Source organism: Vibrio sp. GJ43-1, from assembly GCF_055808835.1.
The window spans coordinates 1,672,474-1,730,144 of sequence record NZ_CM147884.1; the positions used below are offsets into that span (position 1 = coordinate 1,672,474).

Annotated in this window: 54 protein-coding genes, 3 tRNA genes and 9 pseudogenes (2 of these 66 only partly in view); 48 read left to right on the top strand and 18 right to left on the bottom strand. The window is 44.4% G+C overall.

Annotated elements, in window-relative coordinates:
* The 12 genes and pseudogenes from AC0L66_RS08085 to AC0L66_RS08140 form a co-directional block, all read left to right on the top strand.
* Positions 1 to 465, top strand: partial view of a type II and III secretion system protein family protein gene (locus AC0L66_RS08085; protein ID WP_390902879.1) — the 3' portion only. It extends 897 nt beyond the left edge of the window; the window shows 465 of its 1,362 coding nt (coding positions 898–1,362); its start codon lies beyond the left edge, outside the window; its stop codon occupies positions 463 to 465.
* Positions 462 to 902 (top strand): hypothetical protein, encoded by a 441-nt coding sequence (locus AC0L66_RS08090; protein WP_473569055.1) that lies wholly within the window; start codon positions 462 to 464, stop codon positions 900 to 902. The genes AC0L66_RS08085 and AC0L66_RS08090 overlap by 4 nt, the downstream gene beginning before the upstream one ends.
* 40 nt (positions 903 to 942) lie before the next feature.
* Positions 943 to 2,184: a CpaE/TadZ family protein gene (locus AC0L66_RS08095; protein ID WP_473569057.1), complete on the top strand. Its 1,242-nt coding sequence runs from the start codon at positions 943 to 945 to the stop codon at positions 2,182 to 2,184.
* Positions 2,181 to 3,452 (top strand): CpaF family protein, encoded by a 1,272-nt coding sequence (locus tag AC0L66_RS08100; RefSeq protein ID WP_265673127.1) that lies wholly within the window; start codon positions 2,181 to 2,183, stop codon positions 3,450 to 3,452. Before AC0L66_RS08095 ends, AC0L66_RS08100 begins: the two co-directional genes overlap by 4 nt.
* Before the next feature lies 1 nt (position 3,453).
* A pseudogene (locus tag AC0L66_RS08105) lies at positions 3,454 to 4,358 on the top strand (type II secretion system F family protein).
* Positions 4,355 to 5,204 (top strand): annotated as a pseudogene (locus AC0L66_RS08110) (type II secretion system F family protein). The pseudogenes AC0L66_RS08105 and AC0L66_RS08110 overlap by 4 nt, the downstream one beginning before the upstream one ends.
* Positions 5,205 to 5,287: 83 nt before the next feature.
* Positions 5,288 to 5,956, top strand: coding sequence for a tetratricopeptide repeat protein (locus AC0L66_RS08115; RefSeq protein ID WP_473569059.1), 669 nt, complete (start codon positions 5,288 to 5,290; stop codon positions 5,954 to 5,956).
* Complete coding sequence (locus AC0L66_RS08120) at positions 5,956 to 6,435, top strand: TadE/TadG family type IV pilus assembly protein (protein ID WP_265673120.1); 480 nt, start codon at positions 5,956 to 5,958, stop codon at positions 6,433 to 6,435. Before AC0L66_RS08115 ends, AC0L66_RS08120 begins: the two co-directional genes overlap by 1 nt.
* Positions 6,425 to 6,967 (top strand): tight adherence pilus pseudopilin TadF, encoded by a 543-nt coding sequence (gene tadF / locus AC0L66_RS08125; protein ID WP_473569060.1) that lies wholly within the window; start codon positions 6,425 to 6,427, stop codon positions 6,965 to 6,967. The genes AC0L66_RS08120 and tadF overlap by 11 nt, the downstream gene beginning before the upstream one ends.
* Positions 6,964 to 8,541, top strand: a complete 1,578-nt coding sequence (locus AC0L66_RS08130; protein WP_473569062.1) for a TadE/TadG family type IV pilus assembly protein — start codon at positions 6,964 to 6,966, stop codon at positions 8,539 to 8,541. Before tadF ends, AC0L66_RS08130 begins: the two co-directional genes overlap by 4 nt.
* 109 nt (positions 8,542 to 8,650) lie before the next feature.
* The gene (locus tag AC0L66_RS08135; protein ID WP_473569064.1) at positions 8,651 to 9,292 is read left to right on the top strand and encodes an OmpA family protein; all 642 of its coding nucleotides are present in this window, start codon (positions 8,651 to 8,653) and stop codon (positions 9,290 to 9,292) included.
* Between the two features lie 220 nt (positions 9,293 to 9,512).
* Positions 9,513 to 11,006 (top strand): hypothetical protein, encoded by a 1,494-nt coding sequence (locus tag AC0L66_RS08140; protein WP_473569066.1) that lies wholly within the window; start codon positions 9,513 to 9,515, stop codon positions 11,004 to 11,006.
* A gap of 173 nt (positions 11,007 to 11,179) precedes the next feature.
* On the opposite strand, the pseudogene AC0L66_RS08145 reads toward AC0L66_RS08140, so the two are convergent.
* From AC0L66_RS08145 to AC0L66_RS08165, 5 genes and pseudogenes are all read right to left on the bottom strand, one after another.
* A pseudogene (locus AC0L66_RS08145) lies at positions 11,180 to 12,273 on the bottom strand (ABC transporter permease).
* Positions 12,270 to 13,451: an ABC transporter permease gene (locus AC0L66_RS08150; RefSeq protein WP_265673114.1), complete on the bottom strand. Its 1,182-nt coding sequence runs from the start codon at positions 13,449 to 13,451 to the stop codon at positions 12,270 to 12,272. Before AC0L66_RS08150 ends, AC0L66_RS08145 begins: the two are co-directional and overlap by 4 nt.
* A 9-nt stretch (positions 13,452 to 13,460) precedes the next feature.
* A complete protein-coding gene (locus AC0L66_RS08155; protein WP_473569068.1) occupies positions 13,461 to 14,435 on the bottom strand; it encodes an HlyD family secretion protein in 975 nt (324 codons plus the stop codon).
* A pseudogene (locus AC0L66_RS08160) lies at positions 14,432 to 15,848 on the bottom strand (TolC family protein). The gene AC0L66_RS08155 and the pseudogene AC0L66_RS08160 overlap by 4 nt, the downstream one beginning before the upstream one ends.
* 180 nt (positions 15,849 to 16,028) lie before the next feature.
* Entirely contained in the window at positions 16,029 to 16,265 is a 237-nt protein-coding gene (locus AC0L66_RS08165) for a cation transporter (RefSeq protein WP_265673110.1), read from the bottom strand.
* 505 nt (positions 16,266 to 16,770) lie between these two features.
* On the opposite strand from AC0L66_RS08165, the gene AC0L66_RS08170 reads away from it, so the two are divergent.
* The 8 genes from AC0L66_RS08170 (at position 16,771) to AC0L66_RS08205 (ending at position 22,974) form a co-directional block, all read left to right on the top strand.
* The gene (locus AC0L66_RS08170) at positions 16,771 to 18,390 is read left to right on the top strand and encodes an ATP-binding protein (RefSeq protein ID WP_265673109.1); all 1,620 of its coding nucleotides are present in this window, start codon (positions 16,771 to 16,773) and stop codon (positions 18,388 to 18,390) included.
* Positions 18,387 to 19,076, top strand: a complete 690-nt coding sequence (locus tag AC0L66_RS08175; RefSeq protein ID WP_265673108.1) for a response regulator — start codon at positions 18,387 to 18,389, stop codon at positions 19,074 to 19,076. Before AC0L66_RS08170 ends, AC0L66_RS08175 begins: the two co-directional genes overlap by 4 nt.
* 60 nt (positions 19,077 to 19,136) lie before the next feature.
* Positions 19,137 to 19,661 (top strand): GNAT family N-acetyltransferase, encoded by a 525-nt coding sequence (locus AC0L66_RS08180; RefSeq protein WP_473569070.1) that lies wholly within the window; start codon positions 19,137 to 19,139, stop codon positions 19,659 to 19,661.
* 41 nt (positions 19,662 to 19,702) lie between these two features.
* On the top strand, positions 19,703 to 19,951 hold the full coding sequence (locus AC0L66_RS08185) for a hypothetical protein (RefSeq protein WP_473569299.1): 249 nt from the start codon (positions 19,703 to 19,705) through the stop codon (positions 19,949 to 19,951).
* Positions 19,840 to 20,190 (top strand): GNAT family N-acetyltransferase, encoded by a 351-nt coding sequence (locus AC0L66_RS08190; protein ID WP_473569072.1) that lies wholly within the window; start codon positions 19,840 to 19,842, stop codon positions 20,188 to 20,190. Before AC0L66_RS08185 ends, AC0L66_RS08190 begins: the two co-directional genes overlap by 112 nt.
* A 156-nt stretch (positions 20,191 to 20,346) precedes the next feature.
* A complete protein-coding gene (locus tag AC0L66_RS08195) occupies positions 20,347 to 21,021 on the top strand; it encodes a YoaK family protein (protein ID WP_265673105.1) in 675 nt (224 codons plus the stop codon).
* Positions 21,022 to 21,032: 11 nt separating this feature from the next.
* Positions 21,033 to 21,845, top strand: a complete 813-nt coding sequence (locus tag AC0L66_RS08200) for a PhzF family phenazine biosynthesis protein (RefSeq protein ID WP_473569074.1) — start codon at positions 21,033 to 21,035, stop codon at positions 21,843 to 21,845.
* Positions 21,846 to 21,942: 97 nt separating this feature from the next.
* Positions 21,943 to 22,974, top strand: a complete 1,032-nt coding sequence (locus tag AC0L66_RS08205) for a hypothetical protein (protein WP_473569075.1) — start codon at positions 21,943 to 21,945, stop codon at positions 22,972 to 22,974.
* Between the two features lie 246 nt (positions 22,975 to 23,220).
* Here the strand turns inward: AC0L66_RS08205 and AC0L66_RS08210 are convergent, their stop codons facing one another.
* Entirely contained in the window at positions 23,221 to 24,648 is a 1,428-nt protein-coding gene (locus AC0L66_RS08210) for a DUF2867 domain-containing protein (protein WP_473569076.1), read from the bottom strand.
* Between the two features lie 265 nt (positions 24,649 to 24,913).
* On the opposite strand from AC0L66_RS08210, the gene AC0L66_RS08215 reads away from it, so the two are divergent.
* The 6 genes and pseudogenes from AC0L66_RS08215 (at position 24,914) to rlmF (ending at position 32,399) form a co-directional block, all read left to right on the top strand.
* On the top strand, positions 24,914 to 25,585 hold the full coding sequence (locus tag AC0L66_RS08215) for an ABC transporter ATP-binding protein (protein WP_265673089.1): 672 nt from the start codon (positions 24,914 to 24,916) through the stop codon (positions 25,583 to 25,585).
* Positions 25,566 to 28,020, top strand: a pseudogene (locus AC0L66_RS08220) (ABC transporter permease). Before AC0L66_RS08215 ends, AC0L66_RS08220 begins: the two are co-directional and overlap by 20 nt.
* Entirely contained in the window at positions 28,021 to 29,136 is a 1,116-nt protein-coding gene (locus AC0L66_RS08225) for a lipocalin-like domain-containing protein (protein ID WP_473569078.1), read from the top strand.
* Between the two features lie 339 nt (positions 29,137 to 29,475).
* Positions 29,476 to 30,647, top strand: a pseudogene (gene nhaA / locus AC0L66_RS08230) (Na+/H+ antiporter NhaA).
* Positions 30,648 to 30,877: 230 nt separating this feature from the next.
* On the top strand, positions 30,878 to 31,393 hold the full coding sequence (locus tag AC0L66_RS08235; RefSeq protein WP_265673084.1) for a YgjP-like metallopeptidase domain-containing protein: 516 nt from the start codon (positions 30,878 to 30,880) through the stop codon (positions 31,391 to 31,393).
* Complete coding sequence (gene rlmF, locus AC0L66_RS08240; protein ID WP_473569080.1) at positions 31,371 to 32,399, top strand: 23S rRNA (adenine(1618)-N(6))-methyltransferase RlmF; 1,029 nt, start codon at positions 31,371 to 31,373, stop codon at positions 32,397 to 32,399. The genes AC0L66_RS08235 and rlmF overlap by 23 nt, the downstream gene beginning before the upstream one ends.
* Positions 32,400 to 32,402: 3 nt before the next feature.
* On the opposite strand, the gene pilW is transcribed toward rlmF, so the two are convergent.
* The gene (gene pilW / locus AC0L66_RS08245) at positions 32,403 to 33,113 is read right to left on the bottom strand and encodes a type IV pilus biogenesis/stability protein PilW (RefSeq protein WP_473569082.1); all 711 of its coding nucleotides are present in this window, start codon (positions 33,111 to 33,113) and stop codon (positions 32,403 to 32,405) included.
* A 239-nt stretch (positions 33,114 to 33,352) separates the two neighbouring features.
* Between pilW and AC0L66_RS08250 the strand changes: the two are divergent.
* Positions 33,353 to 35,017 (top strand): annotated as a pseudogene (locus AC0L66_RS08250) (AMP-binding protein).
* 109 nt (positions 35,018 to 35,126) lie between these two features.
* Here AC0L66_RS08250 and metA read toward each other — a convergent pair.
* Entirely contained in the window at positions 35,127 to 36,068 is a 942-nt protein-coding gene (metA, locus tag AC0L66_RS08255; protein ID WP_473569084.1) for a homoserine O-succinyltransferase MetA, read from the bottom strand.
* A 194-nt stretch (positions 36,069 to 36,262) separates the two neighbouring features.
* Here metA and AC0L66_RS08260 point away from each other — a divergent pair, with 194 nt between their 5' ends.
* From AC0L66_RS08260 to AC0L66_RS08270, 3 genes are all read left to right on the top strand, one after another.
* Positions 36,263 to 36,634: an ATP-binding protein gene (locus tag AC0L66_RS08260; protein WP_265673079.1), complete on the top strand. Its 372-nt coding sequence runs from the start codon at positions 36,263 to 36,265 to the stop codon at positions 36,632 to 36,634.
* 145 nt (positions 36,635 to 36,779) lie between these two features.
* Positions 36,780 to 37,217 (top strand): DUF3859 domain-containing protein, encoded by a 438-nt coding sequence (locus AC0L66_RS08265; RefSeq protein ID WP_265673078.1) that lies wholly within the window; start codon positions 36,780 to 36,782, stop codon positions 37,215 to 37,217.
* On the top strand, positions 37,196 to 37,549 hold the full coding sequence (locus AC0L66_RS08270; protein WP_473569086.1) for a ribosome recycling factor family protein: 354 nt from the start codon (positions 37,196 to 37,198) through the stop codon (positions 37,547 to 37,549). Before AC0L66_RS08265 ends, AC0L66_RS08270 begins: the two co-directional genes overlap by 22 nt.
* A gap of 112 nt (positions 37,550 to 37,661) precedes the next feature.
* Here the strand turns inward: AC0L66_RS08270 and AC0L66_RS08275 are convergent.
* A pseudogene (locus tag AC0L66_RS08275) lies at positions 37,662 to 38,769 on the bottom strand (M20/M25/M40 family metallo-hydrolase).
* A 103-nt stretch (positions 38,770 to 38,872) separates the two neighbouring features.
* On the bottom strand, positions 38,873 to 39,832 hold the full coding sequence (locus AC0L66_RS08280) for a DMT family transporter (protein WP_473569087.1): 960 nt from the start codon (positions 39,830 to 39,832) through the stop codon (positions 38,873 to 38,875).
* 95 nt (positions 39,833 to 39,927) lie between these two features.
* Here AC0L66_RS08280 and AC0L66_RS08285 point away from each other — a divergent pair, with 95 nt between their 5' ends.
* Complete coding sequence (locus AC0L66_RS08285; protein ID WP_265673073.1) at positions 39,928 to 40,836, top strand: LysR family transcriptional regulator; 909 nt, start codon at positions 39,928 to 39,930, stop codon at positions 40,834 to 40,836.
* Positions 40,837 to 40,977: 141 nt separating this feature from the next.
* Here AC0L66_RS08285 and AC0L66_RS08290 read toward each other — a convergent pair whose 3' ends face one another.
* Positions 40,978 to 41,688, bottom strand: a complete 711-nt coding sequence (locus AC0L66_RS08290; RefSeq protein ID WP_265673071.1) for a glycerophosphodiester phosphodiesterase family protein — start codon at positions 41,686 to 41,688, stop codon at positions 40,978 to 40,980.
* 189 nt (positions 41,689 to 41,877) lie between these two features.
* Here AC0L66_RS08290 and AC0L66_RS08295 point away from each other — a divergent pair, with 189 nt between their 5' ends.
* Positions 41,878 to 42,642, top strand: coding sequence for an MBL fold metallo-hydrolase (locus AC0L66_RS08295; RefSeq protein WP_265673254.1), 765 nt, complete (start codon positions 41,878 to 41,880; stop codon positions 42,640 to 42,642).
* Here the strand turns inward: AC0L66_RS08295 and AC0L66_RS08300 are convergent.
* On the bottom strand, positions 42,626 to 43,174 hold the full coding sequence (locus tag AC0L66_RS08300; protein ID WP_265673070.1) for a lipocalin family protein: 549 nt from the start codon (positions 43,172 to 43,174) through the stop codon (positions 42,626 to 42,628). The genes AC0L66_RS08295 and AC0L66_RS08300 overlap by 17 nt on opposite strands.
* Positions 43,175 to 43,327: 153 nt before the next feature.
* On the opposite strand from AC0L66_RS08300, the gene AC0L66_RS08305 reads away from it, so the two are divergent.
* From AC0L66_RS08305 to AC0L66_RS08320, 4 genes are all read left to right on the top strand, one after another.
* Positions 43,328 to 43,996: a DUF2726 domain-containing protein gene (locus AC0L66_RS08305; protein ID WP_265673069.1), complete on the top strand. Its 669-nt coding sequence runs from the start codon at positions 43,328 to 43,330 to the stop codon at positions 43,994 to 43,996.
* Between the two features lie 159 nt (positions 43,997 to 44,155).
* A tRNA-Val gene (locus AC0L66_RS08310) sits at positions 44,156 to 44,232 on the top strand.
* 48 nt (positions 44,233 to 44,280) lie between these two features.
* Positions 44,281 to 44,357, top strand: a tRNA-Val gene (locus AC0L66_RS08315).
* Positions 44,358 to 44,417: 60 nt separating this feature from the next.
* Positions 44,418 to 44,494: transfer RNA gene (locus tag AC0L66_RS08320), tRNA-Val, on the top strand.
* A gap of 23 nt (positions 44,495 to 44,517) precedes the next feature.
* Here the strand turns inward: AC0L66_RS08320 and flhB are convergent.
* Genes flhB through AC0L66_RS08350 form a run of 6 tightly spaced genes read right to left on the bottom strand, consistent with a single transcriptional unit; the run spans position 44,518 to position 48,652 of the window.
* Entirely contained in the window at positions 44,518 to 45,681 is a 1,164-nt protein-coding gene (gene flhB, locus AC0L66_RS08325; RefSeq protein WP_265673067.1) for a flagellar biosynthesis protein FlhB, read from the bottom strand.
* Positions 45,674 to 46,453, bottom strand: coding sequence for a flagellar biosynthetic protein FliR (fliR, locus tag AC0L66_RS08330; protein WP_265673066.1), 780 nt, complete (start codon positions 46,451 to 46,453; stop codon positions 45,674 to 45,676). The genes flhB and fliR overlap by 8 nt, the downstream gene beginning before the upstream one ends.
* Before the next feature lie 4 nt (positions 46,454 to 46,457).
* A complete protein-coding gene (gene fliQ / locus AC0L66_RS08335; RefSeq protein WP_265673065.1) occupies positions 46,458 to 46,727 on the bottom strand; it encodes a flagellar biosynthesis protein FliQ in 270 nt (89 codons plus the stop codon).
* Entirely contained in the window at positions 46,724 to 47,467 is a 744-nt protein-coding gene (gene fliP / locus AC0L66_RS08340) for a flagellar type III secretion system pore protein FliP (RefSeq protein WP_473569203.1), read from the bottom strand. Before fliP ends, fliQ begins: the two co-directional genes overlap by 4 nt.
* 20 nt (positions 47,468 to 47,487) lie before the next feature.
* Positions 47,488 to 47,838, bottom strand: a complete 351-nt coding sequence (locus AC0L66_RS08345) for a FliM/FliN family flagellar motor switch protein (RefSeq protein ID WP_265673063.1) — start codon at positions 47,836 to 47,838, stop codon at positions 47,488 to 47,490.
* A gap of 46 nt (positions 47,839 to 47,884) precedes the next feature.
* A complete protein-coding gene (locus tag AC0L66_RS08350; protein WP_473569091.1) occupies positions 47,885 to 48,652 on the bottom strand; it encodes a FliM/FliN family flagellar motor switch protein in 768 nt (255 codons plus the stop codon).
* Between the two features lie 178 nt (positions 48,653 to 48,830).
* Between AC0L66_RS08350 and AC0L66_RS08355 the strand changes: the two genes are divergently transcribed.
* From AC0L66_RS08355 to AC0L66_RS08410, 12 genes and pseudogenes are all read left to right on the top strand, one after another.
* Entirely contained in the window at positions 48,831 to 49,178 is a 348-nt protein-coding gene (locus AC0L66_RS08355) for a flagellar basal body protein (RefSeq protein ID WP_265673061.1), read from the top strand.
* Between the two features lie 86 nt (positions 49,179 to 49,264).
* Positions 49,265 to 49,693: a flagellar basal body rod protein FlgC gene (gene flgC, locus AC0L66_RS08360; protein WP_265673059.1), complete on the top strand. Its 429-nt coding sequence runs from the start codon at positions 49,265 to 49,267 to the stop codon at positions 49,691 to 49,693.
* Positions 49,694 to 49,777: 84 nt separating this feature from the next.
* Entirely contained in the window at positions 49,778 to 50,443 is a 666-nt protein-coding gene (locus tag AC0L66_RS08365) for a flagellar hook capping FlgD N-terminal domain-containing protein (RefSeq protein ID WP_265673058.1), read from the top strand.
* Positions 50,444 to 50,605: 162 nt separating this feature from the next.
* A complete protein-coding gene (gene flgE / locus AC0L66_RS08370) occupies positions 50,606 to 51,838 on the top strand; it encodes a flagellar hook protein FlgE (RefSeq protein ID WP_473569093.1) in 1,233 nt (410 codons plus the stop codon).
* Between the two features lie 3 nt (positions 51,839 to 51,841).
* Complete coding sequence (locus tag AC0L66_RS08375; RefSeq protein WP_473569095.1) at positions 51,842 to 52,576, top strand: flagellar basal body rod protein FlgF; 735 nt, start codon at positions 51,842 to 51,844, stop codon at positions 52,574 to 52,576.
* Positions 52,577 to 52,587: 11 nt separating this feature from the next.
* The gene (flgG, locus tag AC0L66_RS08380; RefSeq protein WP_265673055.1) at positions 52,588 to 53,373 is read left to right on the top strand and encodes a flagellar basal-body rod protein FlgG; all 786 of its coding nucleotides are present in this window, start codon (positions 52,588 to 52,590) and stop codon (positions 53,371 to 53,373) included.
* Positions 53,374 to 53,513: 140 nt separating this feature from the next.
* Positions 53,514 to 54,178: pseudogene (flgH, locus tag AC0L66_RS08385) on the top strand (flagellar basal body L-ring protein FlgH).
* Positions 54,178 to 55,359: a flagellar basal body P-ring protein FlgI gene (locus AC0L66_RS08390; RefSeq protein WP_473569097.1), complete on the top strand. Its 1,182-nt coding sequence runs from the start codon at positions 54,178 to 54,180 to the stop codon at positions 55,357 to 55,359. The pseudogene flgH and the gene AC0L66_RS08390 overlap by 1 nt, the downstream one beginning before the upstream one ends.
* Complete coding sequence (locus AC0L66_RS08395; RefSeq protein ID WP_473569098.1) at positions 55,359 to 56,057, top strand: rod-binding protein; 699 nt, start codon at positions 55,359 to 55,361, stop codon at positions 56,055 to 56,057. Before AC0L66_RS08390 ends, AC0L66_RS08395 begins: the two co-directional genes overlap by 1 nt.
* On the top strand, positions 56,057 to 57,118 hold the full coding sequence (gene flgK / locus AC0L66_RS08400; protein ID WP_473569099.1) for a flagellar hook-associated protein FlgK: 1,062 nt from the start codon (positions 56,057 to 56,059) through the stop codon (positions 57,116 to 57,118). The genes AC0L66_RS08395 and flgK overlap by 1 nt, the downstream gene beginning before the upstream one ends.
* Complete coding sequence (locus AC0L66_RS08405) at positions 57,058 to 57,441, top strand: flagellar basal body rod C-terminal domain-containing protein (RefSeq protein WP_473569100.1); 384 nt, start codon at positions 57,058 to 57,060, stop codon at positions 57,439 to 57,441. The genes flgK and AC0L66_RS08405 overlap by 61 nt, the downstream gene beginning before the upstream one ends.
* 6 nt (positions 57,442 to 57,447) lie before the next feature.
* Positions 57,448 to 57,671 carry the start of a flagellin N-terminal helical domain-containing protein gene (locus AC0L66_RS08410; protein WP_473569102.1) on the top strand. The gene runs 664 nt beyond the window's last position, so only the first 224 of its 888 coding nucleotides appear in the window; the start codon lies at positions 57,448 to 57,450; the stop codon falls past the right edge of the window.

A 57,671-nucleotide genomic window follows, 5' to 3' on the forward strand; every position in this document is an offset into this window, starting at 1 on the left:
GATCTCACAGCGAAGGTGCTTAGTGAAGATAAAATTCGCATGCAGCTTTTCCCTGAAGTGAGTGAGATAGAAAAATACATCAAAGCGGCGGGCATTGAAGTACCTCAACTTGCGTCTCGTCGCGCCATGACCACCATCGAACTCGCTGACGGCGACAGTTTTGTTCTAGGCGGTTTAATGAGTAGCGCTGATTTCGAAAAAATGCAAAAAATCCCATTGATTGGCGATGTGCCTGTTATTGGTGCCGCGTTTCGAAAATCGGTAACAGAAAGAAAGCGTACTGAACTTATTATTGTTGCGACGGTAAATTTGGTTCAGCCAATCAAACCTGCCGATATTCAACTTCCTTTTATGAAAAAGACATCCACCTTAGTTCGCTGGCTGAACATCGACACCGATCATGGTTACGCCACACCTTCGGATGCCACGATCCGATTGTTGTCACAGGGAGGGTTTATTCAATGATGAAACAACTGTTGATAGTCAGCCTGTTAATCATGCTCTCCGGATGCGCCGCTGAGCGCTATTTTGCTGGTAACGGGTTAGAGGCGTTGGTGTACCAACAAAAGCACACCATCGAAATGTCGGTACAAGATACAGCGCGCGCCCAGTCACAACTGGAGGCGTTATTCTCCACCATTGAAGATCAAGACACGGGTGCACGCTACGTTATCGAATATAAAAATAAAGCCGCTAAAGCACTGTTAGATCAATCGTTGGCGTCGTACCCGCGACTTCAATTGAAGAATGATAAGGTTGTTTTGGTAAACAATAAGCAACTGCTGACCGATATTAAACTTCAGGTCAGTTTCTACGTGTTAAAAACAGAGCAGTGCCAATCCGAGTACAGTTTGGTGTCGAGCATTCGCAACTTAATTGCTTTTCTGAATCGGCGCGATTGAAGCAAGTCGCCAATAAATCACGTATTACGGGAGCTCAATAATGTTTGATCTTTCTAAGGCGCTGAGCACCAAGACTAAGTCAGCACCGAAAACGATTAAAGGTGTCTCAGGTTGTACGCTCGTGTACCAATCGCAAGAATGTTTAGACTTGGTCACGGAGATATTTCGCTTTGAAGGTTGGAGTGACCCAACGTGCTTGAAATCGAGCCAAGGCATTGGCAAGTTTTCGGAACAGCAAACCAGTCAGATTGTGCTGTTAGAACTTAATGAATCGAAAAATGTTGTTGAAGATGCTAAAGCGTTCGCAAGTAAGTTGCCAACTCATAAAGGCGTCGTCGTGATTGGTAAAGAAGATGCCATCTCAACACTCCGTTCTTTGAAAGAGATGGGTTTTTATTACGTTTTTTGGCCAGTGAATAAACAAGAATTCGCCGACTTTCTAACGCATGTAAATAAAAACCTCAAAACCTTTTCAGGGGTGAGTCAACAACGTAAAGCAAAACGTGTCGCGATTGTCGGGGCTAAAGGCGGGACGGGGACGTCTTTTATTACCGCTGAACTAAGCTCTTTATTATCGACACAAGGTACCGATACCATTCTTGTTGATCATCAGTATACCGATAGCAATATTGATGTGATGATGGGTTTAAAAGAGTTTAAACCCAAAGCTATTGACGAATTTACCGCGCCCTTACATGAAATGGATGAAGAAGGGGCGTTGAGTTATCTCCACCCGGCACGTAAAAATCTAAGGTTACTGTCCATCGACGGCAACATGAGTCAAACCGATATTCTTAATTATAATCAGACGTTATGCGAGTTACTGGCTCGAAATACCAACTTTATTGTTGAAGATTTTTCAGGCAGCGTTGACTTTAAAGTGGAAGCGCAATTGTTAGTGGATACTTTTGATGTTGTGGTCATTGTTTTGGACCCATCGGTGTCAGCGGTGCGAAATGCAAAACGACTGTATGAGCGCATTGAAAACCTTCAGCTTACCTTGTCGAAGCGAACTCGAGTTATCACTGTTGCCAATTATCATCGACCAGAAAACGCGTTTGTTTTGCAATCCGCGGATCTTAAAAAATACGTTGGCGCTGATATTGACCTAGAGATTGCCTATTGCAAAAACCTCTCTCACATCATTATTGATGGTAAACGTGCCCATAAGCACGACCGGAATATCAGCCGCTCTATGGATGCACTAATGAAGCTTATCAACGGTCAACCACTGGAGTCGAAGGGATGGACTAACTGGTTGAAGAGGGCAAATAACAAATGAGTTCAAACAAAGATCTGTATTTAGCATTTCGTAGCCAGATATTTGAAGCGCTCGATGCCGAAGCAGTACAAAAAATGAGCCGCAGAGATCTTGAATCTCAAATCCAAAGTGCGGTTGACTTATTGGCGTCGAATTATCAAAGACCAATTACCTCAGTGATGAAATCAGGCTTGGTGAAAAGCCTCATTGATGAGCTATTTGGTCTTGGTCCATTACAGCCATTAATCGAAGATCAGTCGATCACCGACATTATGGTGAACGGTCCTAATCATATTTTCTTCGAGCGTCACGGTAAGGTGCAGCAATCGGAAGTCACCTTCGTTAATGAAGAGTTGCTGTTGTCCATTGCAAAACGCATAGCTTCACGAGTAGGCCGACGTGTAGATGAATTGTCACCGACCGTAGACGCACGTCTAGAAGACGGCAGTCGTGTCAATATTGTTATCCCGCCAATCGCACTCGATGGCACCTCGATTTCGATTCGTAAATTCCGCGAACAAAACATTGGCTTTGAAGATTTGATTGGGTTCGGTTCTATGTCCATGGACATGGCTCGCGTGTTGATGATTGCGTCGCGTTGCCGCATGAATATTTTGATTTCAGGCGGTACGGGTTCAGGTAAAACGACTTTACTTAACGCGCTGTCTAATTATATTGCTGACGATGAGCGGGTGATTACCATTGAAGATGCGGCAGAATTGCGTTTACAACAGCCCAACCTTGTTCGTTTGGAAACTCGCACCTCAAGTATTGAACAGACAGGTGCGGTGTCACAGCGTGACTTGGTGATTAATGCCCTTCGTATGCGACCTGATCGCATTATCTTAGGTGAGTGTCGTGGCTCAGAGGCATTTGAAATGCTTCAGGCGATGAACACTGGTCACGATGGTTCCATGTCTACTCTTCACGCCAATACCCCCCGCGATGCGATTGCTCGTGTTGAGTCGATGGTGATGATGGCGAACCTAAATCAGCCATTGGATGCGATCCGCCGCACGATAGTGAGTGCGGTACAGCTTATCGTGCAAGTGAATAGGCTGCGAGATGGCTCAAGAAAAATCACCAGTATCTCAGAGGTCGTTGGCCTTGAAGGTGACAGTGTCGTCATGGAAGAGATCTATCGTTTTCAATATGACGAATCTCACTACAGCGATACGGTTCAAGGTGATTTCGTAACGAACGGCATTATGCAGCGTTCAGAGCTGGCAAAAAAAGCGCAGTTCTTTGGCTTGTATGATGACCTAATGGCGTCATTTCGAGGGGCGTAGCATGTTGTGGATCTCTTTAATTCTCTTTGCCATTGTCTTGCTATTAACGCAGAGCTCGAAAGCGAAAAAAATCGACCATTTTTTTGCTATAGAAAGCGTGGAAGTCGAGAACCTAAAAGCGGTGAATGTCGGCACTTTGGCTTAGCTAAGCGGAAGTGGCAAAAATTTAAAGACTCTATCTCTCCTACGCTACAAGTGCTTGGGCCACGTTTTCCAGTCTACATTTTGCTGTATACCGTCGGCAGCCTTGTCGGCGCTTGGTATCTGGTGTTTGACCTCTTGAAGATGGGTAACATTTGGATATCAGTCGCGATGGTCGTGGTGTCACTGTTAGTGGGATACCGTTACCTATCTAACAAAAAGCGCAAAGACTTTGAGAACACCTTTCCTGATGCGTTGAACATCTTAATGAGCGCGGTAACGGCTGGCGATAGCTTAATGCAGGCGATCACCTACGTGGGTGGTTCGATGGACAACAGTATTGGCCGCGAGTTTAAAATGATGGGCGAGCGACTGAAAATGGGTGAACCGCCAGAAATAGTATTGCAACGTGCGTGTAAAAATTATCCCTACCCAGAATTTCTATTTTTTACGGTGACGCTCAAAGCGAATATTAGCCGCGGAGGGCAACTAAAAGGGGTGCTCGCCCGACTTATTCGCGTTTTAGTGGATGCGCGTACATTAGATAAGAAGAAAATGGCAATGACATCAGAAGCGCGAATATCGGCCAAGATTGTCGCAGCCATTCCACTGGCTTTCACCATACTTCTTCAGTATATCAATCCCGGCAGTGTCGACTTTATCCTTCACGATGAGCGAGGGCAATACATCTTGTATTACGTGGTGGGTAGTGAATTTATTGGTTTATCTATTGTTTGGTTACTAGTAAGGGGCGTACGCACATGATTTTGCTTATTGCTTTTTCTGTCGTATTGGCGGCCTTATTTTACTTTATCGTTAATGCACTGCGTCATGAGCAGCGCCGCAAGCGCGTTGCCAACTTTATTGGTGAAGACGTACAGCGAGGCCCTAGTACAGTTAATCGCTTGTTGGTTAGATTTGGCAAGGGGAATCAAAAAGAGCTTGAGCAAAAGCTGGTTAATGCTGGCTATTACAACAAAGAATGGGCGAAGTATTACTTCCCCGCCAAGATACTATTTCTTGTGCTGGCTTGTGTCGGAGTTTTCTTTTCGGAGCTGTCTGATACCAACAAAATATTGGCGGGACTATTCACCTTGATAGGGGTAATTATCGTACCAGACTTAATGCTGGAAGCTCGTCGTAAAGCGCTCATTGGTAAAACCTCGAGTCAGCTGCCTTATCTATTGGACATGATGTCGGTGTGTGTGCAGACAGGGATGACAATAGAAGCGACGCTAATTTATTTAGCAAAAGAGCTAGAGGCTTTTGATGGCGACCTCTGTTATCAGATTAAACGGACATCGGACTCAGCCAAGATAAAAGGGTTGGAAAAAGCCTTGGATGATCTGAGCGAGCGATTACCCACGCTTATGGGTAAGAAGTTTTGTTTTGACGCTTATCCAAAACTTGCAATATGGCACATCGGTGGCTCAGGTACTCAGTGATCTAGCGGAAGACATGAGAAAAATACAAATTCTAACGGTAGAAGAAAAAGTGGGTCGATTGTCAGCAAAAATGAGTGTGCCACTCATTTTATTTATCATGTTTCCTATCGTAATTTTAATTCTTGCACCTGGCATTATGCAGATGTCGATAAATATTGGTGGTTAGTGCTATGCGAAAAGGTATGCGAAATACTATGCGATGGAATGTCGTATTGTTAGTGATGGCTTTGAGTGGGATTCTAGTGGGTTGTGAAACAACCAACCAGCCGCCTTCTGAACAAAGTATTATTGCTTGGTATGGAAAAAGTGAATAACTACGATGGCCTGATTGCCTTGTATAAATCGAAGTTAGTAGGGGGTATTGAGGATGATAATGCGATGGAGCAGCTTGCTTACGTGTATTTTGAAAAAGGCGATGTTGAGTCTTCTCGTTTTTATACTCAGTATCTCATTGGCAAAGGTCTCAAGAATAAAAGCTTACTGCAACTGAAAGGGCAGATTGAGGCGGAAAATGGCCATCTTGAAGAGGCAATCGATGCGTATAATCAGTCTATCTCGCTAGGTAATACTTCTGGAAAAATTCGGGTATTACTTGGTGTTTCCTATAGTAAATCTGATCAATTCTCCAAGGCGAAAGCGCAATTTAATTTGGCGCGACTTCGTGGTTATGACGATATTGTTATTAAGAACAATCTAGCGGTTGTGTACCTTGCTGAACAACGCTTCGATCTTGTGATTGAGACGTTAGCGCCAGTGCTAAAAGAGCACCCGACGAATCAAACGGTAAAAGCCAACTTGGCTATTGCATTGCTAAAATCGGGAAAATCAGAACAAGCTAAAGCCCTTCTTCGAGACCAATATAACGCTGGTGAACTGCTCACAATTACTCAGCAATTTGCTTATGTTGAGGCAGAGTAATGGCTAGCCGTCGTCAGCAATTGGGAGTGACTAGCATTGAGTTTGCGCTTGGGGCGTTGGTTCTGATGTTTTCTACGTTTGCTATTTTCGAATCAAGTTATCAAACCTATGTGGTTAACATGACCGAGTATTCGCTACGAGAAACCATACGTAACACTAAAATTTATCAAGGAAGCAGTATTCATGAACAGTATGAAACTCGCTTTAAAGATCTGATAGAGAATCAAGATAACCTTTGGCATTTTCTAATCGATAGCAGCAAATTTTCTATCGACGGAAAGTACTTTGAGACTTTTGATAAATTTGTTGCCAATGACGGCCATTCTAGTCAGGACCTCACGTTTAGCTACGATCTTGCCGAGATCACTGTGACGTATTTGTATTCTCCAATGATTGAAATGTGGGGTAACGGCGAAACACCAATCACGCGCACCATGGTACTTAACCTAGAGCATGAAGGGTGGCGTGATGAAAATTAATGCGCGTAAAAATCAGCAAGGTTCTTTCGCGATAGAGCTCGCGTTTGTGCTGGTGGGTTTGTGTATGATCTTTTTATTTTCGACTGACCTGAGTCATAAATTATTGGTTCGTGCCAAGCTGGATCGCTCTAGCTTTGCTTTGGTCAACGTGCTCAAAGAAAGAACCCGCTACTTTGCAGATGCTGAAGGGCAAGTGCTTGATTTCAATGTCACACAGCAAGATTTAGATAATATGGCGATTGTTGCATCGCGTATGTTGAACGTTAGCCAAAATAACGTCGCGATTCAGATTGAATCCCTGACAGACGGTCCTACTGCTACGCAGCTGCGTAGTCGTATGTTTGGACAAATGTCGTGTAATAGTGGCTCGATTAATGACTATAGCGATCTCATTCCGGTCGAGGACGGGGTCAACCATCCTCTTTATCGAGTGACATTATGCGAAAGGCATGATTCATGGTTTGAGTCTTTTACCAACGGCGGTAACCCGACGATTACGATCGCTTCTAGTTCTGTGATGCCGGGGAGATGATGATGAAACGATTTATTGGCGTTCGCAGTATTAAAAAACAAGGCGGTGTTGCAGCAATTTGGATGGGGCTGTCATTGGTTCCCATTATGGGCTTTACATTTTGGGCTGTTGAAGGTACCCGATATGTGCAAGAGAAAAGTCGTTTGGGCGATGCGGCTGAAGCGGCGGCGATTGCAGTGACGATGGAAGATAAATCTGACAGCGCTAATGCGATGGCAACGAAGTACGTCAACGCCTATGTGCGGGATATAAAGTTATCGCAAGTAACGGCAACGAGACGATATCAAGAAGCGATTCCGGAATCCGATATTTTAGAGTCAATACAATATACCGTTAATGTTAAAACTACGCATGACTCTTGGTTCTCGAGTAGTTTCATTCCATCATTTAGTAAGACACAGGATCTTACTGGACAGTCGATTGCGAAAAAGTACCCAGTTTATTTGGGTGATAACAATATCGACATTGTTTTTGCTTCTGATTTTTCTGGATCTATGAATCGTCGTTGGGGCAGCAATAGTAGCTGTACGACATCGAGTTGCAAAATAACGGACTTGAAAGAAGCGGTGACGACGATTTCGAGTAAATTGTTATGCGGTCGTATTGAGTACGATGTGTCGTTAGGAAAGTATGTTTGTAAGGATGACGATCAAAACCAACTGGCTGATAAACTACTAAATAGAATTGCAGTTGTGCCATATAACATTAGAACGCGAGAAAAGAACAGTAACGGGAAGGTGTTTGCAGTTAGTCAGTTAAGCTATAAAGCTGGTGTTGATGTCCTAGACCCTGAAAGAACTTACGAGCAGGTCAATTGGAATAAGTGGCGAAAGTACACGGCAGATAAGGTCTATGACTGTGCTAGAAATCGCTGGGACTGCCCTAACGATAAAGCGGAAGAACAGAAACAAAGTCAACGAGTCGTTAAGGCATTAGGTATCCCGTATTACGCAGATTATCGTTATAAATACCATACAGATGTTTATAAGTATGTTGATTTTTCTACGACAATAAATGAAATGCTAGTAAACCAGTTCCCAAGTAATACTTCCAAATATCGGGTAGACGGTAACTATTTGTACTCTGGATTTGGTAATTCGTCGTCTAATCAGTTCACGACGATCAGTTTAACGAATAGTGTCAATGAGATTAACGCTATTAATAATATGAGTGCGAATGGCAGTACGGCATCGTTCCAGGGCATTTTGAGGGGACTACAAAAGCTTGCTGAGGGGAACCCTAATAGTAACGATGATGATGAGCAGGAAGCGTACGATAACAAAGTAAAAATGTTGCTGATATTAAGTGACGGTCAAGAAAGTCCCAATAACGGCATTCTTAACGGGTTAGTATCAAGAGGACTATGCGATACAGCCAGAGACAAAATCCCAGGACTGTATATTGGTGTAATTGGTATCGATTTTTCCTCTTCAAATGTCACAGAGTTTCGTGAGTGCGTTGAAAACCCAGATGAAGACATCATAGACGTGTCTAACTTAGACGAGTTAATTGAAAAAATTGAAGAGTTAATACGTAAGGGTTCCCGTACCAGTGGCATGACCAAGCTCTATTAAAGCACCAACCTATGAAATTAATCATTTATTAGAGCCATAATCCATTAAAGAAATACACTATTAGAACCTTGTTCTATTAAAATTAAGTATGACAATATTAAGGCAGAGCATGTTACCACATCGTTTTTATTTACTCGTTCCTATGCTGATGCTTGGTTTTACCAGCACAGTACATTCTGTAGAATCCAGCGTCATGGAGTATTGCAGTGACGCGAATGGTGAAATTCGCTACACCACAGAAATTGGCAACGTGATAGGGATAGGGCAGCATCATGCGGGATTTTTGCAAATTGAACAGGTCTCTAACGACGATGAGCTAAAGCAAGCTCTATTAGCAGCAAGTCATGCTCAGCTCAGTAGCAGCCGCTGTCAGACCTATATCAGCAATAAAGGGACGCAAGGCGTGGGGGGAGGTGATAATAAACATGTCGCTCGCTTGCAGTTTGGTTTTGATAACGCTCACTTATCGCCAATTGCGAGACAATCTCTTAACCGTGTCGCGCAAGATCTTGCTAAGCAAAAGGTTGCCCTTCAGGTAGAAGGTCATACCGATAGTGTTGGCACGGAACAATATAACCAAGGGCTCGGCTTAGAACGTGCGGTGAATACGGCTGATGTGTTGTTTTTCCAAGGTGTTAAGCGAGAAAAGGTTGTGATGACGTCATTTGGAGAACTAAAGCCTATTGCGACGAATTCAACGTCACAGGGTAGAGCGACTAACCGAAGGGTTGATATTCTCTTGAGTGAATAATATCCCTGTTACTGAATATAAAGTGTGGGTAATAATACGCCATACTTCGCAAAATAGTATTTAATACGCGTAGATAAATGGACTGTGGGTCACTAAAGCTCACAGTTCTATTACACGTTGTAAAGACAATCGAGAAATGGGCTGATATGATAGTCAAAATATAAGGAATATTAATGACTGGTTGTTAGTTAAGCACTTTTTACGTGCGACGAGCCAGTCAATGTTAAAGTCAGATGAGGTTGTTGTGAATTTTCCCCACCGAGTTTTTAATTCTAAAACGGTTAAGTTGATCGCATTAGCAAGTCTAAGTGTTAGCGGTGTCGCTAATGCACTGGAAGTCATGAATGCTGATGAAAAAACGCAGTTAGAAAAAATCAGCAGCGATTATGACAACGGTTATCTACAAACCGGACTTGAAGAGAGTAACGAAACGTATACTCAGCTGTTTTCAAATATTGAGTCTATTAAGATTAATCTTGTTAACAATATCGAAAACATTAAAGTTGATTCAGCTTCAATGGAAAAGAAATTGGTTGATGGTGTATATGACGAGTCCTTGTCACAAACATTGCGTGATTTAGCAATGAGCATCGGTAAACTCAAAACAGAGTTGGTCGACAAAGAAAAGCAGTTATCAGAAAAGAAAGTCGCGATCTCAAAAAGTGAAGCGGTGATTAAAGGGCTGGACCGCACTAAAAATGAAGAGTTACTTGCGTTATACAAGCAAGTTAAATCTCGTTATATTGTAGAGTCACGCAAAGTGAATCAAGAGACCTTTGTTGGCAGTTTAGAGTGTGATTCTAGCGAAAGTATGTCGGCGTGTGTGAACCGTAACATGAACACGATGAAACGCACATTCATGTTGGAAAAAGGCGGTCTAGAAAGAGTCAACATCACGTCTTTTAATATCGTTGATGCTACACAAAAAATGAATGGTGACCTAACATATACCGCTCAAGCCAGTTATAAAAATGAGTTCGACTCAAATACCGAACTGGAACTACGAAAGGCGCTAGGGCTTGAAAAAGTTAGGTTTGTTTTCCGCTCCAATTCAAACAACACCGTTTTCTATATTAATGATCAAAAAGTAGGCGCTGGCGATAAAGTAGATATCGCAGGTAACTACGTAGGTGTGTATAACGTTCGAGCGGTGAATGACTCAAAAACACAGTCTTTAAAGTTGAGCCTCAAAAACGAAGGTGATTATTTCTTCCCTTTTTCAAGCGTGAAAACTAAAGCGACACCAAGCCCAGTGAAAGCAGATGCTACGGCTAAGAAAACCGTTAAAACTAGTACTGATAAATCACCATCGTCTGCTCCCGCGTTGACGAAACAAATCTTAGATGGCTATGCCAAGAGTACGCCAGAAAAAACGCAAGAGGCGGACGCATTGGTAGGAAAGCGTTTTACGAATACCGTTATTCATAAAGACGATGCTTATCAATATCTGTTGCCTATCGAGTATTCCAATAATGGCAGTAAAGCGGTGTATTTAACAAAGTCAGATGCGGCAAGGTACTGTGCTGATAAGCTGTCTTCTAAATTGGCTTCGCGCACCGCGTACCAATATCTGTTAAATGGCAATAAATTGGGCATTGGTAACTATTGGTTGTCATCAGGCAAGGTTTTCTCATCAACTCTAGATGAAAACGCAACGAAGAAAATTACTAAAAATAAGTTTGTTTGCATGATGAACATGACTGAAAATTGGTAAGACTCAGCATAATAGAAAGTTTAGGGTTATCCCGTTACTTTCAATGACGAGCTTACTGCTCGGCTAATTGATAAAAAGCCAATGGTGTGTGCCATTGGCTTTTTTGTTGGGTATCATTTTACGATGAACTTAATTAGTGTTACTCGTACGATTTCTTGAAAAGCTCCAATACGCTAATCCCCCCAAACCGCTGCTTGTAGCCACAATTGACTCCATTGCGCTGACACTTGTGACCAATCAGCACCCATCTGATTGAGTTTCAAAAGCCGTTAATTGCTGGTTCGGTTGGGAAGATGGCGGCAAACCATTGCATTGGCGCAGGTAGCATCTCGCTTGGCCAAATAAACCCAGCAGAAAAAATCAATGGCATTGAGCTAAGTAGAATCAATACCGTCACGAGTTCTCGTCTAGGCGTGATTGCTCCAACCAGAATGCCAATAAAGCATGTGGTGAGAAAAAACGGCAACATTAAGGTGAGCATTTCGCTAGGGTGGGCGAGTTTACTGATGCCATACATATCAAAACTGGCACCGAAATAAAACATGCCGAGTATATAGTAGAATCCTAATAAAACCCCAGTGCGTACCGCTATCACCCTGAAGGGCGATTGGGTTTGCCAGTAGCCATTACCTTGCCTTTGAGTGCCTCCGATTAATCCCGATGCCATCGCCAAGGTTTGCTGAAGGATGAGCACAAAGACGGCGGGAACAACGTAATCTATATACCCCATGTGCGGGTTGAACGTCGGTTTAGCATTGAGCTCGGTAGCCGCATATTGCTTAGCTGCCAGTTCGAGTGGCACACCATCAATTAAAAGCTTAGACACTTTGGTCTTAGCTGCAAGCGTGCCTCCAGCCTGAGCAAGCCCTTCAACCACGGTCCCGTAGACTAGAAATAGCGCGGCATCACCCGCGTAGGAAAGTACCGGACTTTTCCCCATCATGAGATCTTTATAAAAGTGTTCAGGAATAACAATAAACCCGGTAATCCTACCTTCTTCAAACCACTGCTTGGCATCTGCAATGGCGCTCAGGCGGCTTACCACCGTGACGTTTGGTGTTGCATCGACCATGCGTTCGAGTTGATAACTGGTTTGGCTTTTGTCTAGATTGACGACGGCAATTGGCAGCTCGCGCGGGACCTGCTTAGTGTATGGCAGCGGATAAAGAAATGAGTAAAAGAGGACACCACCAAACACCGTGAGCGTCACTACGGGGTTGGTGAGAATCGCTCTTAACTCAAGTTTAATATGTTCGAGTAGCGTCATGCTTGTGACTCCTTACTCATATGTTTTTTGATCAGTATGACGGTCAGCATCAGTGGAATGACATAACCCACCATAGGGGTAAGATGCGCAAGAGATTGAATGGCTGTGACGCCGTAACTTGCTTGGCTTACTTGAACCTCAATGTAATGACTGATTGGCAGCAGTTCCCGCCATGCTGTTGCAAGGGTTGTCATGTCTGCAGCTGGAAAGGTGATGCCCATAAATGCAAAGCTTGGGGCAGTAAACGCCCCAGCGAAGCTCATGGCTCTTGCTGCATCGCAGGTAAGGAAGAAAAAGAAACAAGCCATGATCATACAGGCTAACGTCGTGATCACCTGTGCAAAAAAGAGCACTAGCCAGCTTCCTTCCATCGGCCAACCAATGATGTCGTAGAACCAAATAAGGAAAAATGAACCCTGCAATAAAAACCACAGAAAATAAGGAATCAATGTACGGCTCAGATGACCCACAATTGATGTGCTTCCAAACCACGGGCTTAACCCAGAAATCCGATAATTTGCGCTGAGTACTAATACCGTAAATGAAACAATGGCGATTTGCCAAATAGCGGGAATAATGGCGGATACCAGAAACTGGGCGTAATTGGTGCTTATATTAAATAGTGGCGTAATTTGAGTTCTTACTGTTACGGCATTGCCCATTGCCGCGAGACTCGTCGTGTTGCCTTTTGATAGCGCTTTAAGCACACCGACTTGCGCGTTAAAGGTGCCTTGGGCCTGCAGCGCGGCCGAATTAATCAACCGTCCAACGAGCAGGTATTGGCTGTTATAAAACAGAGTTACTTGTGGGGTGAGTGACTTTGTAATGGCTTTATCAAAGTTAGCGGGGACATATAAGATTGCGTAGATATCGCCTTCAACTAGCGCAGATTTCGCTTGTTGAATATCGTCGTATTGATGGTCAATACTTAGCATTGACGTCGCATTATAATTACCGATTAGCTTCTGCGACAAGGTGCTTTTGTTGAGGTCGACAACACCGACAGGCAAGTTATTGGCGATGCCTTGAGAAAATATCCAATAAATGGAAAAGCACAAGATAACAGGTACCCAAGTTAGGCATGAAAGCAGCCATTTATCATGACGGAGTATGTGCCATTGATTGTAGTGCCGCCCATCTGAGGAGATGGGCGATATGGTGTTAGAACGCTGGTTCATACTCAGCCCTTACATCTCAACGGCTAGGCTCATGCCCATACGTAACTTATCTTTGTGATCCAACGGGCGAGCTTCCACTTCGAAAGTGCGTAAATCAAAACCTTGAGTGGCATCAGTCGAGCGCCAGGTGGCGAAATCACCCATTACGGCAACATGATTGACTTTGAATGTGACGTCGGTATCTAAAGCGGGTACGAATGCGGTAAACTCAGCCCCTTTTTCAAAATGCTGCAGTAGATCTTCACGAACGTTTAAAACGGCCCATGAATCTTTGGTATCGACAACGGTTACAACCGGAAAACCTTGCGGAGCAAGCTCTCCACTATGGAGCAGTACTTGAGAAACTTCGCCATCAAACCATGAATGAATCTTTGTATCGGCGGCATAAGCTTCAACTTCGGCTACTGCACCCGCTGCCATGCGAACTTTTTCCTCTGCCGCCACTTTAGTTTCCTTACGAGCGCCTTCTTTTGCCATTTCAAACATTTGATAAGCAGCACTTTCAGTGTATTTAGCGGCTTGCCATTGCGTTTTAGCTTCATCACGTTTTTGCTCTGCAACAACACCATCCTTGTATAGATTATTGACACGCAGATAGGTTTTTTCCATAAGCTGGGAGGCCGCGCGTGCTTTGCGCCACTGATCTTCTGCAGCTCTGATTTGTTGCTGGCGAGCACCATTGTTAGCCTCTTGCGCGAGTGCACCTGCCGCTTTTTCATCGGCGACAGCTTGTTCTAGCTTGGCGTCAATTTCTGGACTGTGGAGAGTGAAAACCAGCTGACCTTCTTTGATTTCGTCGCCTTTGCGAACCATCACCTGATCGATTCTACCGGGCACTTTAGAGGAAATACTGTATTGCTGAGATTCAATTTGCCCCTGAAGACGAAAGGGCGGGGTTTGATAAGCCTCAAAAAACTTATAACCGACCCAACCTGCAATAACGAGCGCGCCTAGTGTCGCGAGTGTTGGTTTTACCTTTTTCATGATGCGTCCTTACTAGTGATTTTTGCAGGATTAATAGAGTTATACTTGTATTGGCTAAAACTGTTCATTTCATTAGATAGCGCAAGTAATTTATTAAGAGAGAGTAGGTATTGGAAACTTGCGGCGGCCTGTTGCGTTTTAATGCTCGCAACATATAGCTCTGCATCAACGACATCAATAGAGCGTCCCAAACCTTGAGCAAAGGCCTTTTGTCTTAACAATAGGTTTTCTTTTGCTAGTGATAAGCTTGAGTTCAGTCCAACCGCTTCGTCGAGGGCTTGCTGGGCTTCCAAATAGGTCTTTTCTACTAATACGCTTAGATCCAGTTTTGCTTGGCGCTTTAGAAATTGAACTTGGCTCACGGCGCTGTTGGCTGCTTTGACCTTTTCACTACGACCCGTATTTTCGAGCAATGGCACGCTGACGCCAATACCGACTAACCAGTCTGGTGTCATTTGATTGGCTAATGAGTCACCTTCATAAAGGTTATAATCCCCATAGGCGTAGACTTCAGGGTAGTATTTGCCGTTTTCGGCTTTAATGAGACTGCTGGCTTGCTTCTCTTTAGCATCGAGAATCGCCAGCCCAGGGTAGGTGTCTAACGTTTGGTCAACAAAGGCATCGAGAGGCGGTAAATTGCGGTTAATAAAGAGTTCGTCTCTCGGTTCAACCTTTTCAACTTGGCCTAGTATCTGCGTCAACGCTGCCTGCGCGATATTGAGACTATGTTGAGCTTTCTTTCTCTCAATAGTGGCTTTATCGAGTGAGGCTTCTGCTTGTAAGCGTTCTACTCTGGCAATTTGACCTTGCTGTTCGAGCTTAATGGCGTAGTCGCGATGCTTCGTGAGCCCTTGCTCTGCGGCGAGGCGCGTTTCAACCACTTCTTTAGCTAAAATCACACTGAAGTAGTATTTGCTCAAGTCTTCATAGCGCGCTTGTACTTCCATTGCAAACTGACTTTCGGCTTCTTCTTGGCGACCTTCTGCTGCGGTTTGCGCAGCGGTGATTCGCCCACTTGAGTAAGATTGGCCATACCGCTCGGATGGAAGAGCTAAAAATGTCTTGATGTTCGATAGTGGACGTTATTCCACCTAGTCCACCGAGTAATTGTCCAAGAATAGGGCTTTGAGGCACCCCACTTAAACTTTCAGCTAATTGGTTGCCGGATACAGTGACATCTTTATCGAGACGAGTGTAATTTGCGCCAATAGTGACACTAGGTAGGTTAAGGCTGCTCGTCGCACTCTTTAAGTGCCCGTAGCGCTCGACATTAGCTCGCTGCGCGGCAAGTGAATTGTTGTTTTGTTGAAGCAGCTGCCAAGCCTCGTCAAAGGAGACTTCTGCACTCCATGCATTAAGTGACAGAGTGCCGAGCAATGTGCCCACAACCAGAGGTAGGGACTTAATCTTCATGTTTGCTCCAAACCAGATGTTAATAAAATATTTAGAGTTTATACTCTAATAATATTCAGTGCAATAATATAAATGTAGTTGCTAACGAAGGAATGGCGAAGTTAAGTGTCTGTTTTTTTGATGATGGTCATGAGAGATAGAGAGGCCTGTATCAAACCTCCCTACCAGGAGTGGTATTTACTACTGTGATGGGCAGAAATAACCTGCCCGCCATACTAAGTTTTTTGCTTGCTTCATTGCTTGCAGAACTTCATTTCCAGACATTTGCGGGCAAGCAAATGAGACAAGAAGGTCGTTTTCAACGTCTTCTTGCGGAGAATTTTGTTTTTGATAAGCTCTAACGTGGGTGAACGTTGATGTTCGGTTTTTTGACAGCACAGCCCTATTTAGGCAAATTCCAAAACAGTCACGTTTCATAGCCTTGCTCCTTCTAACGTGGTTCCTTTGTACGCTCTCATTATTTTTGTTTTTTTGAGAGGTGAAGTTTTCTAGGTGTTACAGCATACCGCTCAAGCTGAATGAGGCTTTTTCTTTAATGGATGTTTTAATGTTGAGTTGATGCTTGGCGTGAGAGTGGCAGTATCGTACTTGTGACGTTAAAACTGGTTTAGCCCCAGTCTTTACGTTTACTCCCAATCTTAACTTTCCGCGTTGGCGGTATCCTTGTTTAGTTGGTGTCGTTTTACTATACGATATGCCGCCTAATTAGTTCTAAAATTAACCTAAAATTGCTGTGATCTTAGTCAGTGTTCTTTATGCACAATATGAAATAAACGAACTTGTCATTAAGAACGGTGGGTGAGGTATGAGCGGTCGGTAAATACTGAGCCATGATTTCTTTGAGAGTGTCACAGAACGATGACGCACTGAGTGTTTTCATGTTACGAGGCTGTTACAGTACTGATGTTAAAGGAGAATGACAATGAGATGGAATCAGTTCAGCTTTCGTCATCGTCTGCTCATTATTATGACGTTTTCAGGCTTGCTGCAGTTGGTCATATTGTCTTTGGCTGGCTTTAGTTATATCAAGCAGTCACAAGAGCAGGAAATGGGATTCAAAGCGAAAGGTGTCGCCACGTTTCTAGCGCAGTCATCGTCGGTAATTAATATGGTTGAAGATCGCACTTCGGCTCAGATGCAAGCGCGATTTCGCGGTCTGACTGAGATGATTGGCGCCGCGTTTATCGTCATTGGTGACCGTCAAGGTATCCGGCTCGTCCACCCCATTGACGAGCGCATCGGCAAGCCAATGAAGGGAGGAGACAATGATAAAGCGTTGGTAGATGGGCAGGCTTATGTGTCATTTGCTGAAGGTTCATTAGGAGAATCAGTACGTGGAAAAGCGGCCATTTTCGATAGTAATGGTCAGATTATTGGCGTGGTGTCCGTTGGTTACTTGATCGATAGGTTACAAGATAGAATCGAGCCGTATTTAGCCTTTTTATTAGGAATGGCGGTGTTGGTACTTGTGGCTAATGGCATAATCTCAAATTATATTTCTCGGCGTTTTCAGAAGGCGATTTTGGGCTTTGAACCTGAAGAGATTGGTCGTTTGTATGGTGAGCTTGACGTAACCATGAGTACCATTAAAGAAGGGGTCATCAGTATTGATTCTAACGGTGTTTTACGATCTATTAACACCAGTGCTTGTGAGATTTTAAAGTTAAACAAGCACGACACTATCAATCAGCCCTTGAGCGATGTACTGCCTAATTCGGACTTACATAGTTTAATTAATAGCCAAGAAGTGGATCACGATATTGAGTTGTATTTAAACCATCAACGTATTGTAGCGAATCGAAGTCCAATCATTGTCGATGGAAAGGTCGTTGGAGCGGTATCGAGTTTTCGACTCAGGGATGAAATTAGTGAGCTTACGGCGCAACTGTCTCAAACTCAGGCCTATGCGGAAATGTTGCGCGCTCAAACTCACGAACATCGCAATAAACTCAACACTATTAATGGCATGCTTCAAATGGGCGAATTGGATGCGGTTCAGCAACTGATCGGTTTAGAAACCGCACACTATCAATCGTTGATTGAATTTTTGCGGGAGACCATGCGTGATCCGCTAATTGCCGGGATGTTGCTAGGAAAGACGGAGCGTGCGCGTGAGCTCGGTTTAACGTTAGTCGTGGATCCTGAATCACGTTTAGAGCCTCTCCCTGAGGAGTTAAATGCGGATGATATTGTCACGATTTTAGGTAATTTAATTGATAACGCTTTTGAAGCAACGTTATCAGCCATTACCCAGCAACCCAATGAGCGGTTAGCGCGTTCAAGCATTGAAGTCTCTGTGAGTGATTATGGCAATGAAATTATTCTCGAAGTGGTGGATAGAGGCTGTGGTTTGCCTAGTGACATTGACGTATCGTTGCTAACACAACGAGGGGTGTCGAGTAAATCGGCCAGTAATCGCGGCGTTGGTTTATTTTTGGTTAAGCAATTAACGGAGCGCTATCAAGGACAGCTTGAACTGATAGCAAATAATGATATGGGGACTCGAGTCACTGTATACGTACCAAAGGATGGAATGGCATGAGTACAATGACACGTGTAATGATCATAGAAGATGATCTAAAAATTGCGGAGTTACATCGTCGCTACCTAGAAAAAATGGGGGGATTTGAGGTGGTCGGGATTGCCACTTCTCGCTCGGAAGCTGAAATGCAGTTAGAGTTGTTAGAACCAGAATTGGTTCTGCTAGATGTCTATCTCCCCGATGGTACGGGTATTGATATTCTCGGTAGATTAAGAACCATGAATCAAGCCTGCGATGTTATTCTCATCACCGCCGCAAGAGATGTCGAAACCTTACAGCAAGCAATGCGCGGTGGCGTGATCGATTATTTGCTCAAACCCGTTATGTATCCTCGATTAGAAGCCGCGTTAAAAAAATATCAGAAGAGAACAAAACAACTTCATCACGTGGATGGGCTTGATCAGTCACTCGTTGATGAAATGATGCAGAGTCACACGGGAGAAGCAAAAACAGACAAGCATCTCCCGAAGGGTATAGACGGCGTGACATTGGAAAAAATACGTACGCTGTTTAGTGAGCATAGCCTGTATACCGCGGATGAAGCGGGCGAAAATATAGGGGCAAGTCGAACAACGGCACGGCGTTATCTTGAGTTTTTAATTAGTACAGGTGAATTAGAAGCGGATGTAAATTATGGTTCCGTTGGTCGGCCAGAACGCTGCTATCGTCGTCTAGTGCGTGAATAAAATGTTGCTGAATAACTCAAGAGGTGGAGTGGGAAGCCATTGGAACAGACAAGTAGTAGTGTGAATAGTAACGTGGACCACAATATAAATACTATAGAGCTCATGCCTTTCACTGACGAGCATTATGCAATGTTAATTGAATGGATTGACTCGGAAAGGCTCAACTACCAATGGGGTGGGTTTCAATTTACTTTCCCTTTGACGCATCGCCAACTCAATAAATATTTTTCAAATCGCTTGAGTCGTCCTTTTTTATGTCAACGAGACGGGGTTTTTGTTGGCTTTGTGGAGCTTTATCAAGCGTCCAAGAATGTGCAGCGTATCTGTCGAGTCTTTATCCAACCAGATTACCGGGGGCAAGGGCTTGCATCAGAGATGCTGCGTTTAGTGATAGCCGTCGCCAAAGCAGACCATCCTATGTCAGCGGTCACACTGTCAGTATTTTCCCATAACCACTCCGCTATTCAGTGTTACCAGCAGTTAGGTTTTGAGCAAACCGAAGTCGTCAAAAATGTCCGGTTTATTGAGGGGCGTTATTGGGATCTGTGGCTAATGTCACTTACCGAAAATAAAATCATGGAGTGATGATGTCGCTTCACCGTGCTGGAAAAGAGTGATGAATAAGTATGTTAACCATTGAACCGCTAAATGAACAAAATTTTGAATATGTTTTAATGTTGTCTGTACCAGATGAACAGCGTCCTTACATTGGCTACATTAATGAAATTATTGATCAAAGCTGTCAAAAGCCTGAAGAAACACAGTGGGTGATTTGCCAAGCTGGAAAACCCGTAGGCTTTTTCTACTCGACAGTGCTTATGCCAATCGGTATTCATTCTGTCCACAAGGATCGATTGGCTTTAGGTCGTTTCTGATTGACCAGCAATATCAAGCTCAAGGCATTGCTAAACGTGCCATTCGACAAATACAAGAACAGTATATGGTGTGGTTAGGGAAAGAGCAGTCAGATTTGTATCTCACGGTGAATTGTAAAAACGCCTTAGCAAGATCGCTGTATGTGAAGGCAGGGTTTATGGATACTGAACAACTTTACCTTGGCGGTGAGGCCGGACCTCAACATATAATGTGCTTTAAATCAAAGAAGCGTGGATAAATAGGACTATGATGCTCGCTGCTGTTGCACGGCCGTGTTAGCCGTTACGAGTTATCATGGAGCAGTGAAACGGCATATTGGAACGGTACCCAGCGATGTCTGTGCCCCTATCTAATAACGAATCATGATTAACACGCAATAAATAAGGCAATTGATGTGATTTCAAAACTTCCGCGCTGGATTGAATCTGGAGCGTTTATTTTATCATTGCTAGCAGGGACGGTGAATGCTGTCGGCTTATTGGGCTTTCAGCATCAGGCTATTTCGCATTTATCAGGAACGGCAACATTACTAGGCACGCAATTATTTAATGATTGGGCGAGTTCTGCTCATTTGATTGGTATTGTCATGAGTTTCCTATTCGGTTCGGCCATTTCGGGATGGTTCATATCGAATGTGTCTTTGAAACTAGGGCGCCAATATGAGTGGTTGTTATGCATTGAAAGTGCGTTGTTGTTATCTGCGACTTACTTTTTAGTGGCAGGCTCGCCAACGGGTAGTTACTTTGCTTCAGCCGCATGTGGTTTACAAAATGCGCTTGCTACGACGTTTAGTGGTGCCGTGGTTAGAACGACACACGTGACGGGTATCGTCACTGATTTGGGGATCATGATAGGCTCAACACTAAGAGGTGAAGCGTTTGATAAGCGTAAAGCTAAATTGTTTGTGACCATCTTAGTCGGCTTTATCTGTGGAGGGCTAGTTGGCGCTATATTATTCAATCATTTGGCATTTTATGCGCTGTTGCCTCCAGCGGTATTATGCATTATTTTGGCGTTAGGCTATCGCGTATATAGAAAGCGAATTGCTTATATTTCTCGCTCAAATTAAGGAATAAACAAGTGAAAACACAATGGATTGTGGATGCGTTTACGTCTGAGATGTTTAAAGGTAACAGTGCTGCCATCATGCTGGTAGACGAGTTTCCAAGTGATCAGTGGATGCAAAACGTTGCGATAGAGAATAATTTGTCAGAAACCGCGTATCTAACACCGATTGCCGCTAATCACTATTATATTCGGTGGTTTTCGCCACTGACGGAGATTGATTTTTGTGGTCATGCGACATTGGCATCGGCTTATGTACTCTATAATCATTTAGCGATGGAACAGGGTGTTTCGGCAACGGACACGATCCGGTTTTCGACTAATGAAGTCGGTGATCTTACCGTTAGACAGTTGGAGACGGGGCGAATTGAAATGAGCTTTCCCAACCAGAACCCCGCACCCATCACAGACATACCCCGAGCATTGCTCGAAGGGCTGCCACATGCTCCCACTTGCATTTTACGCAATGAGCAAGCGTATTTTGCCGTCTATGAATCCGAAGAGGATGTCATTGGCATTGAAGCGGATAGCTCAGTGTTAGCGCAGTTGGCGCCCTATGATATTGTCGTCACGGCGCCGTCGGTGCATCCGCAGCGCGATTTTGTGTCTCGTTATTTTTGGCCCGCGAGTGGTGGTGACGAAGATCCAGTGACAGGCTCGATACATGCGGGATTGACACCTTATTGGAGCGAGAAACTTGGGAAAACGTCAATGGTCGCTTTTCAAGCGTCGCCACGAAGTGGCATATTGTACGCCGAGCTCTCTGGCGAAAGAGTGCTCGTTTCTGGTGATGCAGTTTTGTTTTCTAAGTCTGAGTTGTACATCTAAAGTCTCGCCAGTAAAAAAGGGTGAGGTTTATCGTTAGTGCTAAGTCGCACATTAACCTATACCTAGTTAGAGACAGGTACAAGACAAGAGCGATAGAATGAAGTTATCGAAAAGAGAAGGTCGTATTGTAGAAAGTGCGATTGATCAATGGCTGGAGCAGGGTGTTATTACCTCTGAGGATTCTGATAAGCTGAAGGACAGCTATCAAATCGTAAAAATAGATTGGTCGTTGATCGCCAAATACTCATTCTGGATAGCGATCGTTTGTATTGTATTGTCAGTGCTGTCTGTGCTGCTTGATGAATGGCTAATTAAGCTATTTGAGGAAATTTTTACGGCCCCTGATATTGCGAAAAGTGGGTTTTTCGCGTTGATTTCAGCACTGTTTTACACATTTGGCCTTCGTCGTAAGAAGCTTTCTCCGGACAAAATGTTTAGCAATGAAGCATTATTTGTACTGGGAATAATCAGTACTGCAGTGTCGATTTATTTTCTGGGTCAAGTGATTCAAACGGACAGCGTCACTAAGTTAATACTCATCGCCTCGCTTGTTTATGGCGTCTTAGGGCTTTGGATTCCATCGCTAATCGTTTGGCTATGTGCGTTACTGTCGTTAGGTTGTTGGTTTGGGTTTGAAACTCATCAGGCGAGTGAGCTGGGCTACTTTATTGGGCTAAATCTTCCGCTACGCTTTGTGTTGTTTGGTGTATTACTCATCGCTTCTAGTTCATGGGCATTGCGTCGTTGGGAATCAAAAGAAGACTTTGCCATTACGACACGAGCGGTAGGGATGTCAGTATTCTTTGTCTCTATGTGGCTGATGTCCGTATTTGGAAACTATGCTGACTGGTCGGTATGGAGTGATGTTACTCAATTCTCTTTGATTCATTGGTCGGTGCTACTACTTGTTGCGTCTATTGCTTCTGTCTACCACGGCATAAAGTATGATGATGAACTGACGAGAGGGTTTGGTTTGATCTTTATCTTCATCAATCTTTACACTCGTTTTATCGAGTACTTTTGGGAAGGGACACACAAAGCCGTGTTCTTTGCCATTTTAGCGATAAGCTTTTGGTTCTTTGGGACTCGAGCGGAAAAAATCTACCGTATTGGTCGGGAAAGTGAATAACCAGTTTTGATTAACAGGCCCGCTGTCGTTAACAGAATAGTTGCCATTAACAGAATAGTTGCCATGAACAGCATAGTTACCATGAACAAAATAGTTGAGTCGTTCGTTTGTCGTAGCAATAACATGATGTATTGAATCATCGGTGCAGATGAAGCCCCTGTCATCGCCGATGAGACCATTCAAGCATGTTCAGTATCAGGTTACGTAACACGCTTAAATTAAATTGAGCCGAATACGACTTTTGGCTCAGTCTTTTGCTTTATTACACACCGCGCGAACCATACCTTTGAAGATAAATAGATGTGCAGGCATCATGGCAAACCAATACAGTAGGCCACGGAACCCTTGGGGGTGCCACCATGCGGTGATATTTATTTCCCGCTTGTCACCTAGGTCGGTAATCGTGAATTCAAGTCTGCCGAGACCGGGTCCCTTCATACCAAATAGCAGAGAAAGAAAGCCAGGCTCTTCACAACGAATGACTTTCCATGAATCAATGAAATCCCCCACCTGAAGTTGTGGGCCTTTTGGCGCGCGTCGAATAGGGCGACCGCCGCCAAAGAAAATGTCCAACCACTCTCTTGTCCGCCATAGTACATTGGCAAAAAAGTAGCCTTCATCGGGGCTGCCGATTTTCTTCACAACATCCCATAACGCCTGACTGGATTTGCGGGTGATTAACGTCGCGCCAGTCTTTTTAGGGTAGTAACCATATCCAGCTTGCCAGCGAGTCAGGGCGCTTGGGTCGAACCCCCAAACGTTGCTTAGGACAAAGTCACCTTCTTGCTCAACACTGGACTTTACCGCGTCAGCATAGGAAATTAATGGCTGAGGGTAACGCTCCCGGATTGAAGCCGAATTGGCAATGAAATCATGCTCTAATCCAGCGAGTAATGCTCGCCCTATATTTGACGGCACCGAAGTAACAACGCCTAGCCAGTACGAGGCGAGCTTTGGGGTGAGTAGGCTGGTTGCCCAAAGGCGAAGAGGCTTGTTAACACTGTCACATATAATTTGAAACTGTTGATGGTAGGATAAAATGTCCGGACCACCGACCTCATAAATGACATTGGAAGGCATGTCTTCAGCAATCAAATGTAAGAGATAATAGTTAAGATTCTCTAAAGCGATGGGGTTCGCTTTGGATTCGACCCATTTAGGGGCAATGAGGACGGGCAGGTTATAGACAAAGTCACGCATAATTTCATACGCGGCTGATCCTGGTCCGATAATAACACCAGCCCTCAATTCAGTTACTGCAACCTTGCTGGTTCTAAGTAAATCCCCTGTCGCTTTTCTTGCGGCTAAATGTTCGGAGTTCCCCGTTTGTGGTTGAATCGCACTTAAGTAAATAACGTGCTGAACGTCACTGATATCGAGAGCCTCTTTGACATGACGGGCAAGAGTCAGTTCGTAGTCGAGAAAGTCGTGACCATGAGCCATGCCATGGACAAGGAAAAAGACGATGTCGAAATGTGGTATGAGGGCGAGCGTGGCTTCTCGATTGGATAAATCGAGGTATTCAAATTTCAATTGAGAGTGTGGCATGACACGAGCTTTGAGATACTCAATTTGACGAGCAGCAGCAGTGACCTCATGCCCTTGTTCTAGGAGTTTAGGAATTAATTGCGAACCGACATAGCCAGAGGCTCCAAGCACTAAAATACGTTTCATTCATCACTCCGTTGAATCAATATTATCTGTATAAAACTTAACACGTTTTCTACGGTTTATAGCGCTATTTATTTCCATGCTGTTGTTTCTATTCACTGTGGTTGAGTAAACGAGTTCGTACCTAAGATTTATAAAAAACGATATTTCATTCTTATCTTGCCGTTAAAAGCGAACAGTTCGCCTTTAACGGCCTAAATTGGCTTCCTACAAAAGCCTTTTTAGTGTAGATTCACACTCCAATTTTGTATGTGATTGAAGTGTATTAATGCTTAAATTGTCTGACCTAAGTAAAGGCTATATCGACGGTGGGGAATTTCACCCTGTACTGCAAGGTGCAGAGTTAACATTGTCGCAAGGTGAGCAATTAGCGTTGATGGGTGAGAGTGGTTCTGGCAAGAGTACACTTCTGAATTTGCTTGCTGGTATTGATCGCGTGGATTCGGGTGAAATTTGGTATCCAGACTTCGCGATGCATGATTCTACCGAAAGCATGCGCACCGCTTACCGTCGAAATAACATTGGTCACATATTCCAGCAATTCAATTTACTTCCGACACTGAATGTTGCAGACAACATCCGATTCTGCCGTCAAATTAAAGGTTTACCAGAAGATCGAGGCTTATGGCGTCAGATATTATCTGCATTAGATCTCATGGCATTATTAGGGCGTTATCCAGAAGAAGTTTCCGGTGGTCAACAACAGCGAGCGGCGATCGCTCGTGCGCTTTATATGGAACCTAAAATTCTCCTTGCGGATGAGCCTACGGGGAGTCTTGATGAGCGTAATGCAGAAGCTGTGATGCGCTTGCTGACATCGTTAACCAAACAATTACAGTGCACTTTGTTGGTGGTCACCCACAGTGAAAAAGTGGCCAGCCATATGGATGGGTGTATACGCCTTCAAGGGGGGCAATTGCATGTTATTGCCCGTAGTTAAGGCGCTACTTGGGCATTATCGCCGCCATCCACTGCAAATATTATTAGTTTGGTTAGGGTTAACGCTAGGGGTTTCACTTTTAGTAGGTGTGACGGCGATTAACCATCATGCGAAGCAAGCTTATGCTAGCGGTGAAAAGCTGTTTGCCAATCCTGTTCCATATCGAATTCGACCAAAACACGCGGATACGAAAATACCGCAGGGTTTTTATATCCAATTGCGTCGTGAGGGTTTTAAACAGTGTGTCCCATTTGATATGCACAAAGTCACCTCACAAGATGGACTGGAGTTAAATCTTGTTGGTGTTGACCCGATAGCGTTACTGCAATTAAGAAACTCGGTCACGATCAGTGATATTGCGTCCCAAGACCTGATTAAAGTACCGTCGACGGTAATTGTTAGTGCTGACTTAGCCAAGCTTAAAGGCTGGGTTGCTGGTGATGTGATACCACTAGAGGATGGGGTATTACTCGGACCGATAAAAATCGACAAAAAAAGTGGTATCCGCGGAACGCGTATACTGACGGATATGTCATTGCTGCGTAGTCTTAAGCGCTCTTCCGGATTATCAGTTATTGCATGTGGTGAAATGTCCTCGGAAAAACTCGAAGCTTTGCGTAAGCGCATTCCCAATGGGATGACGCTTTCTCGGAGTTCTCAATCGCAGCTAGAGGCATTAACCAAAGCCTTCCACACCAATTTGACCGCAATGAGTATGCTCTCATTTGTTGTGGGTTTATTCATATTTTACCAAGCGATGTCTTTGTCCTTAGCTCAGCGTCAGCCACTAGTAGGTAGTCTACGTCAGTTAGGGGTGTCCGGCTGGCAATTAGCACAGGCGCTTTGTCTTGAACTCGCCTAGCTTAGTGTTTTTGAGTTGGCTAGGGGGTAATGTCTTTGGTTTGCTACTTGCCAATCAGCTTATTCCTGCTGTATCTCAAAGCCTAAGTGACTTATATGATGCGAATATCGGGTTGACGATTGAGTGGAGTTGGCAATGGAGCATTTACAGCTTTTTGTTAGCATTTGCGGGTGCCGTTATATCTTGTGGCTGGCCTTTAGTTCGCCTGCTTAAATCGCAGCCAATTCGGCTTTCGTCTCGCTTATCTTTAATGCGCTTTACTGGTGCTGAGTTCACGTGGCAAGCGTTTGTTGCGTGTGGTTTTTGTGTCGCCGCGATCGCTATTTATCAAGCGCCTAAGTCGCAAAGTTCGGGTTACGCCATTATTGTATTGATGCTACTCAGCGTCGCACTCATCACGCCATTTATTATCTGGAAAGTGTTTACGGGGCTGTCCTTTTCCCTTAAATGGGTCAAGGTAAGATGGTTCTTTGCCGATGCGGCGGCCAGCATGAGTTATCGTGGTGTTGCGAATATGGCCTTTATGCTGGCTCTCGCGGCAAACATGGGCGTTGAAACGATGGTGGGTAGCTTCCGAGATACCACCGATAGATGGCTAACTCAACGTTTAGCGGCAGATATCTATGTCTACCCTACGAGTAATAATGCGAGTCGAATGAGCCATTGGTTAGAGAGTCAACCAGAAGTTGACCGCGTATGGTGGCGTTGGGAAGAAGAAATGCCCAGCAAATATGGCATGATGCAAGTCGTGAGTACTGGCGATTCTGTTGGCGAGTTGGACTCTCTGACGGTTAAAATTGCTATTCCAAACTATTGGTATCATTTACATCACTCAAGAGGCGTGATGATTAGTGAGTCGATGGCTCTAAAACAAGGCTTAAGACCAGGTGATTACCTGAATTTAGGTAAACCGTTAGGTCGCAATTGGCAAGTCATCGGTGTGTATTACGACTATGGCAACCCTTATCATCAAGTGCTTATGTCACAAAATCGTTGGCTCGCTCATTTCTCGGGATCAGGTGATGTTGCCCTTGGTGCGGTACTTAAGGATAAAGACCAATCAGTTTTGGTGCAGCGGCGACTACAGAGTACCTTTAGGTTAAACACCGAGCGTATATATGACAATACGACTATTCACAAAGAAGCGATGCAAACCTTTGACCGTACTTTTTCGATTGCCGATACACTGGGTAATATCACACTGGTGATAGCGGTTTTTGGTATTTTCTTCTCGACGATAGCAGGTGAAGTCTCTAGGCAGCGGCATACGTCGTTATTACGCTGTTTCGGTATTTCAGGAAGAGAGCTTGTGCTGATGGGCGGCCTGCAATTGTTGGTGTTCGGATTGATTTCCGCCGCCATCGCGATGCCGTTGGGTATCGCCTTAGCGCAGTTAATCGTCGATATTGTTATTAAGCAGTCCTTTGGTTGGTCTTTGCAGCTACAAATTGTGCCGTGGCAATATTTAACGTCATGTTTGTGGAGCATGTTGGCGCTGGTGATCGCTGGCGCGATTCCGGTGTTAAGACTCATTAGGAATTCACCGATCCACTCATTAAGAGATGCGTTGTAAATGAATCGACTGCAGAAACTTATTTTTTCATGTTGCTTAGTGGTGGTCGTAGCGGTGTCATTTGTTGGGATCCTTAAAGAGGATGAGCAACGCATCACTCGCTCGAAAACATCCCACATCAATACGATATTTGGCTCCCCGGGCAAGAAAGTTTTTGAGCCGGTATTGCCTGATCGTGTCGTGACATTACCTAAGGATTTTCGCTTTCACCCCGAGTATCAACATGAGTGGTGGCAACTTGTTACGAAATTGACCGATGAGCACGGACAAACGTATTGGATGAGATGGCGCTTCTTCCGCTATGCCAGTGATGATCGAGTGAAGACAGGCTGGGAAGATCCACAAATTTATATCTCTAACGTCGTGTTGACTAGCCATCTTGGTATGTTTACCGACCAACGAATTGCTCGCGGTGGTGTAGGCCAAGCGGGGGGCGTGAGTCGGCCCTTTAGAGTATGGATTGATGACTGGTCTTGGCGTTCTTTATCGAACGATCCTATGCCTGGTAATTTAAAGATCTCGACGGAAACATTTAACGTTAACTTGCAGTTTGAACGTAACGGGCAGTATGCGGTTATCGGAGAGAATGGCTATCATATAAAGCATGATCTTTTACCACGAGCCTCTTACGCGATTGAAGCGCCATTTATTAAGTCTTCAGGACAAATTTCGCTTCCTAATGGTAAGAGCTTTAAGGTGATAGGCAATGCTTGGCTCTCAAAAGAGTGGGGCAGTGAATTGGTGGGTGGTAATTACGTTGGTGAAGACAATTTTATTGTAAGACTGTCCGAGAAACGTGTTCTTATGGTTAGCCAATACCGATATAAAGATAATATGCCTTTCGTCAGCGCAAGCGTGATAGATGATGACGGACACGTTACCACCATTGACGATGATGCGATTACGCTAAAAGCGCTTAAGTTCACAGAGTTCAATGGGGGAGCTCGCGTGCCTTTAAATTGGAAGATCAGCATACCAAGTCATGATATTGACCTTGTCATTAAGGCTGGAAAACAGGTGAACTGGGTTAACTTTGTGGTTCCTCAGTGGCAAGGCCCAGTCCGTACTAGAGGTTCACATATTGTTTCCGGCTATATTCAACTGAGCGGCTACTAGTACAAACACCCCAGCCTTAGGACAGTTCGCAAGCTTCCATTCATCTAAAAAATGTTGTTACTCAGCAACATTTTTTCTTTTGCTACTTTTTTTCAGAATTTTCTAAATCAAGATGATATTGACAGCCGTACAAGCTACGCAGCTGTTTGTCATCACCAGCATCTTTCTGCACTATACTATTCATAGTTGGTGTATTATTTTATGGATATCTCGAATAGTTTCCTGTTAATATTCGGTTATTCCTACAATTAACCTCCGTACAATCGATTTTTTCTGTAAATTAACTAGATATAGAATCTAACTATTCAAACAAAACGAATAACTATAAAGGGTTTATCTATGAACGACGTCATTCGTGACTTTTTTAAGATGGAATCAGCAGGTGGTATCATCTTGGTGATTACAGCTGCGATTGCGATGGTTGTTGCTAACTCTCCTCTCAATGAGCTTTATCAAAGCGTACTTCATACCTACGTGTTTGGTTTATCTATTTCTCACTGGATCAACGACGGCTTGATGGCGGTATTCTTCATGTTGATCGGTCTAGAAGTAAAACGAGAGTTACTAGAGGGTGCATTGAAGTCTCGCGAGACTGCGATTTTCCCAGCCATTGCTGCAGTAGGCGGCATGGTCGTTCCTGCACTTATTTACGTTCTCTTTAATTCAGGCGATCCTGAAGCAATGAGCGGCTGGGCGATTCCAGCAGCAACGGATATCGCTTTTGCTCTTGGTATTATGGCGTTACTTGGTAACCGCGTACCAGGATTGCACTTAAAGTATTCTTGTTGGCGCTAGCAATCATTGATGACCTAGGTGTTATGGTTATCATTGCGTTATTTTACACCAGTGACTTGTCAACACTTGCCCTTACAATTGGCTTTGCAATGACAGCACTGCTGTTTGCGCTGAACTCGAAGCAAGTGACAAAACTGCCAATTTACCTCGCGGTTGGTTTGGTATTGTGGGTCAGCGTATTGGCTTCTGGTGTCCACGCAACGTTGGCTGGTGTTGTTCTTGGTTTCGCTATACCGCTTCAAGGTAAACCGGGAGAGCACTCTCCGCTGAAACACATGGAACATACACTCCATCCTTATGTGGCTTTTGGTATTTTACCGATATTTGCTTTCGCGAACGCAGGCATCTCGCTGCAAGGCGTATCAATAGAAGGTTTAACATCAATGCTACCTTTGGGTATCGCAGCAGGTCTATTGATTGGTAAACCTTTGGGCATCTTTACCTTTAGCTGGGCTGCAGTGAAGTTTGGCGTGGCTAAGCTTCCTGAAGGGATTAACTTCAAGCAGGTGTTTGCAGCTAGTGTGCTATGTGGTATTGGTTTCACCATGTCGATTTTCATTGCTTCACTTGCGTTTGTGGGTGTTAGCCCTGAATTTGATACCTACGCAAGATTAGGTGTCTTGATGGGGTCGACGACTGCGGCGATTCTTGGTTACGGCTTACTTAATGCCTCGTTACCAAAGGAAGCAGCACCTGAGCCAAAAGAGCAATATTAAATCCTCAGGAATAACTTGATGTAATTAAGCCCAACTTCGGTTGGGTTTTTTTGTCTTAGAGGTCATGGTGACGTTAGCTTGCGGTGACTGTGATGGGGCGTGCAGACTGATTTTTATCCAATGGTGTTCACTTTCGCCCTTAGGGTGAGATAAAGGTAAGATATTCCTCTAATCGCTTTCTTTAGATAGGATGCATCGCTAGAATGGCGCTTCTTTATAAGGGGAGTTCAATGCACCAATCACTGAAGTATATCACGGGTTATCCAGCAAACCTGATTGAGCAAGTCTCAGGATTAGTAGAGTCGAATCGTTTTATCACGTGGTTTGAGCAGCGTTACCCTGACACGCACCAAATAAAAAGTGAAAAGGCGTTGTTTGATTACACGATGCAAATCAAACAACGATTTATGAAAAAAACGGCCCCAATCACTAAAGTGGTTTGGGATAGCAAGATTCATCTGATTAACAATGCGCTAGGTCTGCATACTTACGTCTCCCGAGTTCATGGTGGGAAGCTGAAAGCAAAGAATGAAATCCGTATTGCGAGCATTTTTAAAGATGCCCCGGAGCCTTTACTGAGAATGCTAGTGGTGCATGAACTGGCTCATGTTAGGGAGAAAGAGCACGATAAAGGGTTTTACCAATTGTGCTGTCATATGGAACCTAACTATCATCAGCTTGAGTTTGATGCCCGTCTTTTTATGATTTACAAAGAGTTGATGAATGAAAACGCCAAAAAACGTTAACAAAAATACCGCTAAAGAGTTGCAAACGACGCCTGTAATCGAGAAACGAGCGGCGGCGGGCCTACATAAAAATAACCGACATCATGGGCGATATGACTTCGATGCTTTGGTGAATGTCGTTCCTGCATTGAAAGCGGTCATGACGAAAAATCCCAATGGCGAAGATACGATATCGTTTTCTGATCCTTTGTCGGTTAAGTTGCTTAATAAAGCGCTACTTATGTCTGAATATGGCGTTGAGTTTTGGGATATTCCGGAAGGGTTTTTGTGCCCTCCAATTCCAGGGCGAGCAGATTACATTCATTGGTTAAGTGAGCACTTAAACCGAGATCTAGCCAAGCCCGGTGCAAAAATCAAAGTGCGCGCGCTGGACGTAGGCGTCGGGGCTAATTGCATTTACCCTATTATTGGTGCATCGCAGTATCACTGGAACTGGGTTGGTTCAGAGATAGACGCTAGTGCCATTGAAGCTGCAAGACACATTGTTGATAATAATCCGTCGCTGGCAAAAAAAATCGATATTCGTCAGCAAGCGAACCCAGATACAATTTTTGAAGGGGTGATTCACCCTGGAGATTTCTTTGTTGTCACCACGTGCAATCCACCGTTTCACAAATCATTAGAAGAGGCGAGGCAGGGCTCGGAACGCAAAGTTAAGAACCTTGGGCAGAACCGCCAGCAAAGGGGCAGTAATGCAGCATCAGTTGAAACATCAGCCCTTAACTTTGGTGGACAAAAAGCTGAGTTATGGTGTCCGGGTGGCGAAGCCGCATTTGTCGCCAAAATGGCACAAGAGAGTGAGCGTTTTTCTAAGCAAGTGATTTGGTTTAGTACCTTACTTTCCAAAAAAGACAATATAAGACCACTGACCAAAAAACTGGAGCAATTAGGCGCGACAGAAATTGTGATACAAGAAATGGCGCAGGGTCAGAAAAAAAGCCGTTTTGTCGCATGGAGTTTTATGTCAACACAGCAGCGAAGTCAGTTTGCTAAAACGTTGAAGTAAGCGTTACTGAGAGAGCAATGATTGGTACTTCTTGACCATTGCTCTATTGCCTGCTTTCGATTCAAGGTCGATCAACACCCTCAAACTTGCCTTTTGATAGCCGTAGCGTTGGTTAAATGCCAACAAACGCAGACGAGCTTCTTTCAATTGATGGTTTTTAACCTCTATAGCCGCGAGTTGTATTGTCGCGTTTGGGCGTAGAGGTTGGTGATCAAGCGCTTTAACAAAATATGCTTCGGCTTTCTTTAGGTGGTTCGCCTTCAGCGCACACAATCCGGCATTTTCATAACTTGATGAGACTTGATAATAAAAAGGCTGCTCAATGGCTTGGTTAAAGTAGTGTTCTGCTTTTTTATAGTCCCCTTTTTTACACAGAAATGTCCCGTAGTTGTTTAAAACAGTTCCGTTGTTGGGGTAAGCGTTGGTCGCTCGTTCATAGGCGTGTTGTGCTGCTTTGACATCTCCAACAGTTTCATAGTAATAGGCTAGGGTTAATTCTGGGCGATAGTACTTAGGCGCATGTTCTATTGCCTTTTCAAAGTTCTGTTTTGCTCGGGCGTAATCCCCTTGCTTCATGTAACCGAGTCCCAACTCAATACGTGATTCGGCGATAGCAACTGGGTCTTTTTGCACATTATTCTTACTTTCATCAACCGTCACGCAGCCAACTAAAAGTGACATTACGATTAAAGCGAATGTCTGCCACTTCACCATGTTATTTACCTTTTTTGAACGCTCAATGTTATAAGCTCATGCTCTACATGATAAGCACTTAGACTCTTATCCGGTGTGGTTGAGCGCACCAGTGCGAGTGAACGCTCAGAAATAACGGACGTTGTAAAAGCAAGTTGCTCATAAAGTAAGCGAACGAAGTTAGAATAACGACTCTAATCTATATCTGGCGTATGAACTTCGCTACAGTATTGGCGAAGAAATTAAGTGGTGGCGCAAGAATGACTTTTGAAAAAAAACCATGGTTAAATACCTACCCAGATGATGTGCCAGAGAACGTCAACATAGACCGTTTTCCAAACATCAATGCGCTGTTTGAGCGCTCATTTACAGAATTTGCCGATAAGACTGCCTTTATCAATATGGGCCACTCTCTAACCTACAGAGAGTTAAATGAAAAAAGTGACGCCTTTGCGGCGTACCTGCAGTCGACGCTAGGTGCAAAGAAGGGCGATAGAATTGCCTTAATGATGCCTAACTTACTGCAGTATCCGATTACCATATTAGGCGCATTAAAAGCAGGTTTAGTGGTAGTTAATGTTAACCCTCTCTATACACCTAGAGAATTGGAACATCAGCTGAGAGACTCTGGCGCGACCATCATTGTTGCTGTCACCAATTTTGGTGATAACTTGCAAAAAGTCGTCGCGAAAACCAGTATAAAACACGTAATTTTAACCAGTATTGGTGATGCGTTGGCGCCCCATAAGCGAACATTAGTCAACTTTGTGGTGAAATACGTGAAGAAAATGGTGCCTAAGTATCATTTACCTAGCGCGATTTCTCTGCGTCGCGTGTTGACGGAAGGTAAGAAGCTAGACTTTAATCCACCGAGCATAACAAGTGATGATTTAGCGTATCTACAGTATACTCGGTGGCACAACTGGTTTAGCGAAAGGGGCGATGCTGACACATCGAAACATCATCGCCAACGTATTACAGGTGTTTGGTCATTTTGGTCCGCGTACGGCTCAAGAGCAAGAGCACGCCGTCACACCTTTGCCTCTTTATCACATCTTTGCCAATTCGGTGAGTATGATGTTGATGATGTATATGGGTGGTACAAACCTATTGATCACCAACCCAAGAGACCTGGATTCTTTTGTTAATGATCTCAGTAAATACCCATTTACGATGGTGTTTGGCTTAAATACTCTGTTCGCTGCACTCAACAATCACGCCAAATTTAAACAATTGGACTTCTCTCATGCCGAATTCACCATCGCTGGAGGGATGGCAACACAAAAGCATGTCGCCGATGAGTGGCAAAAAATCACTAAGCATGCCAATTATTGAAGGGTACGGTTTAACGGAATGCTCCCCGGTAGTGGCGGGTGGTATTCATACTCAGCAATGTTTTGTTCCTGCCGTTGGTGTCCCGTTACCGAGTACAGAATTACGCATTGTGGATGAACAAGGTAATGAGCTAGGTATCAATCAGGTCGGGGAAATTCAGATCCGTGGCGATCAAGTGATGAAAGGTTACTGGAAGCAGGAAGCTGAGACTCACGCGGTGCTCACGGATGACGGTTGGCTGTATTCTGGCGATATTGGAAGAATGGATGAACGTGGGGTTTTCTTTATTGAAGACCGTAAGAAAGACATGATCCTAGTGTCTGGATTTAATGTATTCCCGACGGAAATTGAAGAAGTTGCCACGTTACACGCAAAAATTGTTGAAGCTGCTGCTATTGGTGTGCCAGACGATGTCGCAGGCGAAAGAGTAAAGTTGGTGGTCGTTACCAACGGACAAGTGACAGTCGAAGAGATCAAGAAGCACTGTCGACAGCATTTAACCAAGCTACAAAATACCGAAAGTAATCGAATACCGAGATTCATTACCAAAAACCAATGTTGGTAAAATCTTACGACGAGAGCTGCGATAAGTCAGTCGCGGGAATGCAGAATTAGAAATCCCTAAAGATGTGCGTCTTTAGGGATTTTTTCTATGCTAGCCGTGGTGGCTTAATGCTAACCATGACTCAATTAAGAACACTAGTCAGTCACGGTAAAATTGTCCGCGCTGAAGTGATCCAAATCGTACGGTGTTTGCTGATAAACACAGTAGTTCAACCAGTTGGCAAATAGCAGATGTCCATGACTACGCCAGCTGGCACAAGGCTTGTTATCTGGGTTATTGTTGGGGTAATAGTTAACCGGAATCGTAAGCTCCATTCCCTCGCCAAGATCACGAACATACTCGTTATGAAGAGTCAGTGCATCGTATTCCGGATGACCAGTTACAAATACGTTTCGTTTATCTTTTGTCGCTGCTAGGTACACACCAGCGACGTCAGATGTTGCGAGAATGTCGAGGTCGGTGTGTTCTTCTAAGTACTCAACCGAGAAGTCTGCATAACGTGAATGTGGCGCAAGAAACGAGTCATCGAACCCACGTAGCACAGGGTGATAGGGCTGGTGGACTGAATGGTGATAGACACCAGATAGTTTTTCTTTACGTGTCCGTTTTGGCAAATTATAAAGCAGTTTTAATCCTGCTTGAGCTGCCCAGCACACATAGAGCGTTGAGGTCACATGCTTGTTTGCCCAATTCATAATGGTTTGTAGGTGATCCCAGTACATGACATCTTCAAACTGAACTAAGCCAAGAGGTGCGCCTGTGATGATTAAACCATCGAAATTACGGTTTTTAACCATCTCAAATTGGCGATAGAAATTGTCGAGGTGTTCTGTCGGTGTGTTTTTACTTGGGCGATCGTCAATGCGCAGTAGCTCTATATCCACCTGAAGAGGGCTATTTGAGAGTAGTCTTAAAAATTGAGTTTCCGTTTCAATTTTTTTAGGCATGAGGTTGAGGATGAGCACTTTAAGCGGGCGGATCTCCTGAGAAGATGCACGAGTTTCCGGCATGATAAAGATGTTTTCTTCACGAAGTACATCGGATGCGGGCAGTTGGTCAGGAATCTTAATTGGCACAGCTTACTCCCTAAGCTAATTGGTGTTTTGGACGTCTATACATCTAAAGTTAACTGAAACATGTAGTCTTGTCGACCGTTAATTGGTACCAAGTCGACCACAACATTGACTTACGCGAGATTTCCCCCTGATGACGAAAGTAATTTCTGTATAATGAACCGAATATAACCGCAGCGTGTAATCATTGGATTATTGTGACGAAATTGATATTAATTCGGGGTTTACCGGGTTCGGGTAAATCAACCTTGGCGCAGACCCTATCAGCCTTCCATATCGAAGCAGATATGTTCTTTGTGGATGACTGTGGTTTGTACCAATATGACGCGTCTCGTATTGAGGAGGCGCACCTTTGGTGCCAGGGTCAAGCTGAACAACAACTGTCGCTTGGTAACGACGTGGTGGTTGCCAATACGTTTATTCGTCGCTGGGAAATGAAAGCGTATCAACAGATGGCGATACGCCATAATGCAGAGATTGAAATTAGAGTGTGCCGGGGGCGTTATGCCAATATCCATGGTGTAGAGCAAGCTGTGATTGATAAAATGCAACGTCGCTGGCAAGACTAAGTCGTTGCATTTTTTTAATCGCGAAGCAGCTTGATATTAAGCGGCGAGTTCGCTATTGATGATAAGCAATAAGCAATAAGCAATAAGCAATAAGCAATAAGCAATAAGCAATAAGCAATAAGCAATATGAAATAGGAAAAGATAGATGGCAAAACGCTCACCAATTGTTGAAATGACGTCATATGGTATTTACTCTACGTGGGATTCTAGCGCGAAAACATTGCCGAAAATTCAGGAGTTTACGACTAACGTTACCGCCGATGAACAGGTGGAGTTTGGTTTCACTGTGAACATCAAAAAGGCCAAAGGCGAGCGAATTCAGTTTTGTATTTTCCATCCCGGCATTGTCGGTAAAAAAGGGCAAGTATTAGAGCCTTTTGATGGGGAAGAACACATCAATAGTAATGATTGGGACTTCTATTTAGGCGATACGATTCAGTTGCTCCATCCAACAGAGGGACTAGAAAGCAATTTGGGTGAATGGAAGATGGAAATGTCGTTACAAGGCAAAGTCGTCGCGGAGAAAAAATTCAAAGTGATGGCGAGAGACGAGGGGCAGTTTTGGAAAAATCGCGGCTTCTAGTGACCATTCGGCTGAATAGCTTTGTACATAGAGTCGATGATAAGCAACGTTTAATCCAGCTCGCGAGTGATCTGAAGTGTCAGTTGAAGCGTATCCGACGATCTCGAAACTGGACATTAATTGGCAACCCCCAATCATTGTCCCGCTTCGCTCTTGAATCTGATGTGGGGTGGATTGCTGTGGCGGTTGATAAAGTGTTGGCAGAGTATAAGTCACCTATTCAGCAGGTGTTGGAGCAAAATCCCGATATTACCGTGGCTGAACTGATGCATGAATCTGGTTGTAGCTTGGTAGAGGCACGAAAAGCCATTGATGAGTTTGAAGGGTTGTAGAAACGAACAATTCGACCCTGTAAATAATTCTGAGCGTATTCTTCTTTGTGATTTGGATTTAAGGCGTAAAAAAGCCACTCCGAATTCAGGGAGTGGCTTCAAAATACGTACTCTACGCTGTAACGTAAGCAATCACGAAGTCAGTGATTTTTACCATGTCATCAATGGCAATGTATTCTTCAGTGGTGTGTACTTTCGCCATACCTGTTGAAAGGTTGACGGTGGTTAGCCCTTTCTTATTGAAGTTATTTGCATCACTACCGCCACCCGTGTGTTTGGTGGTTGCTTCAATGCCATTCTTGGCAAAGGCTGCTTTTACTTGCAGTACGTGTGCATCATCTTCTGCGATAACAAAGGCGTTGTAAGCACGTGTTGATTCGATCTCAACCGTCGCGCCGAACTTTTTCGCTGAAGCTTCGAACGTTGCAATCATGTGCTCAACTTGTGCAGCCAGTTTGTCACCGTTCAAAGAACGTGCTTCGGCGATAACAGTGAGTTCAGGCATTACGATGTTTGTTGCCTGACCACCATTGATCATACCGATGTTTGCCGTGGTTTCTTCATCAATGCGCAGTAGCTTCATGTTCATGATAGCATCGGCAGCAACACTCGCTGCGCTAATGCCTTCTTCAGGAGCAAGACCAGCGTGAGCGGGGCGACCTAGTGATTTTTGCAATGATTTTCTGTTGCCCTGGTGCGCCAGTTACAATGCTACCAATTGCGCCGCCTGTATCAAGAACAATGGCTTTGTCAGATTGGATGAATGACATGTCGAAGTATTCAGAGCCAAACAAACCACCTTCTTCATGAACGGTGAAAGCCACTTCAATCGTTTTGTGTGCAACGTTTTGCTCTTTTAGGCATCGAACGGCTTCCATTACGGCAGCGATACCAGATTTGTCGTCTCCACCAAGGATCGTGTTGCCTTTCGAGCGAATAATACCATCTTCGATGATTGGCTCGATGCCAATACCAGGAGAAACGGTATCCATATGGGCGCTAAAAACAATGCTGCCTTCTAGGGTGCCTTCAAGTCGACCGTACACATTAAAACCATTGGTGTACTTCTCTGGAACGGGAAGTTTGCTAACGGTAAATCCAAGCTCGCCTAGCTGTTCAGATATTGCTTCTGCGATGGCTTTTTCGTTGCCAGATTCACTGTCGATTTTTACAAGTTCAAAGAAATGGTTGACCAAACGGTCCGTATTTACATGGGTCATAGAATTCTTTCAGGTTTAGAACAGGGAGGATTACTTTACACCCTATGTTTACGTGCTAGACCTGAGATAAATCAAAAAAACCGCCGCATTTCAGATTTATTGCTTAGTTTTGAGAGGATTTTTGCTTAGAAAATTGGTAACACGCGGCCATTGTAGTAGAAACAATCAATATGCTGCCTCCCCACTGCAAAAGCGTGAGCACTTCACTTAGAAAAAACACCGAAAATAGCAGTCCAAATAATGGTTCGGTTGCCATGAGTAATGAAGCATGACTGGCACTTAAAAATCTCACGGAGTAATTCTGTAGAAAAAATGCCAGCAACGTACAGGCTAGTGCAAGGTATAAAAGATAAAGGGTTTCTTCTAGCCCAAATAATGAGAGCATCTGTATCGTTTGGGTGGCGTTATAATTGTAAATAATGAGTCCAAGCATCGACATGGTGACGACGGTGAGCTGAATGAACGTCACCAATTCTAAACTTAGCGCCGAATCACTCAATGCTTTGCGGCAAGCCACCACCATAATCGAGCGTAGGATGGCTGCGGTCAGTATCAGAATGACACTGTCGTTAAGGTCTATGTCGTTTAGGACAATGGCATGCCAATTGGTATTGGACGCTAATACGATGCCTATTACCCCTAACAAGCAGTACAAGTAGAGAGACACGGGAAGTATTGTTTTTAGCCAAAGACGTTCTATAAACGGGGTAAAGAGCACACAAAGGCTTATAAGTACGGCAACTTCACTTGCTTGCGTTAACATTACGGCCCACGTTTCGGTAATGAAAATACCGGTAAGAATGAAACCGGTCGTCATGCCTACCGTTAGGTAGCGACGAGGAGAGACGAAAAAGTCCGCCACCACATTTTTTCTAACAAGAATCGATCCGAGTACTAGGCTACTTATAGCAAAGCGTGCAAATAGAAGTTGTTCTAGTGGCATTAGGGTCAGTAATTTCTTTGATACCCCATAGCTCGTTCCCCACATGACGGAAACGAACAACAGTCCCAATATGGCAATACTTGATGGTAGTCCATATGCATAATGTCGGCTAATCTGCATTTGTCTGATATTCTTCCGTTAAATAACACTGTGCTTATGCTAACTTATGAATAGCGAAATAATAATATCTCCAGTAGTCAAAGGAGTGATGACCAGTGGACACAAATAAATTGATGGGTCTCTTACCCGACATCGCCGCGTTTGTCGTTGTTGTTGAATCAGGAAGTTTTACGGCTGCCTCACAACGTCTTGGTGTGACGCCATCTGGGGTGAGTCGTCAGGTGAGTCGGCTTGAGTCGGCGCTGGCGACCGATTTACTTGAAAGAACGACACGAAAGCAGGTCACCACAGATGCTGGTAAGGCCGTCTATGAATTTGGGAAAAAAATCATGGAGGCAGCCACTGATATTTCAGTTATCACAAGTCAAGGTGACCAAGAGATAACTGGCGAGTTGAGGATTGCCGCCCCAAAAGCCTTTAGCCGTCATATTTTGGAACCGCTGCTGCTGTCGTTTTTAAGGCAATGTCCCAAGGTCAAATTGAGGCTATTTGTGAGTGATGATTTTGTTGATCCGTTTGGTCACAATTTAGATATCGTCTTTGAGTTGACACATTCACCGCGTGAAAATCTTGTCGCCAAGAACCTAGGGAACATTAAAACAGTACTATGCGCGAGCAAAACGTATTTGCAATCAAATGGTGTACCATTTGAACCTAACCAGCTATTACAGCATCAGTGCTTATTCTTAAACGAATCACCTAATGACAATCAATGGGTTTTTACTCGTGATGACGATGTGGTGAAAGTACAAGTCGATGGGCGCTTTAGTGTGAATCATTCAGAAATGCGACTAAATGCGGTACAACAAGACTTTGGTATAGGGGTATTTCCGGAGTTTGTTGTTCGGGAAGCCCTGCTGAAAGGAGACGTACTTCCGGTACTGCCTGATTGGAAAATTAACTCACGGTATCAGGGGCTCGTGGTGATGCAGTTTCCACAATCCAAATATATGCCAGCACGTCGGCGAGCGTTTATCGACTATATAGTGGACGCGATGGCATAGTGGACGCGATGGCATAGTGGATGCGATGGCAGAGCCGTCGACGTAGCAAGTAATAGAATGCTCTGGGGTGTGAGATGAAGCGCATGTCGTGATGAAGGCGCTTCATTATCGTGATTGTGGCCGTCGAATTGAGTAAAACGTTTAACGAGTAAAACGTTGAGGAAAATCGCTAAAAATACCGTCAACGTAATCACGCAGTTTGAAAGATTTTGGATTGTTGACGGTATAACACCAAATAGATACCTGTTTTCGCCTTAATGCTTGTACATGCCGTTGGTTCAGCCAGCGGTAGTTTAGGTGGCAGCTATAGGCTTCCACGTCGTCGATCAATCGAAGTAATTTGTTATTGAGTCTGTTTCCCAATACACCTAGTTTGATTCCCAGATTAGCCGAGTAGAGCGCTTGCATGACGCTGGCGCTAAAACTGGAAAGGAGCAGCTGTTCGCGGTTGATAGCGCTAGCGGCAAGATCGCGTTCAAGTAACGATACAACGTGATGGGCATCATGTGTGTCTATCTTGATTTCCAGATTGACGCAAAGCTGGTTCTCATCGCAATACTGCAACAGCGCCTTTAACGTTAATATGGGCTCTGCTCGATATTGTTTGTCTTTCCATGCGCCAAAATCGAGTTGTTGTAACTGCGCCAGTGATAATTTGTCGACACGACCGTGTCCATTGCTGCAGCGATCAACCGTATGATCGTGACAAATCACAAGAATGTCGTCCTGAGTGGGCTGTACATCCACTTCAATCCAATTCAAACCCAGTCGTTTGGCTTCCCTGATACTAATTAAGGTATTCTCCGGGTGGGTTCCTGCAACACCACGATGTCCAGCCACAATTAAGCTCATAGATTAATCCTGTTTCTTTTTACGCTTGAGCTGCGTCAGTCAATGGGATCATTCTATGGCTTAACTCAATGAACGACAATTGAAAATACGCCGCAACGATAGGGGGGTGTATTAGAGGATGTGGTTATGTTGCGAATTTGTAAATAAAAGGCTATCTTATCGAAAGAGATTAGACCAGTTGAAGTCATGATGAAAATACATAACATAAAAGGCTATATTCAACAGATATACTTAGTTGAATATCCAGATAAATTGTTACTGCTTGATGGTGCAAGCCGAGCCGACGTTAGCACTATTTGCCACTTTATTACTAAAGAGCTGACTCGTCCATTGACTGACCTAAAAGTCGTGGTGGTCACTCACATGCACCCTGACCATGCAGGCGCAGCCAATCGCCTTAGAGCACTTTGTGGCTGTGATATTGTGTCTTCTAACGAAACCCATCAATGGTATCGAGGCATTGACGGATTTTTCATGCACCTTGCTGATCTTTCATTAGCGTGGTGGATGGCGAGTCGTATGGGGAAACCACGAAAGAATTTATGGTATAAAAAGTCGCTCACTCCACAGTTTGGTGTCGTGGATGGTGATCGGATCCCCAATTTTTCGGATTGGCAGGTCATTGCAACGCCCGGTCATACCGATAGGGATATCTCTGTTTACCACGCAGGGCAGGCGGTTATTTACGTGGCGGACCTTATGGTGCAAGTTAAGCAAAATTTGGTGGCACCATTTCCAGTTTTTCACCCTAATCAATATCGAGCGTCGATTAAGAAAGTGTATCAACTGAATGCGAAGCAAGTGCTGTTAGCGCACCGCAGTCCGGTCACCTTTGATCAAAAAGCCATGGAGCACTTGTTGGATACGGCGCCAAGAACGCCAGTGACTCACTGGCGGGTGGTTAAAATTAAAACCAAAAAGCTATTGAATGGATTGTCTAATCGTTTTTCTTGATCTGAGCTTTGTCTTGCTTTGGAAAAATGAGTGAGTCGGTATCGAACCCCGCTTTATTTGCTTTTTGAATATAGTTGTCTAGTGCTTCTTGGGGTAGGGTTGGAGTTCGGGAAAGAAGCCAGAAGTAATCCAAATTGTAGCCACTCACTAGTGCTACCGAGTAGTCGTCCTCAAGATAGTAAACGACATAACTACCATAGAAAGGCCCAAAAAAAGACACCTTTAGATGGGCGATATCTGGTGTATCGACGAACTTAGCTTTCCCTTCTGCTTCGGACCATTCATTGTCTTCACGGTTCCAACCACGATTGACGACTTTTACTGAGCCATCTTTGTTAATGGAGTAAAATGCGGAGACATTATCTAAGCCGCGCTCAAAGCTATGATCCAATCGAGCGACTTCGTACCATTGTCCGAGATAGCGATTAAGTTCAAATTGGTTAATAGGCTGTACGGTGCTCGGCATACCAGTACAAGCGGTCAATAGCACCATCATGCTAAGCATCATGAATTTACGAATGTGAAGGTCCATCTACGTTTCCTGATTGAGAATACTTCTTTGATTATAAATGTTTATTTGAAATATCAACGATCAAACTCGACAAATATTGCATAAAACTGGTATTACGCATACTCTCGTTAACGGTCTAAAAGTCAGAGTTGGCTACAAAGGTAATCACAATTAATGTTTGAAATATTTCTCGTTCTTGCAATGCTGGTCGGTTTGTTCTTTGTCGCGCTTAAATTTTTCGTTAAACAAGAAGATACCAAAACCTATCGATATAAAGCGAAAGGACCCATCTTATCGGCGCCTCAAACCGCATTTTATAATGCATTAAGAGAAGCGGTAGGCGAGCATGGGTTGATCCTTACGAAAGTCAACCTTTCCAATGTGGTTACACCGACCCAAACGGCCAATAAAAAACAGTGGTACATCGCCAACAACGTGATAGCAAAAAGCTACTTCGATTTTGTTATTTGTGACCCACGTACGCTGCAACCTCGCGTGGTGATTGAATACGATGATGGTCAAAAGTTGCACCAGGGGAAGATAGAACGTCAAAAACTAATTATACAAGTCTGTAAATCTGCGGAACTGCCGTTGATTGGTGCAAGTGTTAAAATGAGCTACCAAGTGAGTAAATTACGCCGCCTTATTGGAGCGCACATTGATCTTATCGAGCCAGAGAAAGAAGTTCGGTTCTGTAAACGTTGTGGTAGTCCAATGAACATCAAAACGGCAACGCAGGGCAATTTGAAAGGTCGTCGATTCTTCACCTGCAGTCGCCAGCCATTATGTCAGTACACAGAAAATTATAATGTTGTGTTTGAAGACGACCCTGAACGTCCTTAGTGACCACTGAGAAAATGGAAAAGAGTTGTATTTTCAGGGACAAAAGCACAAAAACAAAGCGAACTGGTGATATAAGCGCCAAACAACATCAAAAATACAAAAATGTGCTTGCACAGCCCAATATCTCTCGTTAATATCTTCCTCGTTCTAAGGAATAACGCCCGCTTAGCTCAGTTGGTTAGAGTACTTGCATGACATGCAAGGTGTCACTGGTTCGAGTCCAGTAGCGGGCACCAAATCCTTAAGTTTACCTTTTAGGTAAGCCGTTAACAGCGTAACAATATGCCCGCTTAGCTCAGTTGGTTAGAGTACTTGCATGACATGCAAGGTGTCACTGGTTCGAGTCCAGTAGCGGGCACCATATCTTTAAGTTTATCTTTAAGTTTATCTTTTAGGTTCGCGGTTAACAGCATAACAATTTGCCCGCTTAGCTCAGTTGGTTAGAGTACTTGCATGACATGCAAGGTGTCACTGGTTCGAGTCCAGTAGCGGGCACCAAATTCAATACAAAAAAGCCCACTTTATGTGGGCTTTTTTGTATCTGCAGAATCGTTGATATCAGACCATTCTTTCGGTATATAAAAAGCGGGCAATCGTGCTGGCTTAGTTCTTTTCCCTTGTCGCCACTGCTTGAGTTGATTGACATAAGTTAGGATGTGCGCGACGGCGACAAATAATTGGTTCGGTACCATTTGGTCTATTTGTGTGGTGCGATAAATTGCGCGCGTCAGTTCAGCACTTTGTATGACTTCTACATGATGCTTCGTTGCTAATTTCTTGATATAAATCGCGACATCGTCTCTACCTTTCGCCACGACGAAAGGCGCTTCTGCCTGCGATAGGTCATAGATCAGAGCGACAGCGTAATGCGTTGGGTTGACCAAAATGACGTTAGCTTTAGGCACTCTCTCATTGGCATTTCTTTTTGCGTTCTGTATTTGAATTTGTCGAATGCGCGCTTTGACTTCGGGTCTCCCTTCTTGCTCTTTGTGCTCATCCTTCACTTCTTGCTTAGTCATTTTCATTTGCTTGGTAAACTCGTGGCGTTGGTAAGGGAAATCTAACAAGCCAAATAGCAACACGAGAAAAAGTAGATAGCTTAAGTACTCTACGGTAATGGAAGAGATGGAAAGTACGACTGTATCAAAATGCGATCCAATTAAATTGGTAATAACAGAGATGTAGCGAGAAATTACCCAGTACAAAAGGGTGAAGAATAGCGTGACCTTAACGCTGTTTTTCGCCAGTTCAACCAGAGATTGGCTGGAGAATATGCGTTTCAACCCTTTAATGGGGCTTATTTTTTCAAACTTCGGTACCAATAAGGAAGGGCTAAAAACCCATCCACCAAGCAATGTAGAACCAATTACCGCAGCGATAGCCTGATAAATTAACAAGGGGAAAAAGAGCATAATCATGCCAAACAAAGCACTGCCGAGTAGCTCTATAGCGGAAATAGGCTGGTGGATGTCATTAATGGTAAACTGGAAGCATGCTAAGAATAACTCGACGAATGTCTGTTTAATGGTTTCTAGGCTCGCAATATAGTAGCCAACGACGCAAATCAGTGTGACGGAGGATACGAACTCTTTAGCACGGGGTATTTGCCCTTCATTGCGTGCTTTATTGAGTTTGTGGTGACTGGGTTGTTCGCTTTTATCGCCAGAATCTTGATTGTCAGCCATTGGGTAGCCTTAGCATATAAAGCAAATGGTCGTTGAGCTCAATGACCAGATCGAAGTAATGGTCTCCAATCCCTGTCAATGAAGCCATCAGAGCAAAGAGTCCAAGTAACATTGTCATTGGAAACCCTAGAGCGAAAACGTTCAGTGCTGGTGCTGCTTTATTCATTAGACCAAAAGTAATATTACTAAGTAGCATTACAACAATTGCAGGTACCGCAACGAGTAAGCCGGTTGCGAACATCCATGACACCATTTTAAGTACATATTCTATGCTGTTGAATGGAAAAACTGAGTCCAGAGGCCAAAAGTGAAAGCTTTGTTTAAAGACGTAAAGGATAACAAGGTGGGCGTCTAAGGACAGAAAAAGTAACATAGCAGTGATAAACATAATTCTTCCAATAATCGCAATGCTCACACCATTGGCCGGATCATTCATGACAGCCATTGCCAGCCCCATTTGCATAGAAATGGCTTGTCCTGCCACTGAAAAGATAGTGAAAAATATCATTACGGCGAAGCCAATTAAAAATCCGAAAATTAACTGATATAAGGTAAAGATAAGGGTGTCGATTGAAAATGGGTTAAACGCGGGAACATGGTGAATAAGAGGCGCGAGCAATAAGGAAAAGAGGAAGGCAAACAGTACTTTTACGCGAACCGGAATAACCTTATCTCCAAAAAACGGCGCGATAATAAATAGCCCGGTTAACCGAACAAAGGGCCACCATAATATGCCGAGCCACTGAGTTATGTCGGTAAACGTCACGGTCATAACATTAGCCAATTTCACTTGGAATGGCGGTAAAAACGAAGATAAAAAGGTCGCTGATTTCTTGAATTAGCCAGTGGCCTGCCAAAATAATGGAGAGTAATGTCACCAAAAGTCGCGGTAAAAAGCTCAATGTTTGCTCGTTGACTTGTGTTACCGCTTGGAAAATAGCCACAACTAAACCAACAATTAAGCTTGGTAAAATGAGCACAGAAACCATTAAAATAATGACCCAAATAGCTTGGCTAACGAGTGTGACAGCTTGTTCTGGGCTCATGCGCTAATCCAAAAGCTACTCGCCAAGCTGCCCATTAATAGGCCCCAACCATCCACTACAACAAAAATAAGCAGTTTAAAAGGAAGCGAAACAATCAGTGGTGATAGCATCATCATCCCCATGGACATGAGTACCGAGGCGACAACCAAATCTATGACCAAAAATGGCAAAAACAGCATAAACCCAATCTGAAAAGCAACTTTGAGTTCGCTAAGTAAATAAGCGGGGAGCAAAATGAGAAACGGAATCTCCTTGTCAGTGGCCAGTGTTGATTCACCAGCAATTTTTGTCACTTGCTCTAACGCTTTACGTTGAGTTTGATCCAACATATATCGGCGTAATGGGACCTCTGCAATCGCAATAGACTGTTCCAGCGTAATTTCATCTTGAGAGTAAGGGAGGTACGCTTTATCGTAGATCGAAGTCCAGACGGGTCGCATGATCAGCAAGGTGAAAATGAGGGCAATTCCGACCAACACTTGATTGGGAGGCGTTTGTTGTAAGCCCAATGCTTGTCGAAGTATCGCAAGAACAATGACGATGCGGGTAAAACTGGTGCACATGATGACGAATGCAGGAACAAAACTTAACATCGTCATTAGGATTAAGATCTGCAATTTGACGCTGTATTCATTCCCTTCGGAGGTTTGAGATTCGGTAAGAATGGTCAGCGCTTCAGCATGCACTGTATTCGGCATTAGGGCGAGCGATGCGCCTGCGATAAAGTATATGAGTATCATCATCCTTGAAGGTACCTGCGTTACTGGATTGGTTTCTTCGTGATACTAAGCAGCCTGACACCGTACTGACCATTTTTGGCGACAATTTCTCCTGTGCCAAACGCTGTACCGTTAATTTTAATATCAACAGGCTCACCTTCGTGTTTCTCTAGCATAATGACATCGCCAGATTTTAGGCTGAGTAGTTCGTCTAGGATCAACGTTTTCCTCGCTACTTCAACGGTTATGTCGACAGGAATGCTCTTCAGTAGCGTGACGTTATTAATGCTTTGATACGACGAAGTTTCTGGTTCATCGTCTTCGAGATCATCAAGATCTAAGTCGCCTAAATCGGGAAGTTCATCATGCAGATTTAAATCGTCAGTGGACATAGTATTACCCTCGTGCGTGTTATCGTTTGCCTCGTGCCTGTTATTGTTAGCCATCAATAATTACTCCTAATTCAGAGTCAATAGCTTGTATTTTCCCAATAAACGTCGGTTGACCATTGACTTTAACCTGTAAGGTTTTACAAAGAGTGAGTGGGATGAAATGCCCCGGTTTAAGCTGTGATACCTCATGCATCGAGTACTGTCCCTTCATCAGCACGCAGCCTAATTCCACGGGTTGATAACGTAACGTGTTTAAAATTTCATCACTATCGAAGCTTTCGTCGTTGTTAAGTAGCGAACGAAGTTTTTTAACGTATTTGCTGTCAATCATGATGGTGATAACAGCCTCACATCCATCGAAATTGAAAGTCACAGAGACGCCAATATCAGAAGGTGGATGATCAGTGTGTTCCACCGCATAATGCCCAGCATCTGCAGTGAGAATGTTGGTAATTGCCATGGCAAGTTTTTGGAATAATCTGTGATGGGTTTGAGTGAGGACTAGTGGCACCTTCTTATTTTTTTTTGTGTTTTGAGGAGCATGATTATTTAAATGTTGGTGCAGTAATAAGTCGATGGTCTCGGGGGCAGTGTAGAAAAAAACATGACCAAATTCTTCGATATGCAAAACGGTTTGAATGTCGTCTTTGGAAGCGCTAGACGCTGAGGCAAAGTGCGTGCGTACGTGTTTTCCCGAGAAGTTAAATTTAAAAACATCCACGAGTTCATTAGAGAAGTGACTCGTATGTTTAAGCAAAAACTTACGCATTTTTAAATTGGGATTACCAAATTCAGTCAACGATATTTTATTCATGTCAAGTCCATATTGCTTGTTTTTTGACGCGGTCTCAAGTTTGACACGTCGATTATTCCTAACTATAGGTTATAGCAACCTCATTTCAATGTGGTTTGATTAGGAATTGAGGATGAGTGGTAATAACAATAAGGGTCTGAGTGCATATTGTGCAACAGTGACCTGAGAAGGCTAGGATATGATTCACTTAGACAAAGCATTGGGCGTGCATCCTGAAGTGGTGCAGTTTCGATTAGACCGAGCCGCGGTGTTAAGTTCAAACATTGCCAATGTAGATACACCAAACTACAAAGCAATGGATCTTACGTTTAACGCTGTTTTAAGCGGAATTGGTTCGACCAAAGCATGGGCTATGGACAGCAGCATGCAATATCGCATACCCGTTCAACGAACCCGCGATGGCAATACCGTTGAGTTGGAAACGGAGCAGGCTCGCTTTGCCAAAAATGTGATGGACTATCACCAAAGTTTGGCATTTTTACAATCAAAGATTAATGGCTTGAAGTCAGCGATTAAAGGGCAATAGTTACCGACTTTCGTACGGGTGTCGATTCGTACTCGAGGTACTCAGTAAAAGCGACGATTATGTTAAACGACTAAGGTAGGGAAACCATGTCATTTTTAGGGATCTACGAAACGGCTGGCTCAGCAATGAGTGCGCAAACCGTTCGGTTAAATACCATTTCTAGTAACCTTGCGAATGCAGATTCTGTATCTGGCGATCCGGCTAAGGTCTATAAACCCCTTAAACCTATATTTTCAGCGATTTATAACCAGTTCGATGCACAAGAATCTCATCGTAATGGTGTCGTGCCCATTCGAATTGCCGATGTGGTAGAAGTCTCCTCCATGATGGAAGGGCGTTATGAGCCAAATAATCCATTATCTAACCCAGAAGGCTACGTTTACTACTCTGGAATCAATGTAGTGAATGAGATGGCCGACATGATCTCCGCGACACGCTCTTTTGAAGCGAGCGTCGAAGTGCTAGGGAATGTTAAGTCAATGCAGCAATCGTTAATGGGCTTGTGGCGTAACTAGTCGCTTGAGACTTTAAGACTTTAAGACCTTGAGACCTTGAGACCTTAAGACCTTAAGACTTTGACAATAACCAAGGAATGGCAGATGACAACCATTAATGGCGCGGCGCAGGCAACCACTATCGAATCGGCATCAACATCGCCACCACAAAGTAACCCGAACAGCGCAGGGGCGCTGAAGAATGAATTTATTACCTTGATGGTGGCTCAGATTGAAAATCAAGATCCGTTGAATCCCACAGACGGTACGGAATATGTGGCGCAACTGGCACAGTTTTCTCAAGTGGAAAGCTCTGAGAATTTGGTGCAGCTTATGCAAGCGAATACGACGATGTTGGATAATTTGCAGGTGCTGAGCACCGCCGCGTTAGTGGACAAAACGGTGACGGTTAAAAGTGACCAACTTATTGCTTCATCGAGCAGCCGCCATCAGGGGTATTTGGATCTCACCCTTTCCTCGAACAATGTGACAATTGAGCTTATCGATGCCGTCGGCAATGTAAAAGCGTTACCACTGGGCGCTCATCCAGCAGGTCGAGTGGACTACGCCTTTGACGCCGATAATTTGGGTTTAAATGGCGTGTACCAGATGCGAGTGCAATTGGATCAGGGGCAGGAATATCAACCTGCAATTTACCAACAAGGTAAAGTTCAACAAGTCACTACACCCTTGGTCGGGGGAACGAGTCAGATAGACGTGACGGGAGTGGGGCAAGTTGCGTTTTATGATGTGGCAGCGTTTGCTCAGTAGATTGGTTATTGATTTGAGTAACAGTAACGGAGTAATCGAGGAAATTAGTCAATTTTAGGTTTGGTCTTTGACCAATATTTGTAAGTAAGGTGATGGCTGTCGTTCTCCACGAGATGATGTCTGGGTGGAGATAGCCTCTTTTAAGATGAAGAGGAAGGCACAATGAGTTTTAGTATTGCATTGAGTGGGCTAAATGCCTCGAACTCAGAGCTAAATAGTATATCCAATAATATTGCGAACGTATCCACCACGGGGTTCAAAGAATCACGAACAGAGTTTGCGTCTGTTTATAGTGGTAGTGAAGCGGGTGGTGTTGAAGTGGTCGGCGTATCGCAAAACTTTGAAAAAAGTGGCACGGTGACAGGGACCGGACGCTCGTTAGATATGGCACTGTCTGGTAACGGTTTCTTTGTTCTAGAAGACAGCAAAGGGCAAACCTTGTATACGCGCTCTGGTATATTCAACATGAATGCCGATGGCATGATTACCGCCAATAACGGTGGGTCATTACAAGGTTATTCCGTTGATGCCAATAACAATTTATTGCTTGGCTCGGTCGGCACGGTTCAAATCAGTACCGCATCCTTACAAGCTAAGGAGTCGGACAGCGTCGAGTTTGTCGCTAATCTAGATGCCAGAGAGGCCGCGCCAGTATTGGCTTTCGACTATAGCGACTCGTCAACTTACAACCATTCTTATACCACGCCCGTTTATGACTCCTTAGGTAATCCTCACACTATGAGCCAGTACTTTGTGAAAACGGCTGCCAACGATTGGCAGGTGCACGTATTGGTTGATGGCCAAGCCATTGATGGTACAGATAACTTAGTCCCCGCAGGGGCTCCAACGGCAACCGACAATGCAACGTTTTCGTTTAACGCTGATGGTACCATTGATGCAACAGGCACCACAGTGTATCCGATTACATTCAACCCTGCGAATGGCGCCAACAGCGTGACGGTTAATGTTGATTTGTCATCGGTCACGCAATATGGCAGTGATTTCGTCGTATCCAAAAATAGCCCCAATGGTTACACCTCGGGTGATTATGCCAGTGTGCGAATGGAAAACGACGGTCGTATTTTTGCAACTTACACCAACGGGCAATCTCAGTTGCAGGGCCAAGTGGTGCTTGCCAACTTTGCATCGCCTCAAAACCTCATTAAGACAAGTGATACCGCTTGGCTGCAAAGCTTTAGTTCTGGGACTCCGGTATTGGGAACCGCAGGCAGTGGCGTGTTCGGTGACTTAACGTCAGGGGCGCTAGAGGGCTCAAATGTTGATCTCACTTCAGAGTTAGTGGCGTTAATGACAGCGCAGCGTAACTATCAAGCCAACACGAAATCGATATCGACGTCTGATCAGCTCACCCAAGCACTTTTTAACGTGGTGTAGATTATGAACCCCATTTTATTTAGTGCCGCCAAAGGGGCTGAACGAACCATGTTGGCTCAGCATGTTCGAGCCAACAATTTGTCCCATGCCGACACCATTGGTTTTAAAGCCTTGATGGAGCATTCGACCCCAATGAAGTTGGAGGGGTCGGGCTTTTTAACTTCAGTGACATCGCGTAGTAATTCCGCCATTAATAATTTTGCTCAGGGCGAAGATATTCGCACTGAGCGGCCACTGGATGTCGCCATTAATGGTGAAGGGTTCTTTGCGCTGCAAGGGCTAGAAGGCGAGCCTAATGAATTGTATACACGAGCGGGAAACTTTCGCTTGGATGGCGCAGGGCAATTATATCTTGGTGAGCGACGGGTGATGTCTACCGATGGCCCGATGATCTTTCCTGATTTTGAGTTTGTCAGTGTGAGCGAAAATGGGTTGGTATCTGTCACGCCTATTGGCGGAGAAGCGTCGTTGGAAGTGGGTTCATTAAAAATGGTGAAGCCAGATACGGCCGATATGACGATGCATGCCAGTGGTCACTTTGTTGCCAAAAATGGCGAAGAACTCGATGAAGACTTTACCGTTCTGGTTCGCTCCGGTTATTTAGAAGCGAGTAACGTGTCAAGTTTGGAAGAACTGGTCAGCATCATGTCATTAACTAGGCAGTATGAAATGCAAATTGAAGTTATGGCATCTGCGGATGAAATTGCTCAAATTGGCAATCAGTTACTTAAGGCTTAAGGAAGATTGATATGCACAGCGCATTATGGATATCTAAAACAGGGATGGCGGCTCAAGATGCAAAAATGACCGCTATTTCCAACAATTTAGCGAACATCAATACGGTTGGTTTTAAGCGAGACCGCGTCGTGTTTGAAGACCTATTTTATAGCGTGGACAAACAAGCAGGAACGGAAACCAGCGAACTCAATGAACACCCAACAGGGGTGCAATTAGGTAACGGTGTGCGTGTGGTTGGCACAGAGAAAGTCTTCACGCAAGGCAGTATTCAAAATACTAATCAGCAGTTTGATCTTGCCATTTTGGGTGATGGTTTTTTCCAAATAGAAAATGCTGATGGAGAGTTACTTTACACCCGAAACGGGCAATTTCATGCTAATTCAGATGGTCAACTGGTGAATACGCAAGGTTATCCGCTGATCCCTGAAATCATTATTCCACCAGAAGCCACCTTAGTCAGTATTACCGCCGATGGTGTCGCAACGGCAACGATTCCGGGGCAAGTTAATCAAGAGGCTTTAGGGCAAATTACCATCGTGAAATTTATGAACCCTGCTGGTCTTTCAGCGCAGGGGGGCAATTTATTTTTAGAAACAGAAGGCTCGGGTGAAGCGGTAGAGCTAGTCGCTGGGACCGAAGGCTCTGGGCAGCTAAAGCAGGGCGCACTCGAAGGCTCCAATGTTCAAGTTGTCGAGGAGATGGTAGACATGATTGCGACGCAAAGAGCGTATGAAATGAGCGCAAAAATGGTCAGTGCCGCCGATGAAATGCTGCAATACATTGCGCAGCAAGCGTAGATAGCTCAGTAAAGGTGAAGATACGGTTAGGGATGATTACGATGCGACAGACGCAAGTTGTCAATGTAAAGAATGGCCTTGTTCATGTGTTGGTAGCTCAGAGTGAGGCCTTAATCAGACAAGGTTGCACGACATTGTTGATGGCTATTTTAGCTCTGATGGTAATGGGAATCAGTGGTTGTGCTGGGCGCTCTGATGATTTTATTCCCCCTTCTCCTAATGACGAAGCCTATGCGCCACCAAAGCTTGATTATAATGTGACGCGAGTAAGCAAAGGCAGCCTTTATACGGGGACTACCGCCATGACGTTATTTCAAGATCGTCGAGCTTATCGAGTTGGGGACATATTAACCGTCGTTTTAGATGAAAAAACCGAATCAGACAAAAGTGCTTCCACACAGTTTGGTAAGGACTCCAATGTCACTGTCTCGGCACCAACATTGGGCACAACCGTTTACGACGAAGGGACGGTGGCGCTAGATGCCAGTCGTGACTTTGATGGCGCAGCTGCAACGTCACAGGGTAACAGGCTAACGGGCTCTATTACCGTAACCGTCTACGATGTATTACCCAACGGTGTACTTAGAGTACGGGGAGAGAAGTGGCTGAAATTAAACCAAGGCGACGAGTATATTCGTCTTACTGGGAACGTTCGTGTCGATGATATTCAAGCCAATAACACCCTGTCTTCACAGCGAATCGCTGATGCACGCATTACCTATGCCTAGGTCGAGGAACGTTTGCGGACAGTAATACCGCAGGTTGGCTCACTCAATTTTTCACTTCACCTTGGATGCCGTTTTAATGGAAGTCATACGCTCACTTCGCTGGTGTTGTGATAAAAGCATTGATGCTTGGCTCTTCCCCTGTGCGTGTCTAGCCAACTGGTTTAGCTTGGTGGCACTTGTGCTGTGTTTATTGCCGTTAACGGTTTATGGCGCTCGACCTATCGCTGAAATATCAGTGGTGTACGGCGACAGGCAAAACCAGTTAATTGGTTATGGGTTAGTCGTTGGGCTTGATGGATCCGGGGATAAGTCTCAGGTCAAATTCACTCAGCAATCGGTGGTGAATATGATCAAGCAGTTCGGTGTCCAGCTGGACGATGCGACCAACCCTAAATTGAAAAATGTGGCGGCGGTAAGTGTGACCGCGTCGGTTGAACCTCATATGGGAGCGGGTCAAACACTGACGGTGACCGCCTCATCACTAGGGGATGCGAAGAGCCTTCGTGGTGGCACATTATTACTTACGCCACTGCGCGGTATTGATGGCGAGGTCTATGCCGTCGCGCAGGGTAGCTTGGTGGTGGGAGGCTTTAATGCTACTGGAGAAAATGGCACGAGTGTCACCCGGAACACACCAACAGTGGGGCGAATTCCAAATGGCGCGACGCTTGAAAGAGAAATTACCTCAGGCTTTGATAGCGATCCCACGATTCGTTTGCAATTAAAACAACCCAATTATGAAACGGCGCTGAATATATCCAAGGTGATTAACCAAACCTTCGGCGGTCAGGTCGCTAAGGCGATAAATAAAGGGCAAGTGGAAGTATCTGCGCCACAAGATAGCGAAGACAGAGTGATGTTTGTGGCGATGATTCAGGCACTTGAAGTCGATGAAGGACGAAAGTTACCTAAGGTCGTCTTCAATTCACGAACGGGGACGGTGGTCATTAGTCAGAACGTCACGGTATCTGAGGCGGCGGTAAGCCAAGGAGGGATTACCGTGACGATATTGGAGTCAGAATCGGTGTCTCAGCCCGGAGGGGCATTCAATACCGCAGGGGAAACCGCCGTGGTTCAAAATAGCCAAATTACTATAGATGAAGAAGATGCGACGACGATGGTGTGGCCAAGGGGAACCAATTTACAAGAAATCGTGGATGCCATTAACAATATCGGCGCGTCTCCAGAAGCACTCATGCAAATATTACAAGCGCTTGATGAAGTTGGCGCGATAAATGGGGATTTGGTGGTGATCTAATGATTGATTCAACGGCCCTGACCAGTATAGCAAAGCACTCAATCGTAGAGCGTTTTGTCACCGCTAAAATAGCGGCTGATACAAACTCGAATCAGCAAGGGCAGGAAGGCGTGCCGCGGTTAACGCCTAGTGTGGCGGCGCAGAGTGCCGTTACCCCTAAGATAATAGTTAAGCAGAATATCGCTACGTCAACGGTCGTGAAACAAAACCCCATCGGATTGGCGACGCAAGACGCTTTTCAAAGCAGCGTCCAGCGTGCTGAACCATTTAGCTATCCACAATTACATAATCCATCTCCGCTGCCACACTCATCGGCACCTTCGCATCTTTATCTTGATAACGTCTCTCTCGCACAGTTGAAACATGACAATTCACAGCAGGGGCTGATTGCCGCCGCACAACAATTTGAAGCGCTGTTCTTGCAGCAAATGCTGAAAAGAATGCGCGCCGCAAGTGAAGTGCTTAGTGACGATGACAACCCTCTTTCAATCAAATCAGCAGGCATGTTTCAAGAAATGCGAGATGCACAACTGGCACAGCAAATCAGTCAACAATCTTCTTTCGGTTTAGCAGAAATGATTTATAAGCAGTTGTCGGCTCAGGTGCCAGATTTAGGCGTTCAGGTATCCAACACTAAACAAAAGACATCGCAGTTTATGAGTGTAAATGAGATGACACTCGCTAAGGAGCAAGAATAATGGGATTGGTGAATATAGGGTTAAGTGGTGTGTTGGCAAATCGTGTTGCTCTTAATACCACCGCGCAAAATACAGCCAACGTGAATACACCGGGTTACAGTCGGCAGATTGTCAATTTTGACGCCACTTCCTCTGGTAATTTCGTTAACGGAATGAATCTTGGGGCGGGAGTGGAAGTGAACGGTATTCTAAGAATTGCTGAACAGTCCACCACCAATCGATTAAGAGAAGCAACCGAGTCATCCCAGTATACGCAGACCTATTACAGTGGATTATCGAGCTTAGAAAATCTGTTAGGAGCCGATGGACTCAGCTTAACTCAAGGATTGAATCAATTCTTTGCTGCAATTGATGAAGCCAGTGTCGCGCCGGAAAGCTTGGCATTTCGTCAACAGGTATTAACCAACGCGGACGCGTTGACACAACAATTTAATTCCATCTATTCACAGCTAAATCAGCAAGAAGCCGCACAATCTGAACGTTATAGCGCTGTAATAATGGATGTAAACAGCCAGTTAGAGAGCATTGCGAAGCTAAACCAAAAACTGCAAGAAGACGCCTTACTTGGAAAAAACGTGGCGGGTTTGCAAGATGCCATGGATAAGCATCTAAATGAATTGGCAACATCGGTTGATATTCAAGTGATTTATATGGAGTCAGGTGGCGTTGAAGTCTCCACCCCTAATGGTCAACCTTTGGTGATTGGTGGTTTTTCTGGTTCATTAGCAAGGGATTTATCTAATGGGGATCCGTATAGCACAGATTTGACGCTGTCTTTCCAATCCATGACCTCCTCAGTGGACGCTTCTTTAGGTGGAGAGCTTGGCGCCATGGAGCGCCTGAAGCAATTGCAGTTTGAACCGATTAAAGCCACGCTCAACGATTTAGCGCTAGGCTTTGCTGGTGGTGTTAATTCTGTTCTCAATGCTGGGTTTGATCTTAATGGCTCGGTGGGTCGAGACCTATTTACCTATACTGCAGCGGAAGCGAAGCGGCGTCATTGGCCATTGATTCGACGCTGTCGGCGCAACATCTCGCTTTTTCATCGGATCCTTCCGTAGTCGGTAACGGCGATACCCTGAAGTCACTATCTCAGTTGTCGCAAACGACGTTAAGCAATGGGTCCGTTGTCGGACAAACGCCTTATAGCGCTTATTCGGGTTTGTTGGGACAAATAGGGATATTTACTCGACAGGCAGAAAGTGAAGCGAGCGCTGCGCAGATCAGTCTAGAGGATGCCCAAGTGGTACGCGACAGTCTAAGTGCGGTTAATTCTGATGAAGAAGCCGCGAACATGATGCTTTACCTCAATGCGTATGAAGCCAACATGAAAGTGATTAGTACTGCCAATCAGATGTTTCAAACTCTTCTGCAGGCATTTTAGGAGCAAATGATGCGAGTGACAGATTCTCAATTTAATGCGGTGATGCAGCGTTCACTAATGGACAACAACATCAGGCTCAATAAAGTGTTTGAGCAAATGTCTACCGATGAAAAACTTAATCATTTGTCCGATGATCCTATCGCATCAGTGCGGCTAGAAGGGCTTAAAAAGACCATGTCGGACAACCAGCAGTACCAACGGAATATTGATAATGTCCAATCCCAGTTGAC

Coding starts and splice junctions, on each gene's coding strand:
- AC0L66_RS08090 (WP_473569055.1), top strand. CDS start 462: ATGATGAAACAACTGTTGATAGTCAGCCTGTTAATCATGCTCTCCGGA.
- AC0L66_RS08095 (WP_473569057.1), top strand. CDS start 943: ATGTTTGATCTTTCTAAGGCGCTGAGCACCAAGACTAAGTCAGCACCG.
- AC0L66_RS08100 (WP_265673127.1), top strand. CDS start 2,181: ATGAGTTCAAACAAAGATCTGTATTTAGCATTTCGTAGCCAGATATTT.
- AC0L66_RS08120 (WP_265673120.1), top strand. CDS start 5,956: ATGGCTAGCCGTCGTCAGCAATTGGGAGTGACTAGCATTGAGTTTGCG.
- tadF (WP_473569060.1), top strand. CDS start 6,425: ATGAAAATTAATGCGCGTAAAAATCAGCAAGGTTCTTTCGCGATAGAG.
- AC0L66_RS08130 (WP_473569062.1), top strand. CDS start 6,964: ATGATGATGAAACGATTTATTGGCGTTCGCAGTATTAAAAAACAAGGC.
- AC0L66_RS08135 (WP_473569064.1), top strand. CDS start 8,651: ATGTTACCACATCGTTTTTATTTACTCGTTCCTATGCTGATGCTTGGT.
- AC0L66_RS08140 (WP_473569066.1), top strand. CDS start 9,513: ATGTTAAAGTCAGATGAGGTTGTTGTGAATTTTCCCCACCGAGTTTTT.
- AC0L66_RS08150 (WP_265673114.1), bottom strand. CDS start 13,451: ATGAACCAGCGTTCTAACACCATATCGCCCATCTCCTCAGATGGGCGG.
- AC0L66_RS08155 (WP_473569068.1), bottom strand. CDS start 14,435: ATGAAAAAGGTAAAACCAACACTCGCGACACTAGGCGCGCTCGTTATT.
- AC0L66_RS08165 (WP_265673110.1), bottom strand. CDS start 16,265: ATGAAACGTGACTGTTTTGGAATTTGCCTAAATAGGGCTGTGCTGTCA.
- AC0L66_RS08170 (WP_265673109.1), top strand. CDS start 16,771: ATGAGATGGAATCAGTTCAGCTTTCGTCATCGTCTGCTCATTATTATG.
- AC0L66_RS08175 (WP_265673108.1), top strand. CDS start 18,387: ATGAGTACAATGACACGTGTAATGATCATAGAAGATGATCTAAAAATT.
- AC0L66_RS08185 (WP_473569299.1), top strand. CDS start 19,703: ATGTTAACCATTGAACCGCTAAATGAACAAAATTTTGAATATGTTTTA.
- AC0L66_RS08205 (WP_473569075.1), top strand. CDS start 21,943: ATGAAGTTATCGAAAAGAGAAGGTCGTATTGTAGAAAGTGCGATTGAT.
- AC0L66_RS08210 (WP_473569076.1), bottom strand. CDS start 24,648: ATGAAACGTATTTTAGTGCTTGGAGCCTCTGGCTATGTCGGTTCGCAA.
- AC0L66_RS08215 (WP_265673089.1), top strand. CDS start 24,914: ATGCTTAAATTGTCTGACCTAAGTAAAGGCTATATCGACGGTGGGGAA.
- AC0L66_RS08225 (WP_473569078.1), top strand. CDS start 28,021: ATGAATCGACTGCAGAAACTTATTTTTTCATGTTGCTTAGTGGTGGTC.
- AC0L66_RS08235 (WP_265673084.1), top strand. CDS start 30,878: ATGCACCAATCACTGAAGTATATCACGGGTTATCCAGCAAACCTGATT.
- rlmF (WP_473569080.1), top strand. CDS start 31,371: ATGAAAACGCCAAAAAACGTTAACAAAAATACCGCTAAAGAGTTGCAA.
- pilW (WP_473569082.1), bottom strand. CDS start 33,113: ATGGTGAAGTGGCAGACATTCGCTTTAATCGTAATGTCACTTTTAGTT.
- AC0L66_RS08265 (WP_265673078.1), top strand. CDS start 36,780: ATGGCAAAACGCTCACCAATTGTTGAAATGACGTCATATGGTATTTAC.
- AC0L66_RS08280 (WP_473569087.1), bottom strand. CDS start 39,832: ATGCAGATTAGCCGACATTATGCATATGGACTACCATCAAGTATTGCC.
- AC0L66_RS08290 (WP_265673071.1), bottom strand. CDS start 41,688: ATGAGCTTAATTGTGGCTGGACATCGTGGTGTTGCAGGAACCCACCCG.
- AC0L66_RS08295 (WP_265673254.1), top strand. CDS start 41,878: ATGAAAATACATAACATAAAAGGCTATATTCAACAGATATACTTAGTT.
- AC0L66_RS08300 (WP_265673070.1), bottom strand. CDS start 43,174: ATGGACCTTCACATTCGTAAATTCATGATGCTTAGCATGATGGTGCTA.
- AC0L66_RS08305 (WP_265673069.1), top strand. CDS start 43,328: ATGTTTGAAATATTTCTCGTTCTTGCAATGCTGGTCGGTTTGTTCTTT.
- flhB (WP_265673067.1), bottom strand. CDS start 45,681: ATGGCTGACAATCAAGATTCTGGCGATAAAAGCGAACAACCCAGTCAC.
- fliR (WP_265673066.1), bottom strand. CDS start 46,453: ATGACCGTGACGTTTACCGACATAACTCAGTGGCTCGGCATATTATGG.
- fliQ (WP_265673065.1), bottom strand. CDS start 46,727: ATGAGCCCAGAACAAGCTGTCACACTCGTTAGCCAAGCTATTTGGGTC.
- fliP (WP_473569203.1), bottom strand. CDS start 47,467: ATGATACTCATATACTTTATCGCAGGCGCATCGCTCGCCCTAATGCCG.
- AC0L66_RS08345 (WP_265673063.1), bottom strand. CDS start 47,838: ATGTCCACTGACGATTTAAATCTGCATGATGAACTTCCCGATTTAGGC.
- AC0L66_RS08350 (WP_473569091.1), bottom strand. CDS start 48,652: ATGAATAAAATATCGTTGACTGAATTTGGTAATCCCAATTTAAAAATG.
- AC0L66_RS08355 (WP_265673061.1), top strand. CDS start 48,831: ATGATTCACTTAGACAAAGCATTGGGCGTGCATCCTGAAGTGGTGCAG.
- flgC (WP_265673059.1), top strand. CDS start 49,265: ATGTCATTTTTAGGGATCTACGAAACGGCTGGCTCAGCAATGAGTGCG.
- AC0L66_RS08365 (WP_265673058.1), top strand. CDS start 49,778: ATGACAACCATTAATGGCGCGGCGCAGGCAACCACTATCGAATCGGCA.
- flgE (WP_473569093.1), top strand. CDS start 50,606: ATGAGTTTTAGTATTGCATTGAGTGGGCTAAATGCCTCGAACTCAGAG.
- AC0L66_RS08375 (WP_473569095.1), top strand. CDS start 51,842: ATGAACCCCATTTTATTTAGTGCCGCCAAAGGGGCTGAACGAACCATG.
- flgG (WP_265673055.1), top strand. CDS start 52,588: ATGCACAGCGCATTATGGATATCTAAAACAGGGATGGCGGCTCAAGAT.
- AC0L66_RS08390 (WP_473569097.1), top strand. CDS start 54,178: ATGGAAGTCATACGCTCACTTCGCTGGTGTTGTGATAAAAGCATTGAT.
- AC0L66_RS08395 (WP_473569098.1), top strand. CDS start 55,359: ATGATTGATTCAACGGCCCTGACCAGTATAGCAAAGCACTCAATCGTA.
- flgK (WP_473569099.1), top strand. CDS start 56,057: ATGGGATTGGTGAATATAGGGTTAAGTGGTGTGTTGGCAAATCGTGTT.